51 protein-coding genes and 4 pseudogenes (1 of these 55 running past the window's edge) are annotated in these 55,277 nt (G+C 67.4%); 31 read left to right on the top strand and 24 right to left on the bottom strand.

Annotated features, from left to right (window positions below; translation table 11 throughout):
• Nucleotides 1-183: 183 nt before the first annotated feature.
• The 4 genes and pseudogenes from ACREYQ_RS28180 to ACREYQ_RS28195 all read left to right on the top strand — a co-directional run.
• Nucleotides 184-444: pseudogene (locus ACREYQ_RS28180) on the top strand (MetQ/NlpA family ABC transporter substrate-binding protein); the annotation flags it as partial.
• Between the two features lie 254 nt (nt 445-698).
• A complete protein-coding gene (pdhA, locus tag ACREYQ_RS28185) occupies nt 699-1,784 on the top strand; it encodes a pyruvate dehydrogenase (acetyl-transferring) E1 component subunit alpha (RefSeq protein WP_432261251.1) in 1,086 nt (361 codons plus the stop codon).
• Between the two features lie 59 nt (nt 1,785-1,843).
• The gene (locus tag ACREYQ_RS28190) at nt 1,844-2,821 is read left to right on the top strand and encodes an alpha-ketoacid dehydrogenase subunit beta (protein WP_432261252.1); all 978 of its coding nucleotides are present in this window, start codon (nt 1,844-1,846) and stop codon (nt 2,819-2,821) included.
• A 27-nt stretch (nt 2,822-2,848) separates the two neighbouring features.
• Nucleotides 2,849-3,967: a dihydrolipoamide acetyltransferase family protein gene (locus tag ACREYQ_RS28195; RefSeq protein WP_432261253.1), complete on the top strand. Its 1,119-nt coding sequence runs from the start codon at nt 2,849-2,851 to the stop codon at nt 3,965-3,967.
• A gap of 133 nt (nt 3,968-4,100) precedes the next feature.
• On the opposite strand, the gene ACREYQ_RS28200 is transcribed toward ACREYQ_RS28195, so the two are convergent.
• The 3 genes from ACREYQ_RS28200 to ACREYQ_RS28210 form a co-directional block, all read right to left on the bottom strand.
• Nucleotides 4,101-4,436 (bottom strand): DUF4952 domain-containing protein, encoded by a 336-nt coding sequence (locus tag ACREYQ_RS28200; RefSeq protein ID WP_432261254.1) that lies wholly within the window; start codon nt 4,434-4,436, stop codon nt 4,101-4,103.
• Nucleotides 4,437-4,525: 89 nt separating this feature from the next.
• Nucleotides 4,526-5,278 carry a hypothetical protein gene (locus ACREYQ_RS28205; protein WP_432261255.1) on the bottom strand — a complete coding sequence of 251 codons (753 nt, stop codon included), beginning with the start codon at nt 5,276-5,278 and terminating at the stop codon, nt 4,526-4,528.
• 550 nt (nt 5,279-5,828) lie between these two features.
• Nucleotides 5,829-6,044 (bottom strand): hypothetical protein, encoded by a 216-nt coding sequence (locus ACREYQ_RS28210; RefSeq protein WP_432261256.1) that lies wholly within the window; start codon nt 6,042-6,044, stop codon nt 5,829-5,831.
• Nucleotides 6,045-6,467: 423 nt separating this feature from the next.
• Here ACREYQ_RS28210 and ACREYQ_RS28215 point away from each other — a divergent pair, with 423 nt between their 5' ends.
• Nucleotides 6,468-6,662 (top strand): CopG family transcriptional regulator, encoded by a 195-nt coding sequence (locus ACREYQ_RS28215; RefSeq protein WP_432261257.1) that lies wholly within the window; start codon nt 6,468-6,470, stop codon nt 6,660-6,662.
• A gap of 1 nt (nt 6,663) precedes the next feature.
• Here ACREYQ_RS28215 and ACREYQ_RS28220 read toward each other — a convergent pair whose 3' ends face one another.
• Nucleotides 6,664-8,349: a SulP family inorganic anion transporter gene (locus ACREYQ_RS28220; RefSeq protein WP_432261258.1), complete on the bottom strand. Its 1,686-nt coding sequence runs from the start codon at nt 8,347-8,349 to the stop codon at nt 6,664-6,666.
• Nucleotides 8,350-8,565: 216 nt separating this feature from the next.
• On the opposite strand from ACREYQ_RS28220, the gene ACREYQ_RS28225 reads away from it, so the two are divergent.
• A complete protein-coding gene (locus ACREYQ_RS28225) occupies nt 8,566-9,003 on the top strand; it encodes a universal stress protein (protein WP_432261259.1) in 438 nt (145 codons plus the stop codon).
• An 84-nt stretch (nt 9,004-9,087) separates the two neighbouring features.
• Nucleotides 9,088-9,744, top strand: a complete 657-nt coding sequence (locus ACREYQ_RS28230) for a peroxiredoxin (protein WP_432261260.1) — start codon at nt 9,088-9,090, stop codon at nt 9,742-9,744.
• A gap of 316 nt (nt 9,745-10,060) precedes the next feature.
• Here the strand turns inward: ACREYQ_RS28230 and ACREYQ_RS28235 are convergent, their stop codons facing one another.
• The 3 genes from ACREYQ_RS28235 to ACREYQ_RS28245 form a co-directional block, all read right to left on the bottom strand.
• Entirely contained in the window at nt 10,061-11,029 is a 969-nt protein-coding gene (locus ACREYQ_RS28235; protein WP_432261261.1) for a chemotaxis protein, read from the bottom strand.
• A gap of 187 nt (nt 11,030-11,216) precedes the next feature.
• On the bottom strand, nt 11,217-11,477 hold the full coding sequence (locus ACREYQ_RS28240) for a MoaD/ThiS family protein (RefSeq protein ID WP_432261262.1): 261 nt from the start codon (nt 11,475-11,477) through the stop codon (nt 11,217-11,219).
• 27 nt (nt 11,478-11,504) lie between these two features.
• Nucleotides 11,505-12,665, bottom strand: coding sequence for a WD40/YVTN/BNR-like repeat-containing protein (locus ACREYQ_RS28245; RefSeq protein ID WP_432261263.1), 1,161 nt, complete (start codon nt 12,663-12,665; stop codon nt 11,505-11,507).
• A gap of 221 nt (nt 12,666-12,886) precedes the next feature.
• Between ACREYQ_RS28245 and ACREYQ_RS28250 the strand changes: the two genes are divergently transcribed.
• Both ACREYQ_RS28250 and ACREYQ_RS28255 read left to right on the top strand, forming a co-directional pair.
• The gene (locus ACREYQ_RS28250; RefSeq protein ID WP_432261264.1) at nt 12,887-13,078 is read left to right on the top strand and encodes a glycosyl hydrolase; all 192 of its coding nucleotides are present in this window, start codon (nt 12,887-12,889) and stop codon (nt 13,076-13,078) included.
• Between the two features lie 166 nt (nt 13,079-13,244).
• Nucleotides 13,245-13,862 (top strand): N-acetyltransferase, encoded by a 618-nt coding sequence (locus tag ACREYQ_RS28255; protein ID WP_432261265.1) that lies wholly within the window; start codon nt 13,245-13,247, stop codon nt 13,860-13,862.
• A 14-nt stretch (nt 13,863-13,876) separates the two neighbouring features.
• On the opposite strand, the gene ACREYQ_RS28260 is transcribed toward ACREYQ_RS28255, so the two are convergent.
• The gene (locus ACREYQ_RS28260; protein ID WP_432261266.1) at nt 13,877-14,086 is read right to left on the bottom strand and encodes a hypothetical protein; all 210 of its coding nucleotides are present in this window, start codon (nt 14,084-14,086) and stop codon (nt 13,877-13,879) included.
• Between the two features lie 467 nt (nt 14,087-14,553).
• Here ACREYQ_RS28260 and ACREYQ_RS28265 point away from each other — a divergent pair, with 467 nt between their 5' ends.
• Nucleotides 14,554-15,948, top strand: a complete 1,395-nt coding sequence (locus ACREYQ_RS28265; protein ID WP_432261267.1) for an NCS2 family permease — start codon at nt 14,554-14,556, stop codon at nt 15,946-15,948.
• Between the two features lie 201 nt (nt 15,949-16,149).
• Here ACREYQ_RS28265 and ACREYQ_RS28270 read toward each other — a convergent pair whose 3' ends face one another.
• On the bottom strand, nt 16,150-16,560 hold the full coding sequence (locus ACREYQ_RS28270; RefSeq protein WP_432261268.1) for a VOC family protein: 411 nt from the start codon (nt 16,558-16,560) through the stop codon (nt 16,150-16,152).
• Nucleotides 16,561-16,842: 282 nt separating this feature from the next.
• Between ACREYQ_RS28270 and ACREYQ_RS28275 the strand changes: the two genes are divergently transcribed.
• On the top strand, nt 16,843-17,151 hold the full coding sequence (locus tag ACREYQ_RS28275; RefSeq protein WP_432261269.1) for an H-NS histone family protein: 309 nt from the start codon (nt 16,843-16,845) through the stop codon (nt 17,149-17,151).
• A 261-nt stretch (nt 17,152-17,412) separates the two neighbouring features.
• On the opposite strand, the gene ACREYQ_RS28280 is transcribed toward ACREYQ_RS28275, so the two are convergent.
• On the bottom strand, nt 17,413-17,946 hold the full coding sequence (locus ACREYQ_RS28280; RefSeq protein ID WP_432261270.1) for a hypothetical protein: 534 nt from the start codon (nt 17,944-17,946) through the stop codon (nt 17,413-17,415).
• A 570-nt stretch (nt 17,947-18,516) separates the two neighbouring features.
• On the opposite strand from ACREYQ_RS28280, the gene ACREYQ_RS28285 reads away from it, so the two are divergent.
• On the top strand, nt 18,517-19,545 hold the full coding sequence (locus ACREYQ_RS28285; RefSeq protein WP_432261271.1) for an AraC family transcriptional regulator ligand-binding domain-containing protein: 1,029 nt from the start codon (nt 18,517-18,519) through the stop codon (nt 19,543-19,545).
• Between the two features lie 11 nt (nt 19,546-19,556).
• On the opposite strand, the gene ACREYQ_RS28290 is transcribed toward ACREYQ_RS28285, so the two are convergent.
• On the bottom strand, nt 19,557-19,679 hold the full coding sequence (locus tag ACREYQ_RS28290; RefSeq protein ID WP_432261272.1) for a hypothetical protein: 123 nt from the start codon (nt 19,677-19,679) through the stop codon (nt 19,557-19,559).
• 203 nt (nt 19,680-19,882) lie between these two features.
• Here ACREYQ_RS28290 and ACREYQ_RS28295 point away from each other — a divergent pair, with 203 nt between their 5' ends.
• The 7 genes and pseudogenes from ACREYQ_RS28295 to ACREYQ_RS28325 all read left to right on the top strand — a co-directional run.
• A complete protein-coding gene (locus ACREYQ_RS28295) occupies nt 19,883-21,163 on the top strand; it encodes an MFS transporter (RefSeq protein WP_432261273.1) in 1,281 nt (426 codons plus the stop codon).
• Nucleotides 21,164-21,199: 36 nt separating this feature from the next.
• Nucleotides 21,200-22,585 carry a NarK family nitrate/nitrite MFS transporter gene (locus tag ACREYQ_RS28300; protein ID WP_432261274.1) on the top strand — a complete coding sequence of 462 codons (1,386 nt, stop codon included), beginning with the start codon at nt 21,200-21,202 and terminating at the stop codon, nt 22,583-22,585.
• Nucleotides 22,586-22,779: 194 nt separating this feature from the next.
• Nucleotides 22,780-26,508, top strand: coding sequence for a nitrate reductase subunit alpha (locus ACREYQ_RS28305; RefSeq protein WP_432261275.1), 3,729 nt, complete (start codon nt 22,780-22,782; stop codon nt 26,506-26,508).
• The gene (narH, locus tag ACREYQ_RS28310; protein ID WP_432261276.1) at nt 26,505-28,055 is read left to right on the top strand and encodes a nitrate reductase subunit beta; all 1,551 of its coding nucleotides are present in this window, start codon (nt 26,505-26,507) and stop codon (nt 28,053-28,055) included. The genes ACREYQ_RS28305 and narH overlap by 4 nt, the downstream gene beginning before the upstream one ends.
• Nucleotides 28,056-28,086: 31 nt before the next feature.
• Nucleotides 28,087-28,752 carry a nitrate reductase molybdenum cofactor assembly chaperone gene (narJ, locus tag ACREYQ_RS28315; RefSeq protein ID WP_432261277.1) on the top strand — a complete coding sequence of 222 codons (666 nt, stop codon included), beginning with the start codon at nt 28,087-28,089 and terminating at the stop codon, nt 28,750-28,752.
• 198 nt (nt 28,753-28,950) lie between these two features.
• The gene (gene narI / locus ACREYQ_RS28320; protein ID WP_432261278.1) at nt 28,951-29,634 is read left to right on the top strand and encodes a respiratory nitrate reductase subunit gamma; all 684 of its coding nucleotides are present in this window, start codon (nt 28,951-28,953) and stop codon (nt 29,632-29,634) included.
• A pseudogene (locus tag ACREYQ_RS28325) lies at nt 29,631-29,882 on the top strand (aconitase family protein); the annotation flags it as partial. The gene narI and the pseudogene ACREYQ_RS28325, both read left to right, overlap by 4 nt.
• A gap of 60 nt (nt 29,883-29,942) precedes the next feature.
• Here ACREYQ_RS28325 and pobA read toward each other — a convergent pair.
• Nucleotides 29,943-31,112: a 4-hydroxybenzoate 3-monooxygenase gene (gene pobA / locus ACREYQ_RS28330; protein WP_432261279.1), complete on the bottom strand. Its 1,170-nt coding sequence runs from the start codon at nt 31,110-31,112 to the stop codon at nt 29,943-29,945.
• 126 nt (nt 31,113-31,238) lie between these two features.
• Here pobA and ACREYQ_RS28335 point away from each other — a divergent pair, with 126 nt between their 5' ends.
• The gene (locus tag ACREYQ_RS28335; protein ID WP_432261280.1) at nt 31,239-32,147 is read left to right on the top strand and encodes a helix-turn-helix domain-containing protein; all 909 of its coding nucleotides are present in this window, start codon (nt 31,239-31,241) and stop codon (nt 32,145-32,147) included.
• Nucleotides 32,148-32,151: 4 nt separating this feature from the next.
• Here the strand turns inward: ACREYQ_RS28335 and pcaD are convergent, their stop codons facing one another.
• The 4 genes from pcaD to pcaH form a co-directional block, all read right to left on the bottom strand.
• Entirely contained in the window at nt 32,152-33,327 is a 1,176-nt protein-coding gene (gene pcaD / locus ACREYQ_RS28340; RefSeq protein WP_432261281.1) for a 3-oxoadipate enol-lactonase, read from the bottom strand.
• 64 nt (nt 33,328-33,391) lie between these two features.
• Nucleotides 33,392-34,750, bottom strand: coding sequence for a 3-carboxy-cis,cis-muconate cycloisomerase (locus ACREYQ_RS28345; RefSeq protein WP_432262678.1), 1,359 nt, complete (start codon nt 34,748-34,750; stop codon nt 33,392-33,394).
• 107 nt (nt 34,751-34,857) lie between these two features.
• A complete protein-coding gene (gene pcaG / locus ACREYQ_RS28350) occupies nt 34,858-35,427 on the bottom strand; it encodes a protocatechuate 3,4-dioxygenase subunit alpha (protein WP_432261282.1) in 570 nt (189 codons plus the stop codon).
• Nucleotides 35,428-35,431: 4 nt separating this feature from the next.
• Nucleotides 35,432-36,133, bottom strand: a complete 702-nt coding sequence (gene pcaH, locus ACREYQ_RS28355; RefSeq protein ID WP_432261283.1) for a protocatechuate 3,4-dioxygenase subunit beta — start codon at nt 36,131-36,133, stop codon at nt 35,432-35,434.
• A gap of 96 nt (nt 36,134-36,229) precedes the next feature.
• On the opposite strand from pcaH, the gene ACREYQ_RS28360 reads away from it, so the two are divergent.
• Entirely contained in the window at nt 36,230-37,192 is a 963-nt protein-coding gene (locus tag ACREYQ_RS28360) for a LysR substrate-binding domain-containing protein (protein ID WP_432261284.1), read from the top strand.
• Here the strand turns inward: ACREYQ_RS28360 and ACREYQ_RS28365 are convergent.
• From ACREYQ_RS28365 to ACREYQ_RS28375, 3 genes are all read right to left on the bottom strand, one after another.
• Entirely contained in the window at nt 37,167-38,552 is a 1,386-nt protein-coding gene (locus ACREYQ_RS28365) for an MFS transporter (RefSeq protein WP_432261285.1), read from the bottom strand. The two genes, ACREYQ_RS28360 and ACREYQ_RS28365, sit on opposite strands and share 26 nt — an antisense overlap.
• Before the next feature lie 519 nt (nt 38,553-39,071).
• Nucleotides 39,072-40,955: an ATP-binding protein gene (locus ACREYQ_RS28370; RefSeq protein WP_432261286.1), complete on the bottom strand. Its 1,884-nt coding sequence runs from the start codon at nt 40,953-40,955 to the stop codon at nt 39,072-39,074.
• A gap of 9 nt (nt 40,956-40,964) precedes the next feature.
• Complete coding sequence (locus ACREYQ_RS28375) at nt 40,965-41,639, bottom strand: response regulator (protein ID WP_432261287.1); 675 nt, start codon at nt 41,637-41,639, stop codon at nt 40,965-40,967.
• A gap of 698 nt (nt 41,640-42,337) precedes the next feature.
• Here ACREYQ_RS28375 and ACREYQ_RS28380 point away from each other — a divergent pair.
• Nucleotides 42,338-43,318, top strand: coding sequence for a BON domain-containing protein (locus tag ACREYQ_RS28380; RefSeq protein WP_432261288.1), 981 nt, complete (start codon nt 42,338-42,340; stop codon nt 43,316-43,318).
• Nucleotides 43,319-43,351: 33 nt separating this feature from the next.
• Here the strand turns inward: ACREYQ_RS28380 and ACREYQ_RS28385 are convergent, their stop codons facing one another.
• A complete protein-coding gene (locus ACREYQ_RS28385) occupies nt 43,352-44,290 on the bottom strand; it encodes a LysR substrate-binding domain-containing protein (protein WP_432261289.1) in 939 nt (312 codons plus the stop codon).
• A 119-nt stretch (nt 44,291-44,409) separates the two neighbouring features.
• On the opposite strand from ACREYQ_RS28385, the gene ACREYQ_RS28390 reads away from it, so the two are divergent.
• The 3 genes from ACREYQ_RS28390 (at nt 44,410) to ACREYQ_RS28400 (ending at nt 47,526) form a co-directional block, all read left to right on the top strand.
• On the top strand, nt 44,410-45,876 hold the full coding sequence (locus tag ACREYQ_RS28390) for an amidase (RefSeq protein ID WP_432261290.1): 1,467 nt from the start codon (nt 44,410-44,412) through the stop codon (nt 45,874-45,876).
• Between the two features lie 80 nt (nt 45,877-45,956).
• A complete protein-coding gene (locus ACREYQ_RS28395) occupies nt 45,957-46,946 on the top strand; it encodes a Bug family tripartite tricarboxylate transporter substrate binding protein (RefSeq protein WP_432261291.1) in 990 nt (329 codons plus the stop codon).
• A 193-nt stretch (nt 46,947-47,139) separates the two neighbouring features.
• Nucleotides 47,140-47,526: a nuclear transport factor 2 family protein gene (locus tag ACREYQ_RS28400; RefSeq protein ID WP_432261292.1), complete on the top strand. Its 387-nt coding sequence runs from the start codon at nt 47,140-47,142 to the stop codon at nt 47,524-47,526.
• A gap of 40 nt (nt 47,527-47,566) precedes the next feature.
• On the opposite strand, the gene ACREYQ_RS28405 is transcribed toward ACREYQ_RS28400, so the two are convergent.
• The 3 genes and pseudogenes from ACREYQ_RS28405 to ACREYQ_RS28415 all read right to left on the bottom strand — a co-directional run bounded on the left by ACREYQ_RS28405 (nt 47,567) and on the right by ACREYQ_RS28415 (nt 49,013).
• On the bottom strand, nt 47,567-48,094 hold the full coding sequence (locus ACREYQ_RS28405) for a hypothetical protein (RefSeq protein ID WP_432261293.1): 528 nt from the start codon (nt 48,092-48,094) through the stop codon (nt 47,567-47,569).
• Nucleotides 48,095-48,214: 120 nt separating this feature from the next.
• Nucleotides 48,215-48,487, bottom strand: a pseudogene (locus ACREYQ_RS28410) (RidA family protein); the annotation flags it as partial.
• A gap of 145 nt (nt 48,488-48,632) precedes the next feature.
• Nucleotides 48,633-49,013, bottom strand: coding sequence for a c-type cytochrome (locus tag ACREYQ_RS28415; RefSeq protein ID WP_432261294.1), 381 nt, complete (start codon nt 49,011-49,013; stop codon nt 48,633-48,635).
• 182 nt (nt 49,014-49,195) lie between these two features.
• Between ACREYQ_RS28415 and ACREYQ_RS28420 the strand changes: the two genes are divergently transcribed.
• From ACREYQ_RS28420 to ACREYQ_RS28435, 4 genes are all read left to right on the top strand, one after another.
• Complete coding sequence (locus ACREYQ_RS28420) at nt 49,196-49,603, top strand: hypothetical protein (protein ID WP_432261295.1); 408 nt, start codon at nt 49,196-49,198, stop codon at nt 49,601-49,603.
• A 142-nt stretch (nt 49,604-49,745) separates the two neighbouring features.
• Nucleotides 49,746-50,402 carry a DsbA family oxidoreductase gene (locus ACREYQ_RS28425; protein ID WP_432261296.1) on the top strand — a complete coding sequence of 219 codons (657 nt, stop codon included), beginning with the start codon at nt 49,746-49,748 and terminating at the stop codon, nt 50,400-50,402.
• A gap of 267 nt (nt 50,403-50,669) precedes the next feature.
• Nucleotides 50,670-51,095 carry a polyhydroxyalkanoate granule-associated phasin gene (locus ACREYQ_RS28430; RefSeq protein WP_432261297.1) on the top strand — a complete coding sequence of 142 codons (426 nt, stop codon included), beginning with the start codon at nt 50,670-50,672 and terminating at the stop codon, nt 51,093-51,095.
• Between the two features lie 262 nt (nt 51,096-51,357).
• Nucleotides 51,358-52,926, top strand: coding sequence for a histidine kinase N-terminal 7TM domain-containing protein (locus tag ACREYQ_RS28435; RefSeq protein ID WP_432261298.1), 1,569 nt, complete (start codon nt 51,358-51,360; stop codon nt 52,924-52,926).
• 16 nt (nt 52,927-52,942) lie between these two features.
• On the opposite strand, the pseudogene ACREYQ_RS28440 reads toward ACREYQ_RS28435, so the two are convergent.
• A pseudogene (locus tag ACREYQ_RS28440) lies at nt 52,943-53,032 on the bottom strand (U32 family peptidase); the annotation flags it as partial.
• A gap of 174 nt (nt 53,033-53,206) precedes the next feature.
• On the opposite strand from ACREYQ_RS28440, the gene ACREYQ_RS28445 reads away from it, so the two are divergent.
• On the top strand, nt 53,207-54,376 hold the full coding sequence (locus ACREYQ_RS28445; protein ID WP_432261299.1) for an NAD(P)H-dependent flavin oxidoreductase: 1,170 nt from the start codon (nt 53,207-53,209) through the stop codon (nt 54,374-54,376).
• 316 nt (nt 54,377-54,692) lie between these two features.
• Nucleotides 54,693-55,277, top strand: partial view of a type IV pili methyl-accepting chemotaxis transducer N-terminal domain-containing protein gene (locus ACREYQ_RS28450; protein WP_432261300.1) — the 5' end (the start) only. 1,443 nt of this gene lie beyond the right edge of the window; only the first 585 of its 2,028 coding nucleotides appear in the window; the start codon lies at nt 54,693-54,695; its stop codon lies off the right edge, out of view.

Here is a 55,277-nt window from a genome sequence, read left to right on the forward strand (position 1 = left end):
GTGTCGCCGCTGGCGCGAAACACTGGCGTGGGCGGATGCGGTCGTCATGACAGGCTCTGCCATACGGGGGAAGCCGAGGCCGGCGACAACATCGTCTCGTCAAGCCGGCTCCCAAGGTGGACTGGGTCAACTTTGCCGGCCTGCCTGACCAGGCCGACCACGCGCTGGTGCAGAAGTACCTGGGCGCAGCTGCCGCGCTCGCTCCACGATGTCGACTACGCCTTCATCAACGGCAACTATGCGCTGGCCTCGGGCCTGAGGCTGACCTCGGCGCTGGCGCTGGAGAAGAGCCACGACTACTACATGAGCCTGGTGGCGGTGAAGACGGCGGACCTGGACAAACCCTTCGTCAAGGACATCCGCGAGGCCTGCGCGTCGGCCGAGTTCAAGGCCGTGACGCAGCAGCGCTTTGCTGGCTTCGTCCAGCCGCCGTACCAGCGCTGAGCCACCGCGCTCCCGCCAGCAACGAAGCGCCCACGGGCGCATTTTTCTTCCAGAGACGTTGCCGCGCGCATTGTGCGCAGCAAGACAATTTTGTGCCGCGCCCGCCGCGCAAATGCCCTACACTCAAGCTCAAGTCCCCCGCGCCCAAAAAGCACGGCAGGGATCACAACGCGATCATTGCTGCGGATAGCCGCGAAGATCCTCGCGACCGTCCCTGCGGATCCTGTCGAGACAACCGCATCGAGAGACCTGCCATGTCCACGGTTGCGCGCTTTGAGATCGGCTATACCCGTTACCTTGCCCCCCCGGGCGACACATCCTCCCCCACCTCTCCCCCTCCGCCATTCGCCAGCGACCCTGACGCACTGGTGCCGCTGTACCAGGCGATGGTGCTGACACGCCAGTTCGACCTGAAAGCCATTGCCATGCAGCGCACCGGCAAGATCGGCACCTTCGCCTCGGCGCTGGGCCAGGAGGCCATCGGCGTAGGCGTGGCCCATGCCATGCGGCCCGAGGACGTGCTGGTGCCCTCCTACCGCGATCACGCGGCGCAGTTTGTACGGGGCGTCACGATGACCGAGAGCCTGCTGTACTGGGGCGGCGACGAGCGCGGCAGCGGCTTTGCGGCGGCGCCGCATGATTTTGCCAACTGCGTCCCGATCGGTACCCAGGTATGCCACGCGGCCGGCGCCGCCTATGCGTTCGAGCTGCGCGACGAGCCGCGCGTGGCGGTCTGCCTGCTGGGCGACGGGGGCACCTCCAAGGGTGATTTCTACGAGGGCATGAACATGGCCGGCGCATGGCACGCGCCGCTGGTGATCGTGATCAACAACAACCAGTGGGCGATCTCGATGCCGCGCAGCGGCCAGACCGCGGCGCAGACGCTGGCGCAGAAGGCCATTGCCGCGGGCATCCCGGGCGAGCAGATCGACGGCAACGACGTGGTCGCGGTGCGGCACCGCGTGGGCGAAGCCATCGAGCGCGCCCGCGCCGGCGGCGGCCCTGCCCTGATCGAGGCCATCACCTACCGGCTGGGCGACCACACCACCGCCGACGATGCCTCGCGCTACCGCGACGAGGCCAGCGTCAAGGCGCACTGGCAGGAAGAGCCGCTGCTGCGGCTGCGCACCCATCTGCTGGCGCTGGATGCATGGGATGCGGGGCGCGAAGAAGCACTGGTCAAGGCCTGCTCGCAGCAGGTGGCGCAGGCCGTTGAAGCGTACTTGGCCCTGCCGCCGCCCGACCCGGCCGCGATGTTCGATTGCCTGTTCGCGGCCATGCCGCCCGAACTGCAGGCGCAGCTGGAGATTGCCCGGCGCTTCCCGGCACCGCACGGATAGCCGGCGATTCCCGCGCGACCGTCCATCGACATCGTGTCCTGTTCCACAGCGAGGGAACCATGGCGGAAATCAATCTGGTCGAAGCAGTCAACCTGGCGCTGGCCCATGCACTGGAGCACGATCCCGATGTGCTGCTGCTGGGCGAGGACATCGGCGTCAACGGCGGCGTGTTCCGCGCCACCGCGGGCCTGCAGTCGCGCTTTGGCGCCGCGCGCGTCATGGATACACCGCTGGCCGAGGGCGGCATCGTCGGCGCGGCAATCGGCATGGCGGCGATGGGGCTCAGGCCCGTGGCCGAGATCCAGTTCACCGGCTTTATCTACCCGACGGTCGATCACATCATCAACCACGCCGCACGCATGCGGCACCGCACGCGCGGGCGCCTGACCTGTCCGCTGGTGGTGCGCTCGCCGTGCGGCGCCGGCATCCATGCGCCCGAACACCATTCCGAAAGCCCCGAAGCGATGTTCGCGCACATGCCCGGCATCCGCGTGGTGGTGCCGTCGTCGCCGGCGCGCGCGTACGGGCTGCTGCTGGCGGCCATCGCCGATCCGGACCCGGTCATCTTCCTCGAACCCACGCGGCTGTACCGCCTGTTCCGGCAGGAAGTGGCCAACGACGGCGCGGCGCTGCCGCTGGACACTTGCTTCACGCTGCGCGAAGGCAGCGATATCACGCTGGTAAGCTGGGGCGCGATGGTGCAGGAGACGCTCGCCGCCGCCGACGCGCTGGCCGGCGAGGGTGTCACCGCCACCGTCATCGACGTGGCCACGCTCAAGCCGCTGGACATGCAGACCATCCTGGAAGCGGTGGCGCGCACCGGCCGCTGCGTGATCGTGCACGAGGCCCCGCGCACCGCCGGCTTTGGTGCGGAGATCGCCGCGCAGCTGGCCGATGCGGGCCTTTACTCGCTGGCAGCGCCGGTGCAGCGCGTGACCGGCTTCGATACCGTGGTGCCGCTGGCGCGGCTGGAATACACCTACCTGCCAGGCGTCGCCCGCATTGTCGACGCGGCGCGCAGGGCGATGGCGGCATAACGCATGGATTGGCAAGGAGGGCCGTTGATGAGAGTCTTCAAGCTGCCCGACCTGGGCGAAGGCCTGCAGGAGGCCGAGATCGTGACCTGGCACGTCAAGACCGGCGACACCGTGGCCGCGGACCAGCCGCTGCTGTCGGTGGAGACGGCCAAGGCGATCGTGGAAATCCCGTCGCCCTATGCCGGCACCATCGGCAAGTTGTTTGCGCAGCCCGGCGACATCGTCCACCTGGGCGCGCCGCTGGTCGGCTTCGAAGGCGCAGGCGAGGATGCCGACGCGGGCACCGTGGTGGGCTCGGTCCAGGTCGGCACGCATGTGGTCAATGAAGCCGCGCCACCCGGCACCGCGGCGCCCGTCGCCAGCATCGCCGCACACGTCAAGGCCACGCCCGCGGTGCGTGCACTGGCACGCCGGCTGGGCGTGGACCTGGCCATGGCCACGGCTTCCGGGCCCGAAGGCGTGGTGACCGCCGCCGATGTCGAACGCGTGGCCGCCACGCTGGCCGAACTGGGCGCACCCGAAGTGCTGCGCGGCGTGCGCCGCGCGATGGCGCAGAACATGGCGCGCGCGCAGGCCGAAGTGGCCGCCGCCACCGTGATGGACGACGCCGACATCCACGCCTGGCTGCCCGGCGCCGACGTCACCATCCGGCTGGTGCGCGCCCTGGTCGCCGGCTGCCGCGCCGAGCCCGGCCTCAATGCCTGGTACGAAGGCCAGACCGGCCGCCGCCACGTGCTGAAGAAGATCGACGTCGGCATTGCCGCCGACCTGCCCGAAGGCCTGTTCGTGCCGGTGCTGCGCAACGTCGGCAACCGCGACGCGGCCGACCTGCGCCACGGCCTGGACCGCATGCGCGCCGACATCCGCGCGCGCACCATCGCGCCGGAGGAGATGCGCGGCAACACCATCACGCTGTCCAACTTCGGCATGATGGCCGGGCGCTATGCCGCGCCCATCGTCGTGCCGCCAACCGTGGCGATCCTGGGGGCCGGGCGCATGCGCGACGAAGTGGTGGCCGCCGGCGGCGTGCCGGCGGTGCACCGGGTGATGCCGCTGAGCCTGACGTTTGACCATCGCGTGGTAACGGGTGGGGAGGCGGCGCGGTTTCTGGCGGCGGTGATTGCGGATCTGGAGATGGCAGTATAGGGGGCGGCCGGCGCCAATGCCGCCGCAATGAAATACCCCCGCACATGATCGAGGCATACCTGACATCGGTCGCCCTGCACGGGTACCTGATACATCGGTGCATCAAGAGCGCGCCGAGGATCAAGCACGGCCCTTATGGCTCATATAAATAATGCGTTATGTACAGATTCAAGAAGGGGATCTTGGCAAGTTCACTGCGCTGACTGACCCTGGCCTCACCTCCCATGCCAATCGTGTACCGCGCGCCGTCGCGACCGGTAAATTCCCCCTCTCTGGTTTCCCAGCCACAGCATGCAAATTTCAATCGACTGACTTTGGCGAAGCGAACCAGCCAGTCCTCCACCTTCGCAATATCCTTTCCCTTGACGCGGTAGATCGCCTCCAACCTTTCCATACCCGGATCCGGACTGTGGATTCGATTGCAACTGACGAACTCCACGTCGGGTCTTTGTAGACCGAGGCGATTCATGAAGTCACCGCACACGAGGGGTGGCGCTGGCATTTCCGTGGCAGCGGCGCTTTCCAGACAGGCAAGCAGACACATCAAAAAGAGCCATCTCAAACAGCTACCTCCAACAATGCAACGTATCTACCCTTGCTATCCGGCAGACGGTGTGAGATCAGGAAATTGTAAACAAGATTCCATCGCTCGATCTCATGGACGGTCACACAGCCCTCAGACAGGTGGCCGATATGGATATAACGCGATGAGTTTCCCGTCGTTCCAGCCAACTCGATGGGAAACCAGACATCGTTCGCTTTGATTCGGCTGGGAAACGTATCGCGATAGCCGCGCGTCGAAATCTGGGCGTGAGAGGTGTCCGGCGCCATGACGCGATGAGTCCCTGGCGAAATCGGCGTAAATGCACCATTCCAGACACTATTAAGGGTCACCGTTATGGGCTGTCCTTTGACGCATAAAGTTGCCCACTGCTGTAACAACCTTCCTTTAAATGGCGACACCTCCTCTCTGCGCGCATCATATTTGACTCTCACGATTTCCGTCGCGACAGTCGGGGCCGTCTTCATCAGGTGCTTTGCTGCATTCTCTTCGGACAAGCTCGCCGTGTGGCCGGTGTAGCCGCTCCACCCGTCAGCGATCTTGAAATAGGTGCGGCCGTTTCTGGTCGCTACCATTGTCACCTTGGTATATTCACAGAGAAATGTAAAGCCACCCCCCTCTAACGCGACCTTCAACCAGCCATACGTGTCCTCGTCCAGCTTGACGTAGCGTGTCTCAATGGTGGCTGCATGCCTGCTGCCTTGCTTCTGGTTCGATGTGGCGATATGGTTCTGTACGTAGTTGGCCATATTGATTGCACTTATATCAGTTCGACGATGAGTTTTATTGGACCTTTCGTACGAACTCGGGAAGTTTCCCCGGCACCATCAGTCACGCCCTCAAAAACTTGCCCGTCTTCTGCAGTTATCTTGTAGCGTTGATTGACTACCGGTTGCCCGTCCTCGTCCTCCAGGACAATTAGTTCGTCGTATTCCAGTGTTTGCTCGTCCGTCGAACCATTCGCATACGGCGGGACGTGAGCCACGGCTTGGTGATGTCCGCCGCTTACCTCAATGCTGAAATCTGTTCGCGAGTGAATGACGAATGGATGGACTGGGCATTTGCAATAGACACGCGCGCCCGTCACTAACAATTTTTTTCCGTGCACACTGAAGGCACGAGGCAGTCGTTCATCACAGGGCCGCCAGCCTTGCAAGCGGGACAGGTTGCAAAGTCGCCTTCAACACCTACCAGTACACCGTGATGGATTACACTCCGGCCCGTACCAGCGAGTACACCGTTTGTGCTGGTCTTGTCTCCGTTCCGGAGCGCGTATCGGATATCCGGCATAGTGACCGCCTATGCGCGTACTGGGAAATAGGCGGGGTCGAGTAACCCGGGGATCGGATTGCCGTCTAACTCGTGGAATTCCAACGCCGTCACGGGGCTGGATACGATGGTGTCCCCATTGCTCAAAGGGCTGCCGATGATTGCCACAGACACTCCCTTCATCTCGCACGCGTTGCCTGCACCTGCCATGACCACCGCCGTGCTGCCGTCCGGGTAAGACGCCACATCGCCAACCCGAACAATGGGGCGGCCATCATAGTGAATCTGCCCTGAGCCTTTTTACACTTCACCGCCGTTCGCGGTCTTCGCACCTTCGAAAGCTGCAACGTGAGTCTTCTTGCTCTTCCTGTCTTGCATCATGGCTCCTTGCATGGATATGGCCTTCTGCCAAAGGACCATTGAGCCAAAGACCGTCGCGAAACTGAATAGGCAATGCCTTAATTTGCGGAAGCGCTTGCGCTGATCAAGGCGGCGCATGTGAATTTTGAGCGCCCTAGGATTCAGGTATGGAGAACGCCTGTCCTGATTCTTCAGGGCAGACTCCCGCTCGGGAGAGGGAAGACGCTGGCCTCGGCGCTGTTTTGCCCTGTATATAATCCCCATCCAATCGCCGCCGCCATCACCGGCCGGGACAGCCGGACACCCCTCATGGAATCCAAGACCGCCCGCCTTACCATCCTGATCGATCCGGTCAAGAAAAAGGCCTTTGAAACCCTGTGCGCCTCGCAGGACCTGACGCCGTCGCAGGTGGTGCGCCAGCTGATCCGCGAATACCTGGCCCAGCATGGCGTGGAATACGCCACCAAGGCCAGGCCGGCGGGCAGCACACGGCAGAAGAAGTAACTCAGCGCGGGGCGTTGCGCTCGCCTTTATCCTCCCCTGCCAGTTCGCCGCTGCGCCGCACCGCCTGCGCCAGCGAATCCGCGTAGTTGCCCTCCCCCAGCGCCGCCAGCACGCCCGCGCGCGCCAGCTTTTCCCTGACCCGTTCGTTGGCTTCGGCCAGCACCACCGTCACGCCGCGCTTCTGCAGCGTGACGATCACCGCCTCCAGCGTCTGCAGGCCGGTCATGTCCATGAAGGGCACGCGGCCCAGGCGGATCAGCAGCACGCGCGGCTCGGTGTGGGTCTGCACCAGCGCGCGCTCGCAGGCTTCGACGGCGCCGAAGAAGAAAGGGCCGTCGATCGCATAGACCAGCACCTCCGGTGGCATGCGCGCCGGCAGGCCGGCGTCGGCATCGCCCAGTTCGCGCGCCAGGTCCAAGGCATCCTGGCGCGCCACCTCCACCGACGCCGACATGCGTCGCAGGAACTGCAGCATGGCCAGGATCACGCCGATATTGACCGCCACCACCAGGTCGGTCAGCACCGTCAGGGTGAAGGTGATCAGCAGGATCGCCACGTCGGCGCGCGGCGCGCGGCGGACCATGCGGGCGAACTGGCGCATCTCGCTCATGTTGTACGCCACCACGAACAGGATCGCGGCCAGCGTGGCCAGCGGCACGCTGGCCGCCAGCGGTGCCAGGAACAGCAGCACCAGCACCAGCGTCAGCGCATGCACCACGCCGGCCAGCGGGCTGTTGCCGCCGTTGCGGATATTGGTGGCGGTGCGTGCGATGGCGCCGGTGGCGGCAAACCCGCCGAACAGTGGCGCCAGGACGTTGGCGATGCCCTGGCCGACCAGCTCCTGGTTGGAATCGTGCCGGGTGCCGGCCATGCCGTCAGCCACCACCGCAGACAGCAGCGACTCGATCGCGCCCAGCATGGCGATGGTGAAGGCCGGCCCGGCCAGCTCCAGCACGCGGGCCAGCGTCATGTCAGGCAGCCCCGGCACGGGCAGCCCGCGCGGCAGGCCGCCAAAGGCGGTGCCGATGGTGGCCACGCCGTCGAAGCGGAACAGCGCCTGCACCGCGGTAGCTGCCAGCAGTGCCACCAGCGGCCCGGGGATACGCCGCAGCCAGCGCACGCGCGGCGCGCCCACGACCAGGGCCAGGCTGCCAAGCGCCAGCGCGGTGGTCGCCGGGTGCCATTGCGGCAGCGCCTGCAGCAAGTGCCAGAATTTTTCGTGGAAATGCTCGCCTGCCACCGGCGGCAGGCCGAAGAAGTCGCGCCACTGGCCGACGAAGATGATCACGCCGATGCCCGCCGTGAAGCCGACAATCACCGGCGCGGGGATAAACCGGATCACGCTGCCCAGCCGTGTCAGGCCCATCGCCAGCAGGATCAGCCCCGCCATCAGGGTGGCGATCTGCAGGCCGTCGATGCCATGGCGCGCAGTCACCGCGGACAGCACCACGATAAAGGCGCCGGTGGGCCCGGCGATCTGCAACCGGCTACCGCCGAACAGCGACACCGCCAGCCCGGCGACGATGGCCGTGTACAGGCCCTGCTCCGGCTTGGCACCGGACGCAATCGCAAAGGCCATTGCCAGCGGCAGCGCCACCACCCCGACGATCACGCCCGACACGATATTCGGCAGCCAGTTGCCGCGTCGGAACAATCCGGCCAGCCAAGCTTCGCGCAGCGCGATCATGCGTTGATCCCTCGGGTTGGTGCAGGAACAAGGTGCATTGGATGATAACAGGATGTTAATGTCCGCCGCTCCCCGACGGCTCGCGGCTCGCGCCGTGATATCCGCCTCCGCGACCCTGTCGCTTATGCCACTCAATTCCTATACTGGATTGGCTCGCCCGGCAGTCCGCGGACGGGCCAGGCGGACGCGGTATCTCTCTGCAACCGGAGGCACATCATGTTCAGGCACCTCCTTGTACCGACCGACGGCTCCGCGCGCGCCGACGCCATGGCGGCCCGCGCCATGGCGTTCGCCAGCCGCATCGGCGCCCGCGTGACCGGGCTGCATGTGATTCCCGAGTATCACGTACTGACGTACCGGCTGACCAGCCTGCAAGACACCAGGGACACCTTCACCGCGGAAGCCGCGCGCCACGCGGACACGTTCCTGGCCGCGCTAAACCACGCCGCCGCGCAGGCCGGCGTGCCCTGCGAGACCATCACCGCGACCGACGACCATCCCTGGCAGGCCATCGTCCAGTGCGCGGAGCAACGCGAGTGCGACCTGATCGTGATGTCGTCGCATGGCAAGCGCGGGCTGCAGGCGCTGCTGATCGGCAGCGAGACACACAAGGTCCTGACCCACAGCACGATCCCGGTGCTGGTCTTCCGCTAGGGACAACGAGCAACAGCGCGCGGCGCCGGACGGCACCAGGGCGACGCGCTTTTCCACACCACGCCAACTGCAAGGAGCGCAACCATGGCGATTCGACTGGGCGAGCAAGCCCCCGATTTCACCGCCGACACCACGGAAGGGAAGATCAGCTTCCATGAGTGGATCGGCGACAGCTGGGCCATCCTGTTCTCGCATCCGAAGGACTTCACGCCGGTGTGCACCACCGAACTGGGCTATATGGCCGGGCTCAAGCCCGAGTTCGACAAGCGCAATACCAAGATCATCGGCCTGAGCATCGACCCGGTCGGCGACCACCAGCGCTGGGCCAAGGACATCGAGGAAACGCAAGGCCATGCGATCAACTATCCGATGATCGGCGATGCCGACCTGACCGTGGCCAAGCTCTACGACATGATCCACCCCGAGGCCAGCGGCAGCGGCCCGCGCACGGCAGTGGACAACGCCACCATCCGCTCGGTGTTCATCATCGGCCCGGACAAGAAGGTCAAGGCGATGCTGGTGTATCCGATGAGCGCGGGGCGCAATTTCGACGAGGTGCTGCGGCTGCTGGATTCGCTGCAGCTCAATGCCAAGCACACCGTGGCCACGCCGGTGAACTGGAAGCCGGGTGAGGACGTCATCATCCCGACCTCGGTCTCGGACGAGGATGCCAGGAAGAAGTACCCGCAGGGCTTCAAGACCCTGAAGCCTTACCTGCGCACGGTGGAGCAGCCCAAGTAAGGAAAAGCGAGGAGAGCAGGAAGAGCGAGGAGCGGCAGCACCAGGGAGCGCGGCCGGCGTGGCAGTGACGCCAGGCCAGCGTCGGACTTCCCGGCCGGTATCGAGCTGTGCCGGCCGGGAAGAGTCCGGCCGGTCCCGCTTGCCCACAGGAACTATCCACAGGTTCAGTGGATATCCCCCCTCTTGACAACCGCCAAGGGCGCGCCAGCGCTGGAACACACTGGAGTGCCCGTTTTATAGGCAACCCGCCGGCTTACGGGAATGGTTGCGGGCGTTTGAATTTTGTGCGTGTTGCGATTCTTCCGCCAGCAGGCGCTCAGCGCGTCAGCACCTCGCGGATGGTGTCGGCCAGTTCCTTGGCCACGAATTTGGCCACATAGGCGTCCGCGCCCACCTTGCGCACATGCTCCTCGCTGGCCTCGCCCGACAGTGATGAATGAATCACCACGGGCAACGACTTCAGCCGGCTGTCCGCCTTGATCTTGCGAGTCAGCGTAAAGCCGTCCATCTCCGGCATTTCCAGGTCGGTCAGCACCAGTGCCACGTCATCGTGCACCGACCTGCCGTGGCTGGCCGCCTCGGCAGCGATGCGGTCGAGCAACTCCCACGCCTCCTTGCCGGACTTGGTCATCACCACCGGCGCCCCCAGCGCCTTCAGCCCCTGCTCGATCAGGCCGCGCGCCAGGGCCGAATCGTCGGCGGCAATGACCCTGGCGCCCGGACGCAGGCTCAGTTGCGGGCCGACCGTGCCCGGGTCCACGTCCGGCTGGCGCGCCGGCAGCACATCGCGCAGGATCTGCTCCACGTCCAGCACCTGCACCAGCCGAGACGGGTCGGTGCCCCCCTCAGTGTCCCCATCCAGCTTGGCGATGCTGGTGACGTGACCGGTCCGCACGCTGGCCTCGGCTGAATGCACCTGGTTCCATTCCAGGCGCACGATTTCCTCCACACCTTCCACCGCGAAGCCCTGCGTCGAACGTGCATATTCCGTCACCAGCAGGATGCCCAGCCCGGTGCGCGGCTTGCAGCCGACCAGTCTGGGCAGGTCGATCACCGGAATCACCTGCCCGCGGATATCCGCCATGCCCAGGATCGACGGGTCGGCACCGACCACGGTGACCACCGGCGGCATCACCAGAATCTCGCGCACCTTGAAGACATTGATGCCGAACAGCTCCGACTGACCGGAGTGCTCGGACTCGCCGAGCCGGAACAGCAGCAGCTCGAACTGGTTGTTGTTGGTGAGGTTGGTCCGTTCGTCGATGTCCCTCATGGAACTGCTCATGCTGCGCTCCCGTGCCGTGCGTGTGGTGTTTGCCGCCGTCGTTGTCGTCTGCCTGCGGCCGTGGCGGATAGCGGACGGCAGGGTTCCTGACTGGATATCGGCGCACGCCAACGGGAGTTGAGCCGCGCACGCAGCGCATGTGCGGACGTCATCGCTGGGGAGCAAACCAGCAGCGTGCGAGCGGCATCTACCCGCCCGCCAGCGCCTGCAGGATATGCACCTCGTCGGCCTCCTGCAATGGCGCATCCAGCCGCATCAGCTGCGTGCGGTTGACGAAGACGCGGATATACGGCCGCAGCTTGCCCTGCTCATCGACGATGCGAAAGCGCATGCCGGGGAACTGGCGGTCGAGGTCGTCGAGTAGTTCAGCAATGCTGGCGCCACGGGCTTCGACGTATTCGCGCTGTCCGGTGTAAGAGAAGAGCGGCGTCGCGATGCGGACCTGCATGGATGTCTCCGGATCGGCTGGTGGCATTCAGGCAGGGCGCGCCACGGTCACCGCGTACACCTGCGGCAGGTTGCGGGCGATGCATTGCCAGGCCTCGCCCTCATCGGCGCTGGCCCAGAGCTCGCCGCCCGTGGTGCCGAAGTACACGCCCACCGGGGCGTGGGCGTCGGTGGCCATGGCCTGGCGCTTGACGGTGAACCAGCCCTGTTCGGCCGGCAGGCCGCGGTCCTGGCGCTGCCAGGTTTCGCCGGCATCGCGCGTGACATAGGCTGCCGGGTGCCCGCCCGGGCTGACGCGCGGCCAGACATCGCTGCCGTCCATCGGGAATACCCACACCGTGCGCGGATCGCGGCGGTGGGCGACGATCGGGAAGCCGATATCGCCGACGTCGGCCGGCATGGCTTCGCCAATGCGCTTCCACACGCCTTCGCGGCGGTCCATGCGGTAGATACCGCAATGGTTCTGCTGGTACAGGATGTCCGGGTCGGCAGGATGCTGCAGCATGCAGTGCGGGTCCTGCCCGTATTCCGGATTGGGATCGGGCAGGAAGGTGGCAAGGCTGCCGCGGTTCAGCGGCTTCCAGTCGGCGCCGCCGTCGGTGCTCTCGAACACACCGCCGCTGGACATGCCGATATACAGGTGGCGGGCGTCGCGCGGATCGACCAGCACGGAATGCATCTTGGGGCCGTCGGGCGTGCCGTCCTGCTCGCCGCCGGTCCAGGTGCGCCACATCGGGTGGTCGTTGAAGCCGGACACCGGTTCCCAGGTCGCGCCATGGTCGGCGCTGCGGAACAGGCCCTGCGGCGAGGTGCCGGCGTACCAGGTGCCAGTCTCGCTGGCATGGCCCGGCGTGAGCCAGAACACGTGATCGACGACCCGGCCGGTCCCACCCTCCGGCGCCTTGTCGAAGGCGGGCGGGCGCGCGGCCTCGGTCCAGTTGCGGCCGCCGTCGGTGGAGCGGAACACGGTCGGGCCCAGGTGGCCGGTGCGCGCCGCCATCAGCATGCGCGACGGTTCGCGCGGGTCCTGCACGATATGGTGGATGGTGTGGCCGAGAAACGTCGGACCCTCGATCTGCCAGCTGCGGCGCGCGGCGTCGCTGGTCAGGAACCAGGCGCCCTTGGTGGTGGCCACCAGCAGCCTGACGGGGCCGGTATCGGTTTCGGGCTTGGGGAAAGTCGTCATCATGGCTCCTGCAAGAAGGCCGGTGAACGATGCTTCCGAGTCTAGTACATGTAGACAGTGTTCACAATTAAGGGATGACCGAAGCTGCTGGCGGCGCGGCAGCGACGGCCACGATGAACTCGAAGTAGAACGGAGTTAAAAGCGGAAGCCGGCAACTTGCCTGGACATTGTGCGCAAAGTATGGCATAAGCGATGCTTCACCGAATCTTTGCGCCCCGGCCCCCATGCTTCGCACTGTCCGCTTCGCCACCCTGAACCGCCCGGCCCTGCCGGCGGCAGGCGGGCGCGTGCGCGCCGCGCAGCGCCGGGGCGTTGCCATCGACCTGGCCGACCGCTTCCACGCGTACGCCCAGGTCCGCCGCGCCGTGCTTTTCCTGGCCGTGCGGGCAGCTCGGGGCGCCACCCTCCAGTCCTGAGCTTTCCCGCACGGCCCATGTCGCGGATGCCATCCGGCACCCGCCCGATCATGCAGCCAGGAGAAAGCCAGACATGTCACCCCTCTACCGCCATACCTTCTGCGCCATGGTGGCGCTTGCCGCCCTCTACCTGATCCTCAATCCCTGAGCCGAGTGGAGTCTTGCCATGGTGAATGTCCATGCCCTGGGCCTGCCGGCGCTGCCGCGCGCGCTTGAACTGCGCATCGACGTTGAACTGGCGCCCGGCGACATCGAGCGCGAACTGGACGCCCTGCACGGCCGCATCGGCCAACCGGGGGACCGCCTGCATGCCATGCCGGCGCTGCCCGCGGGCGTGCCAGGCCTGCGCCTGCGCTACCGCGAGGCGGACGGCGAGTATTACGTCTATGTGGAAGATGTGATGCAGCGCCGGCTGGCCGGCTATACCGTCTTCAACCGATTAATCGAGGTTGGCCGCCGGGCCGACCCCTGGGTGCGGGCGCCACATACAAAGTTTGCGCCCGCTTACCAGCGCCGCGGCCTGGCCCGTGCGCTGTACCGCTGGGCGCTGGACGGCGGGCTGTGCCTGCTGAGCGGGGCGCGGCAGTCGGCCGGCGCCAACGCCTTATGGCAGGCGCTGGCCGCCGGCTATCCGATGGGCTATGTCGACTTGCGCAGCAAGACGCTGACCTGGCTGGGCCAGGCTGTCGACGCGCCCGTGCGCGAGGGCCTGCATACGCGGATGCTGTTGCTCGGGCGCGGCTGGACGCTGGACGCGTTCATGGCCCGCACTGGCATGTACTGACGCGGCGCGCCGGCTTACAGCCAGCGGATCGGCGCGGCTTCGCGCGCGTTGGCCGCGTACAGGGTCCAGCCCTGCGCGAAGTAAGCACGCACGCGCGCAACCAGCGACTGGCTGCCGCCGACGCGGGCATAGCAGGCGACATCGCGGGCCGGCTGGGCGGCGGCGGGCCTGGATGCCTTGGCTTTGGCGGGCTGGCGATAGAGGGTGTCGGCGAGTACTTGCATGGCGAATGTCCTTTCCGGTTGGATGGAGGTTGCGCGCCTCACGAAGCACATCTGACCGTGGTTCGGCCCGAATCGGGAGGCAGTTCAGGGTTATCCCTAGTATAAAGAAGTTGCGCCCGGATCATCCGGGTCTGTACCTATAGGCCGTATATGAGGTGCGTGATAATAGCCGGCTGCCGGAAGCGCCACCCGGAGCCAATCCATCGATCAAAGGTGCCCAATCGTCACATTCGGTATTCCGCAAGGCACATGCCGCGCATTGCCTGCCGGTGATGATGCATGGCGCGCGCTCACCTAGCCTTCAGCCTTGCCCGGATCAAGCCCGCAGAGGCACCGACAAGCGGCACACCGATAACAGCGGGGCTGGCCAGGAATTCCGCCTCCAGCCCAGACCAGAACCACGTGAGACCAGCCTGACGACAGTCCGTACGACGGACGTTGCAGCACCCGCAAGGAGACAGCTCATCATGATCGAACAACCCTATCCGTCGTCCGCGGCGGAAGCCGACGCCGCACGCCCCCACGCCCCCGAAGTCCGGGGCCGGCTCGACGCGTTCTTCGAGATCACGGCGCGCGGCAGCACCCAGCGCCAGGAAGTCGTGGCCGGGGTCACCACTTTCATGGCAATGGTCTACGCCGTCTTTGTCGTGCCCGGCATGCTGGGCAAGGCCGGCTTCGACACCAGCGCGGTCTTTGTCGCGGTGTGCCTGACCACCGCCTTCGGTTCCCTGCTGATGGGCCTGTGGGCCAAGCTGCCGATCGCCATCGGCTGCGCCATCTCGCTGACCGCATTCATGGCCTTCGGCCTGGTGCTGGGCCAGGGCCTGTCGCCGGCGGTCGCGCTCGGCGCCGTGTTCCTGATGGGCGTGATCTTCACCGCGATCTCGGTCACCGGCGTGCGCTCCTGGATCCTGCGCAACCTGCCGGCCGGCGTGGCGCACGGCACCGGTATCGGCATCGGCCTGTTCCTGCTGCTGATCGCCTCGAATGAAGTCGGCCTGGTGGTCAAGAACGCCGGCGCCGGCCTGCCGGTGTCGCTGGGCAAGATCACCTCGTTCCCGGTGGTGATGTCGGTGCTGGGCCTGGCCGCCATCTTCGGCATGGAGCGCCGCAAGGTGCCGGGCGGCATCCTGCTGGTGATCATCGCCATCTCCGCACTCGGGCTGGCCTTTGATCCGGCCGTGAAGTTCACCGGCGTATTCGCGCTGCCGTCGCTGAGCGCCCCCGGCCATCAATCGCTGATCGGCGCCATGGACGTGCGCGGCGCGCTGTCGGCCACGGTGCTGCCGAGCGTGCTGGCACTGGTGATGACCGCGGTGTTCGACGCCACCGGCACCATCCGCGCCGTCGCCGGCCAGGCCGGGCAGCTCAATGCCGCCGGCCATATCCGCAACGGCGGGCGCGCACTGACCGCGGACTCGGTCAGCTCGATCTTCTCGGCGATGTTCGGCGGCGCCCCGGCCGCGGCCTATATCGAGTCGACCGTCGGCGTGGCCGCCGGCGCCAAGACCGGCCTGACCGCCGTGGTGGTGGGCCTGCTGTTCGTCGCGGTGATGTTCTTCTCGCCGCTGGCCGGGCTGGTGCCTTCCTACGCGACCGCGCCGGCGCTGATGTACGTGGGCCTGCTGATGCTGTCGAGCGTGAGCCGCCTGCATATGGACGACATGGTCGACGCGCTGGCCGGCCTGGTCTGCGCCGTCTTCATCGTGCTGACCTGCAATATCGTGACCGGCATCATGCTGGGCTTCTGCACCCTGGTGGTCGGCCGCGTAGTGGCCGGCGAATGGCGCAAGCTCAATGTCGGCACCGTGGCCATCGCGGTAGTGCTGGCTGCCTTCTATGCCGGGGGCTGGGCGATCTGACCCTTCCGGAAATTGCTGACGCGTCCCGGCCGCAAAGCCCGGCACGCTGACAACCAGGTGTCTCCTCTACCGTGATCCAGGTAGATTTCAAGCCCGGGCTTCCTGCTTGCCCGGGCTGTTTTTTTTGGGGCTTGCGCAAGGCTTGCATCAGGCTCGCGCAACAGTCCCGCAGAGGGTGAATAGCGTTTCGCTAAATCGCTTTCATTGCCCGGCCTGCATCGCCGCCATATCCATGTACACCAGTTCCCAGACATGGCCATCCGGGTCCTGGAAGCCATGCCCGTACATGAATCCCAGATCCATTGGCGGCTTGTAGGTATTGCCGCCCGCCGCGACCGCGGCATTGACCATTTCATCCACGCGCGCTCGGGTTTCCATCGACAGGCAAACCAGCACCTCGGTGGCTTTGCGCGCATCGCAGATTTCATTGGGCGAGAAGCTGCGGAACTTGGCCTCGGTCAGCAACATCACGAAAATGTTCTCGCCAACGATCATGCAGGTGGCGGTGTCGTCGGTAAATTGCGGATTGAAGGAAAAGCCCAGTTGGGTAAAGAACGCAATCGACTTCTGCAGGTCACGGACAGGCAAATTGACAAAGATCTGCTGCTTCATAGGGGACTCCGGTAGTCATGACAGGGCACTGCGCGGCGCGCAGACAAACAGTCTAGCCGCTATGGCAGCCGCTTGCGCGCATTTCCATTGTCCTTAAAGGAAGGCAAAAACGGACATTGACGCTGCCAATATGGAGCGCATGGTGCGCCGTGGAACGGTCAATTGACACCGCCAGACAATCAGTCCGTGCATTCTCCGATATTTTTTGTAGAATTTTTTAGGTAACCTGAAGGCGAAACTTCTAGTACCATGCAGCGGCCTATTTGCAGAAAGGGGATATAAATGGCGACATACAAGCAACTCCTGGCTGAGAAGGAAGCGCTGGAAGCCAAGCTGAATGAAGTACGGGCGACGGAAGTTGCCGGCGTGATCGATAAAATCCGCGAACTGATGACCGAGTATGGCCTGACCGCGGAAGACATCCAGCCCCGGCGCAAGCGCGGCCGCCCGGCCGGCACCGGTGTAAAGAAGGCTGCCGCCGCGCTGCCTCCGAAGTACATGGACCCCAAGACTGGCAAGACCTGGTCCGGCCGCGGCCGCGCCCCGGCCTGGCTGGGCAAGCGTCCGGAGCGTTTCCTGATCGAGCAGTAAGCCGGCCCTGGCAACGTAATGCCGTTCAGTTAAGTGCTTGTCGTTCCCGCGCAGGCGGGAACCCGGTGACTTTTTCCCCGAAGGGGACGTGAAAGACGCTGGATTCCCGCCTGCGCGGGAATGACGGTAGTGGTTGAGGGTTTATCTGAACAGTATTAGCCCTGCCAATGGGCTGTCGGCGGGCGGGGACAGCAAGCAAACGCCCGCCTGAAACGCCCGCTTCAATCGATCCCGTCCGCTGCCCGGGGGCGCGGACGGGCATCACAACGCCTGGCAGACATAGTCCTTGCGCAGCGCCCTGAAGCCCTGCTGCGTCGGCTCCGCCGTCAGGCGCGCGCCGCCGCCGGCCAGCGGCTGCATGCGCAATACCTGCGCTGAACACTGGCTCGCGGTCTCGTCGCGCTGGTAGCGGATCTCATACTGGCCGCCGGCAACCGGCACGAACGACACGCCCGCGGCGCAGCGCATCTCGGGCAGCGGCGGCGCCGCGGCCGAGGTCACCGCCACGTAGATCCGCCGGCCGGCCTCCACCAGGCGCTCGCGCGTGCGCGCGGGCGGCTCGGGCGAGCGCACGGCCATGTCCAGGCTGCGCTCCCTTCCCATTGCCGACAGCTGCTTGCCCGTTCCCGCCAGCACCAGTGGCCGGGCCGGCACCGGACACTTGGCCGGATCGACAACGGTGAACGAGGTATTGTCGTCCGTGCTGGTCAGCAGCCGGACACTGGCGGCCGGGGCACCGGCAGGCACCCGGTATGGCGCCATGCAGCCCGACAACGCCACGGCGGCGGCAAGCATGGGCAACACGGCAGGGCGAGGCAGGACTGCAGACGACCGGTCATGGCGCATGGCGGCAGGCAGGTAGAGTCGCGATAGCGGTGTGTGAGCCAACGGCAAAGCGTTGACGACAAGATGGCGGCAAATCCGGCATGGATGCCACCTGATGACGGCGCGGCCACCCCGACCACCGAAAGCGCCGACGGCGCGGACAGGTTCGCCATCCCGCCAAACCCGCCCAGCATACCCGCTTCCGAAGCCCTGAGGCAGCCGCACAAACCCATGTTGAAAACTCCGGCGTGATATCCACAGAATCTGTGGATATCCTCCCCCTGCCCTCCCCGAAAGCCCGTGTCTGTGCGCCACCGCACCGGACCGCCCAAATTTTAGGCAATGGGTTGCACCGGCCCCGCAAGCCAGCAACGGCGCGGCGCGGTCCGACGCCAGACCGTGGCCAGCCCGCCGTTGCGCTGCCTGGCACACACTTCTGACTGCCGCGCACCCTTGAAGGAGCCATCGTCACCGCGTAATCTCATTGGTACCGGGGGCTGCACTGGCGCACTGCGCCAACTTGCCAGCCAGAAAACGACGATGCCACAACAAGAGCCTCTCCAGGCCGGGCCGTTGCCTCGTGAGCTGCTGCACGCGCTGCGTGAAGGCGGTTACGACGTATCGGCACTCGCGCCTGCCCCGGAATCCGAGACCAACTCCGATCCCCGCAACCTCCAACCCGCCGCGCACGCGGCCGACCCGCAACAGGCGATCCACCTGCTGCTGGCCGTCTATCACGCCACCGGCGACCCCGCCATCGGCCTCTGGCTGGGCAGCCGAATACCGCCGGATCTGCTCGGCCTGGCGGGTCTGCCCGCCATGGCCGGCCCGTCGCTGGGCACGGCGCTGCGGCGTATCGCGCGCTACCAGAAGCTGCTGGCCGGCGACCGCGTCGAGCTGCGCCGCCAGGGCGAGGAAGCCTGGGTCTGCATCCGCCCGAGCGACCCCGAAGCACCCGACACCCGCCCGCGCATCGACATGGAGCTGTGCTCGCTGCTGGCCTTCGGGCGCCGCTTCACGCGCAAGCCGCTGCATCCGCTGCGGGTGTCGCTGCGCATCCGCCAGCCCGCCTGGCATCTGCGCTACACCGAGGCCTTCGACTGCCCGGTGCGCTTCGGCGAGCAGGAAGACGCGATCGTGTTCGGCCGCCGCGACCTGGCGCTGCGGCTGGTGGCGCGCGACCGCACCAGTCCCGCGGCGCCCCCGGCCCACCGCGACATGCGGCCAGCGGCCGCCGCGCTCGACGATGTGCGGACCGCCCTGCAGCAGCTGGCCGGCGACCGCGCGCTGAGCCTGGCAGCGGTGGCGCAGCACCTGGACATCAGCGAGCGCACGCTGCAACGGCGGCTGATGGCGGCAGGCACCAGCTTCCGCGCGCTGTGCGAGGATGCGCGGCGCGAGCTGGCTGGCCATTACCTGACCGAAGGCGCGATGCCGCTCGGAGAAATCGCGTTCCGGCTCGGCTTTGACGATGCCAACTCGTTCTTCCGTGCCTTCCGCCGCTGGACCGGCATGACGCCGGGCGACTACCGGCGCCATAGCGCCCCGGCGGCGCAACCGCCCGCCTAGCGCAAAGCGGCTCACCCGCCGTGGGCCTGCTCCCAGGGCGGGTGCTGGCCGAAGCGTTCGGCCAGGAAATCGACCAAGGCGCGCACGCGCAGGGCAATCTCCCCCGCCGGCACCATCGCCTGGCCGCCAGACATTGTGCGGCCCCTGGCTGCCCCAAGCAGCAGACAATCGTGCCACGCCAGGTCCTGCGGCGACGCAACGGCGGCCTCCGCCGGTAGAACTACCTCCAAAGGCAGGCTGCGCCCCCGCGCGCGCTGTGCTGCCGGCGAATAGGCAGCGCCAGTGGCCGCCCCTACTCTGGCATCACCCCCGCCAAAGTCGACACAGGAGCATGGCCATGGCCACCCACCCACGCGCGCCGGAGCCGATTGCGCCCGGCGCCGCAATGACGCTGGCGTCCAGCACGTTCGCCTTCACCATCTGCTTTGCCGTCTGGATGCTGTTCGCGGTCCTGGGCATTCCGCTCAAGCAGGAACTCGGCCTCAACGATACGGAATTCGGCCTGCTGGCGGCCACGCCCGTGCTCAGCGGCTCGCTGATCCGCGTGCCGCTGGGCATCTGGACCGACCGCTACGGCGGGCGCATCGTCTTCTTCGCGCTGATGCTGGCCACCGTGATCCCGATCTGGCTGATCTCGTATGCGCACACGCTGTGGCAGCTGCTGGTGCTGGGCCTGTTCGTCGGCCTGGCCGGAGGCTCGTTCTCGGTTGGCACGCCGTATGTGGCGCGCTGGTTCCCGCGCTCGCGCCAGGGCCTGGCCATGGGCATTTTCGGTGCCGGCAACTCCGGCGCGGCACTGACCAAGTTCGTCGCGCCGGCGCTGATCCTGGCCGCCGGCACCTGGACCGTGGTGCCGCGCGTCTACTCGGCAGCGATGCTCGTCACCGCCCTCCTGTTCTGGGTGTTCTCGCGCAGCAACCCGTCGCACCTGGTCAAGTCCAGCGTCGGCTGGCGCGAGCAGCTCGCGGTGATGCGCGACCCGCGCGTGTGGCGCTACTCGCAGTACTACTCGGTGGTGTTCGGCGGCTATGTCGGCCTGTCGCTGTGGATGACCAAGTACTACATCGGCGAATACGGCTTCGATATCAAGACCGCGGCCTTCCTGGCCGCCTGCTTCTCGCTGCCCGGCGGTGTGCTGCGCGCCATCGGCGGCTGGATCTCCGACCGCCATGGCGCGCACCGCACCACCTGGTGGGTGATGTGGGTGAGCTGGGTCGGCTTCTTCCTGCTGAGCTATCCGCCGACGGATTTCATCATCGAGACCACCGGCGGCCCGCAGGCGTTCCGCATCGCGCTGACGCCCGCGGTATTCACCATCCTGCTGTTCGTGGTGGGCATCGCCTTCGCCATCGGCAAGGCCTCGGTGTTCAAGTTCATCGCCAACGATTTCACGCACAACATCGGCGCGGTCTCGGGCGTGGTGGGCCTGGCCGGCGGGCTGGGCGGCTTCGTGCTGCCGATCCTGTTCGGCGTGCTGGCCGACCTGACCGGCGTGCGCAGCAGCTGCTTCATGCTGATGTACGGCACCGTGTGCGTGAGCCTGGTGTGGATGCACTACAGCCAGCGCGCCGAGCGCCGGCGCAAAGAACAGGCCGTCGGCCTCACCCAGGCCGCCTGACGGCCCCTGTCACGCAAACAACCAAGGCACACCATCATGTCCTCTTCCGTACTCACCCGCTGGGAGCCCGAGAACAAGGTCTTCTGGCAAAGCCAGGGCGAACGCATCGCCTACCGCAACCTGTGGATCTCGATCCCGGCGCTGATGCTGGCCTTCGTGGTCTGGATGCTGTGGAGCGTGGTCGCGGTCAACCTGGACCGCGCCGGCTTCCAGTTCACCAAGAACCAGTTGTTCTGGCTGACGGCGCTGCCGGCACTTTCGGGCGCCACGCTGCGCATCTTCTACTCCTTCCTGGTGCCAGTGTTCGGCGGGCGCCGCTTCACCGCGATCTCCACCGCGCTGCTGCTGATCCCGGCGCTCGGCATGGGCTTTGCGCTGCGCGACCCGTCCACCGGCTACCCCACGCTGCTGGTGCTGGCGCTGCTGTGCGGGCTGGGCGGGGCCAACTTCAGTTCGTCGATGGCCAATATCAGCTTCTTCTTCCCCAAGGCAAAGAAGGGGCTGGCGACGGGGCTGAATGCGGGCATCGGCAACCTGGGCGTATCGGTGGTGCAGTTCGTCACGCCGCTGGTGGTGTCGGTGGCCATCTTCGGCGCGCTCGGCGGCGAGCCGCAGCAATACCAGGCCAACGGCGCCACGCAGGACCTGTGGCTGCAGAACGCGGGCTTTGTCTGGGTGCCGTTCATCATCGTCTCGGCGCTGGCCGCATGGTTCGGCATGCATGACATCGCGGACGCCAAGGCATCGTTCGCCGACCAGGCGGTGATCTTCAAGCGCAAGCACAACTGGCTGATGTGCTGGCTGTACGTGGGCACCTTCGGCTCGTTCATCGGCTTCTCGGCCGGGCTGGCGCTGCTGACCAAGTCGCAGTTCCCCGGCGTGAACCCCACCGCCTATGCCTTCCTGGGGCCGCTGGTGGGCGCGCTGACGCGCCCCGTGGGCGGCTGGATCTCCGACAAGCTCGGCGGCGCGCGCGTCACGCTGTGGACTTTCGTCGGCATGATCGCCGCGGTGTTCGCGGTGCTGGCAGCGCTGCCGCATGACGGCGCCGGCGGCAATTTCACATACTTCCTGGCAGCGTTTGTCGCACTGTTCGCGCTGACCGGCATCGGCAACGGCTCCACCTTCCGCATGATCCCGGTGATCTTCCTGACCGAGCGCCAGCGCGCCGCCGCGGGCAAGGGTGACGCCGCACAAAAGCAGGCTCTGCAGGAAGCCGGCAAGGAATCCGCCGCTGTGCTTGGCTTTTCCGGCGCGATCGGCGCCTACGGCGGCTTCTTCATCCCCAAGAGCTTCGGCACCTCGCTGGAGCTGACCGGCGCCGCCGACGCTTCGCTGTACTGCTTTATCGTCTTCTACGTCAGCTGCGTGCTGGTGACATGGTGGTACTACGCGCGCCGCAACGCACCCATGCCCTGCTGACCCCGCCACCCTGCCGGCCGGGCTAGTTCTTCCGAACTAGTCCCGCGCCCGGCGCCTAGCCCGATCGCCACGCGGCGGCAGTTCCACCAGCGAATTGGCCGCCGCCCGCCTCCCCCATAAGCTGAGGGTGACCCTGCAAGGCTCCGGGAACCCACCGGAGCCCCCGCAGCAAAGCACCCGCGGAGAACAAAGCAATGAGTCATTTCCTGGATCGACTGAAGTTCATGTCGCGCGTCAAGTCCACCTATGCGGACGGCCATGGCGCAGTGGTGAACGAAGACCGCAAGTGGGAAGACGGCTACCGCAGCCGCTGGCAGCACGACAAGGTCGTGCGCTCCACCCATGGCGTGAACTGCACCGGCTCCTGCTCGTGGAAGGTCTATGTGAAGAACGGCCTGATCACGTGGGAGACCCAGCAGACCGACTATCCGCGCACGCGCCCGGACCTGCCCAACCATGAACCGCGCGGCTGCCCGCGCGGCGCCTCGTACAGCTGGTACGTCTACTCGGCCCAGCGCGTCAAGTACCCCATGATCCGCGGCCGCCTGATGGAGATGTGGCGCGAAGCCCGCAAGACCATGGACCCCGTCGCCGCCTGGGAATCGATCAGCCAGGACCCGGTCAAGGCCGCGCGCTACAAGAGCGTGCGCGGCCAGGGCGGCTTTGTCCGCGCCGACTGGAACACCGCCACGGAGATGATTGCCGCGGCCAATGCCTTCACGGTGAAGAAGTTCGGCCCGGACCGCGTGATCGGCTTCTCGCCGATCCCGGCCATGTCGATGGTGTCGTACGCGGCCGGTGCGCGCTACCTGAGCCTGCTGGGCGGCGCCTGCCTGTCGTTCTACGACTGGTACTGCGACCTGCCCCCGGCCAGCCCGCAAGTGTGGGGCGAGCAGACCGACGTGCCGGAATCCGCCGACTGGTACAACGCCACCTACCTGATGGTGTGGGGCTCCAACGTGCCGCAGACGCGCACGCCGGACGCGCACTTCTACACCGAGGTCCGCTACAAGGGCACCAAGACCGTGGCGGTCTCGTCCGACTTCGGCGAGATGGTCAAGTTCGGCGATATCTGGCTGGCGCCCAGGCAAGGCACCGATGCCGCGCTGGCGATGGCCATGGGCCACGTGGTGCTCAAGGAATTCCACGCCAGCGGCAAGTCCGAGTACTTCCGCGACTACGTGAAGCAGTACACCGACATGCCGATGCTGGTGCTGCTGCGCGACAATCAAGGCACGCTGGTGCCCGACCACTTCCTGCGCGCCTCGCACCTGGCCGACAACCTCGGCGAAGCCAACCACCCCGAGTGGAAGACCCTGCTGATCGACGACGCCAGCGGCGGGATTGTCGCGCCCAACGGCTCGATCGGCTTCCGCTGGGGTGAAGCCGCTCACAACGGCGGCGAGAAGGTGGGCCGCTGGAACCTGGAAATGAAGGACGGCGGCAGCGGACGCATCATCGACCCGCGCCTGTCGCTGGTCGGCCAGCATGACGAAGTGGTGGAAGTGGGCTTCCCCTACTTCGGCGGCGAACATGACGAGCTGCTGCGCCGCCGCGTTCCCGCGCGCCGCATCACGCTGGCCGACGGCAGCAGCGCGCTGGTCGCCACCGTGTATGACTTGCAGATGGCCAACTATGGTGTCGACCAGGGCCTGGGCGGCCCGAACGTGGCCGCGTCGTTTGAAGACGACGTGCCCTACACCCCCGCCTGGCAGGAGAAGCACACCTCCGTGCCGGCGCGCCTGGTGACCCAGGTGGCGCGCGAGTTCGCCGACAACGCCGACCGCACGCAAGGCAAGAGCATGGTCATCGTCGGCGCCGCGCTGAACCACTGGTACCACAACGACATGATCTACCGCGGCATCATCAACCTGCTGATGATGTGCGGCTGCGTCGGCAAAAGCGGCGGCGGCTGGGCACACTACGTCGGCCAGGAAAAGCTGCGCCCGCAGTTCGGCTGGGCCCCGCTGGCCTTCGGCCTGGACTGGTCGCGCCCGCCGCGCCAGATGAACGGCACTTCGTTCTTCTACAACCACACCAGCCAGTGGCGCCACGAGAAGCTGGGCGTCGACGAGATCCTGTCGCCCACCGCCGACCGCAAGCGCTACGACGGCCTCTCGCTGCTGGACCTGAACGCGCGCGCCGAACGCATGGGCTGGCTGCCGTCGGCCCCGCAGCTTGGTGCCAATCCGCTCGATGTGGTCGATGCGGCCGAGCGCAACGGGCAGGACCCGGTCGCCTACACCGTGGAGCAACTCAAGTCCGGCCAGCTGCAGTTCGCCTGCGACGACCCCGACAATCCGGCCAACTTCCCGCGCAATATGTTCGTGTGGCGCTCCAATATCCTGGGCAGCTCGGGCAAGGGGTATGAGTACTTCCTGAAGTACCTGCTGGGCACGCAGAACGCCGTGTTCGGCGACGAGAACGATGCGATCACGCCGGGCGAGGTCAACGTGCGCCCGGCCGCCGAAGGCAAGCTGGACCTGCTGACCGTGCTGGACTTCCGCATGAGCACCACCTGCCTGTACGGCGACATCGTGCTGCCCACCGCCACGTGGTATGAGAAGGACGACCTCAACACGTCGGACATGCACCCGTTCATCCACCCGCTGTCCGAAGCCGTGCAGCCGCTGTGGGAAAGCAAGACCGACTGGGAGATCTACAAGGCCATCGCGAAGACGTTCAGCGAGATCGCCGGCCCCTACCTCGGCACGCGCAAGGACCTGGTGTGCACGCCCCTGCTGCACGATACCCCGGGCGAACTGGGCCAGCCGTTCGAACCCAGGGACTGGAAGGCCGGCGAATGCGACCTGATCCCCGGCAAGACCGCGCCGTCGATGACGGTGGTAGAGCGCAACTACGCGGACATCTACAAGAAGTTCACCTCGATCGGGCCGCTGCTGGACCAACTCGGCAACGGCGGCAAGGGCATCAACTGGAACACCCAACATGAGGTGAAGGAAATCGGCCAGCTCAGCCACACAGTGCAGGAGCCGGGCGTGAGCCAGGGCCGGCCGAAGCTGGAAACGGCGATCGATGCCGCCGAAATGATCCTGACCTTCGCCCCCGAGACCAACGGCCACGTTGCCGTCAAGGCGTGGGAGGCGCTCTCGAAAATCACCGGCCGCGACCACGCCCACCTGGCCGAAGGCCGCGAGCACGACAAGATCCGCTTCCGCGACGTGCAGGCGCAGCCGCGCAAGATCATCTCCGCGCCGACGTGGTCGGGGCTGGAATCGGAAGAGGTCAGCTACAACGCCGGCTACACCAACGTGCATGAGCTGATCCCCTGGCGCACGCTGACCGGGCGCCAGCAGTTCTGGCAGGACCACCGGTGGATGCTGGACTTCGGCGAAGGCGCGTGCGTCTACAAGCCGGCCATCGACACCAAGACCGTGGCGCCGATGCTGGGCAAGAAGCCCAACGGCAACCCGGAACTGGTGCTGAACTGGATCACGCCACACCAGAAGTGGGGCATCCACTCGACCTACTCGGACAACCTGCGCATGCTGACGCTGTCTCGCGGCGGCCCGCACGTGTGGATCTCTGAAACGGAAGCCAGGGCCAACGGCATCCGCGACAACGACTGGGTCGAGGTATTCAACGTCAACGGCACGCTGACCGCCCGCGTGGTGGTGTCGCAGCGCGTGCCCAAGGGCATGTGCCTGATGTACCACGCCCAGGAAAAGATCGTGAACGTTCCGGGCGCGGAGACCAGCGGCATGCGCGGCGGCATCCATAACTCGGTCACGCGCGCCGTGACCAAGCCCACCCACATGATCGGCGGCTATGCGCAGCTGGCCTGGGGCTTCAACTACTACGGCACCGTGGGCAGCAACCGCGACGAGTTCGTGATCCTGCGCAAGATGAAGAAGGTCGACTGGCTGGAAGGGCCAATGAAAGAAGAAGGAGCTACGCAATGAAGATCCGTGCCCAGGTGGCCATGGTGCTGAACCTCGACAAGTGCATCGGCTGCCATACCTGCTCCGTGACCTGCAAGAACGTCTGGACCAGCCGCGACGGCGTCGAATATGCCTGGTTCAACAACGTCGAGACCAAGCCCGGCATCGGCTACCCCAAGGAATGGGAGAACCAGGACAAGTGGCAGGGCGGCTGGCAGCGCAACGCCGACGGCAGCCTGGAACCGCGCCAGGGCGGCAAGCTGAAGATCCTGGCGAATCTGTTCGCCAACCCCAACCTGCCGGCCATCGACGAGTACTACGAGCCCTTCACCTACGACTACGAGCACCTGCAAAAGGCGCCGCTGGTGCAGACCCCGCCCACCGCGCGCCCCGTGTCCGTGCTGACCGGGCGCAAGATGGAGAAGATCGAATGGGGCCCGAACTGGGAAGACGACCTCGGTGGCGAGTTCAGCTCGCGCGGGCGCGACAAGCTCTTCGACGACGTGCAGAAAGAGATGTACTCGACCTTCGAGAACACCTTCATGATGTACCTGCCGCGCCTGTGCGAGCACTGCCTGAACCCGGCCTGTGTGGCCTCGTGCCCGTCGGGCTCGATCTACAAGCGCGAGGACGACGGCATCGTGCTGGTCGACCAGGACAAGTGCCGCGGCTGGCGCATGTGCATCTCGGGCTGTCCGTACAAGAAGATCTATTTCAACTGGCAGAGCGGCAAGGCCGAGAAATGCCTGTTCTGCTATCCGCGCATCGAGGCCGGCCAGCCCACGGTCTGCGCCGAGACTTGCGTCGGCCGCATCCGCTACCTGGGCGTGATGTTGTACGACGCGGACCGCATCGGGCAGGCCGCGTCGGTGGCCGATGAGCACGACCTGTACCAGTCGCAGCTCGATGTGTTCCTGGACCCGCACGATCCGGCGGTGCAGGCCGAGGCGCTGCGCCAGGGCATTGCGCAAAGCTGGCTCGATGCCGCGCGCAAGTCGCCGGTCTACAAGATGGCGTGCGAGTGGAAGGTTGCCTTCCCGCTGCACCCGGAGTACCGCACCCTGCCGATGGTCTGGTATATCCCGCCGCTGTCGCCGATCCAGTCGGCGGCCGAGGCCGGCCACATGGGACTGAACGGCGTAATTCCCGACGTGAAGAGCCTGCGCATCCCGGTCAGGTACCTGGCAAACCTGCTGACCGCGGGCGACGTGACGCCGGTGCTGTCGGCGCTGGACCGCATGCTGGCGATGCGCGCGTACAAGCGCTCGCAGGTGGTGGACGGCGTGCAGGACCTGGGCGTGCTGCAGCAGGTTGGGCTGACGCCGGAACAGGTCGAGGACATGTACCAGACCATGGCCATCGCCAACTACGAGGACCGTTTCGTGATTCCGTCCTCGCACAAGGAAATGGTCGAGGACAGCTTCAACGACAAGGCCAGCTGCGGCTTCACTTTCGGCAACGGCTGCTCGGGCGGCACCTCGGAGGGCGCGCTGTTCGGCAAGAAGCCCCAGGGCAGCGTGCACTTTGTCGACATGCCCAGGTCGCGCAAGAAAGCCGTGCTGAGCTGAGCCCGCATCCACGAACCGTCCGGAGAAGACCATGCCCCTCTATCCCATCCTCAGCGCCCTGCTTGGCTATCCCGGGCAGGATCTGCTGGACGCCCTGCCCGAGATCGGCGCCGCGCTGGCCGAATGGCCGCAGGCGCGCGACCTGCTCGCGCCCGTCACCGGCCTGCTGCGCCGCGAATCGCTGATCGCGCTGCAGGAGAACTACGTAGCCACCTTCGACCGCAACCCGGCGCACTCGCTGCACCTGTTCGAGCATGTGCACGGCGAAAGCCGCGACCGCGGCCAGGCCATGGTCGACCTGATCGACGAGTACCGGCGCGAAGGCTTTGAGCCGGCGGCGTCCGAGTTGCCCGACTACGTGCCGCTGTTCCTGGAGTTCCTCGGCGCGCTGGCGGCCGACGGCAAGGCAGCGCGCGCCGAGCAGTTGCTGGGCGAGGCGATCCATGTGCTCGCGGCCATCGGCGAGCGCCTGGCGCGCAATCAAAGCCCGTACGCCGGCGTGTTCGCCGTGCTGCGCACGCTGACCGACGTGCAACCGCAGCAACAACAGGAGCCGCCGGGGCGCGACATGGACGAGGCGCTGGAGACCTTCGGGCCCGGGGCCGATGGCGTGGAGCCGCTGCTGGCGCCGCAGACGGGGCCGCAGGCGGTGAAGTTCTATCCGCGTGGCAAGGCGCAGGCACCTGTGGCTTGCTGAGATGCCTGACGAACCCGCTGTGTTCTCCCTTCTCCCGCTTGCGGGAGAGCGGCGGGTGTAAGGGCGGGAGCCTCCACGAAGCGCCTGTGCTTAAACCACCCCTCACCCTGCCCTCTCCCCTGAGGGGCGAGGGAACACAGTTGGCATAGACGGACACCGAGGCAACTTTGCGCCTAATCCTCTTACAGAGCAAACACCATGGCAACGATCCACCAACTCCTCTTCGGCATCTACCCGTACATCGCTGCCGCCATCTTCCTGTTCGGCAGCCTGGCGCGCTTCGAGCGCGAGCAGTACACCTGGAAGAGCGACAGCTCGCAGCTGCTGTACCGCGGCAACCTGCGCACCGGCAACATCCTGTTCCACGTCGGCATCCTGGGCCTGTTCTTCGGGCACCTGGCCGGCCTGCTGACGCCGGTGGCGGTATGGAATGCGCTGGGCGTCTCGCACGGCTTCAAGCAGGCCGTGGCGATGGCCGCCGGCGGCGTGATGGGCACCATGTGCCTGGCCGGACTGCTGATCCTGCTGCACCGCCGCCTGACCAACGCGCGCGTGTCGGCGGTAACCCGCACCGGCGACAAGGTGCTGCTGCTGTGGCTGCTGGCGACGCTGCTGCTGGGCCTGTCCACCATCTTCGAATCCGCCGGCCACATGGACGGCCACATGATGGTGCAGCTGATGACCTGGGCGCAGCACGTCGTCACGCTGCGCGGCGACGCCGCCAGCTATGTCGCGGATGCGCCGCTGCTGTTCAAGGCGCACCTGTTCATGGGCATCACGCTGTTCGCGATCTTCCCGTTCACGCGGCTGGTGCATGTGTGGAGCGGCTTCGCTTCGGTCGGCTACCTCGGCCGTGCCTGGCAACTGGTGCGCAGCCGCTGAGCATCGAAGCCCGCTTCACGCTCTGCAACATGACCGTGGAAACCGCGGCGCGCGGCGCGCTGATCGCGCCGGATGCGGCCGCCACCGACTGTGTGCTGCGCCGCGCGGTGGATATCGGAGGCCCGCAGCGCGACGCCGCGCTCGGCTACTGGGCCACGCTGCACAGCGATGCGGACGCCGTGTTCGACACGGACTACGTGTTCGATGCGAGCGAGACCGAACCCTACGTCACCTGGGGCACCAGCCCGAGGCGATGCAGGCGTCGTGGCGCGGCGATGCCGCACGCGTCTCGCTTGCTGGCAGACCGCTCAATACGGCAACCCCACATAGTTCTCCGCCAACACCCGCGACGCGGCTTCCGACCCCACCAGATAGTCCAGCTCCGCCTGCTGCATCCGCAATGAGAACGCATCCGCATCCGGGAACCTGTGCAGCAGCGAAGTCATCCACCACGAGAACCGCTCAGCCTTCCACACGCGCCGCAGGCAACGCGCGGAATAGCCATCGAGGCCGCTGGCATCGGCATGGCGGTAATGGGCTTCAAAGCCTTCAGAGAGCGTCAGCACATCGCTGGCCGCCAGATTCAACCCCTTGGCCCCGGTAGGCGGCACGATATGCGCCGCGTCGCCCGCCAGGAACAGCCGGCCAAATCGCATCGGCTCGCACACAAAGCTGCGCAGCGGGGCAATGCTCTTCTCGATGCTGGGTCCGGTCACCAGCGCGCTCGCCGTCTGCGGATCGAGCCGGCTGCGCAGTTCCTGCCAGAAGCGCTCGTCGGACCAGTCTTCCACGCGCTCGCTCGACGCCACCTGCACGTAGTAGCGGCTGCGGTGGCGCGAACGCATGCTGCACAGCGCGAAGCCGCGCTCATGGCCGGCGTAGACCAGCTCATCGGCAACGGGCGGCGTCTCGGACAGCAGCCCCAGCCAGCCGAACGGATACACCCGCTCGAACAGCTGCCGCGACGCCGCCGGCACGCTCTCGCGGCAGATGCCGTGAAAGCCGTCGCAGCCGGCGATATAGTCGCAGGCAACCTCATGCACGGCGCCATCCTTGCGATAGCGGACCGACGGCGTGGTGCCGTCGAAGCCGTGCACGCTGACGTCCTGCGCTTCATAGATGGTGGGAGTGCCGTCGGCGCGGCGCGCGTCCATCAGGTCGTGCGTGACCTCGGTCTGGCCGTACACCGTGACGCTGCGGCCGATCAGCCCATGCAGGTCGATATGGTGGCGCTGCCCGCCATACGACAGTGCGATGCCATGGTGGACCAGCCCTTGCGCATGCAGCCGCCCGGCCACGCCCGCGCGTTCCAGCGCGTCGACGGTGACGCTCTCCAGGATGCCCGCGCGGATGCGGCCGAGCACATACTCGGGACTGCGTTGTTCGATGATGATGTTGTCGATGCCGGCGCGTGTCAGCAACTGGCCGAGCAGCAGGCCGGCCGGGCCGGCGCCGATGATGGCAACCTGGGTGCGCATGTCTTGTCTCCTTGTGGGTATCCGTCTTCTGCTGCTAAAGATAGTCGCCGAAGGCCCGCCAAGGAATGGACAGATCGAACCAATGACAGGACAATCGGAACATCGCTGGTAAACACCGAAGCCACCGTGAGACCTGTCCCGACGTACTCGCTGTATGGCACCAATTCCTCGGAACCGCTGTCGAACCAGCTGCATTTCGAGTCCATTGCCGCGCGCAGCCGCCTGCACGGATGGGAGATCAAGCCACACCGGCACGAGCGCTTCCTGCAAATTCTGTACATTCACGCGGGCGCTGGCGAAGCCCTGCTGGAGGAGCGGCGCGAACCGCTGCGCAGCGGTTCGCTGGTGACGATGCCGCCACGGCACATCCACGGCTTCGTCTTCAGGCCGGACACCGACGGCGTGGTCGTGACCATGACCGACAGCCACCTGCGCACGCTGCTGGCCGGGGTGCCGGATGCGCTGCCGCTGTTCGCCCACCCGCGCCACGACCGCGTGCGCCGGGGCCACGCGCTGGCCGATACGCTGGCGCTCATTCGCGGCGAGATCGAAACCGTGTCCGCCTGGCGGGGGGCGTCGCTGTCGGCATTGCTGACGCTGCTGCTGATCGGCATCGCGCGGCTGGCCAATGCCGCCGCGCCGGCCGCGGCACGCAGCAACAGCCGGCCCGCGCGGCACTTCCAGCACTTTCAGCAGATGCTCGAGTCAGCCTATCGTGAGCAGAAGGAAATCACGCACTATGCCGGCGCCATCGGCATCACGCCCACGCAGCTCAACCGCGTGTGCCGCCAGGCGTGCGGGCAGTCGGCGCTGCAGATGATCCATGCGCGCGTGCTGGCCGAGGCGCAGCGCGACTTGCTGTTCAGCGACCTGGAGGTCAAGCACATCGCGCTGTCGCTCGGGTTCGCCGACGCCGCCTACTTCTCGCGCTTCTTCGCGCGGCTGGTAGGACAGGCGCCGACTGAATTCCGGCAGTCGGGGCGCGCGCGGCTGCCGGCATTTGCCATGCCGCCGCCCGCGGATGCGGCGGGGTAAGCGGTCAGCCTGCCTGGTCCATCCCGGCGAACACCTCTTCGGCCAGGTGAAATGCCGAGTTCGCCGCCGGCACGCCGCAATAGATTGCGGTCTGCAGCAACACCTCCTTGATCTCGTCGCGCGTCACGCCGTTGTTGGCGGCGGCGCGCAGATGCAGCTTCAGTTCCTCCGGGCGGTTCAGCGCCACCATCATGGCGATGGTCAGCAGGCTGCGCGTGTGCCGCGGCAGGCCTTCGCGCGTCCAGATCTCACCCCAGGCATAGCGCGTGATGAGGTTCTGGAATTCCTCATTGAGCGGCGTCAGCCGCGCGAGCGAACGGTCGACGTGCGCGCTGCCGAGCACCTCGCGCCGCACGGCAAGGCCGGCATCGTAGCGCGCATGATCGTCGCTCACTGGCAGCCGGCCGCGCACGAAATCCAGCAGTGCCGCCGTGAAGCGGCCGGGCTGCTCGAAGCTGGAGATATGCGCAGCGGGCAGTTCGACATAGCGCGCGCCGGGAATCGCGCCGGCCAGCGCGCGGCCTTCCTGCGCAGAGGTCGACGGGTCCTGGCTGCCGGCGATGACCAGCACGGGCACCGTTATCGAAGCGACCGACTCGCGAAAATCGGCGTCGCGCACGGCCGCGCAGCTGGCGGCATAGCCGTGCGGATCGAGCCCGGCCAGCACTTGGCGCAAGCCGTCAAGCGCGCGGTCCGCGGTGGCGGCAAACCCCGGCGTGAACCAGCGTTCGACCGAGGGCGCGACCATCACGGCCATGCCTTCGCGCCGTACCGTGTCGATGCGGGCATTCCAGCCGTCGGCATTGCCGATCTTCGCGGCGGTATTGGCCAGCACGATATGCGAGAACCGCTGCGGCGCATGAAGGCCCAGCCACATCCCCGTGAGCCCGCCCATCGACAGGCCACAGAACACCGCCTGCCCGATCCCCAGCGCATCCAGGATGGCGATGACGTCCTGCCCGAGCTGCGCCACGGTAAAGGCATCGCCCGGCGCGGTCGAGCGGCCGTGGCCGCGCGTGTCGTAGCGCACCACGCGATAGCGTCCGGCCAGCACGGCAGCCTGCGGCTCCCACATGGTGTGGTCGGTGCCGAGCGAGTTCGAGAAGACGATGGCCGGCGCGGCCTCAGGGCCGTCGACGGTGTAGAAGAGCCGGGCGCCGGCGTGGTCGAGGTAGGGCAATGCAGTCTCCTTGGGAACGCGGGCGGCGGCGTGGCCGGCGCGTCTTGTCTTGGTGGTTCCGGGTTCAGGGTGAACGGCGCGCCGCCAGTGCGGATTGCCACGCCTGCACGGCAGCGTCCGCAAACGCCGCTGACTGGCCCGCATAGTTGGCGGGGTCGGCAAGCCGGTCCAGCGCGGCGTCATCGAGCAGGCCGGCATGCGCCGGGTCTTGCTGCAGCGTGCGGGCGAGTGCGTCGCGCAGGCTGGTGCCTTCGGCCACCGCACGCTGCGAGGCGCGTTCCACCAGATGGTGCGCCGGCAGCCGGCCGATCCTGCCGCCAAGTTCGAGCATTGCCGCCTCGCCGAGGATCAGGCCATGTGTAAGGCCGAGGTTGGCACGCATGCGCGCCGCATCCACCTGCAGCCCCGCCACGACCTCGCCCATCTGGCGCAACGCGCCGGCGGCCAGCGTCACGATCTGCGGCAGTGTGTCCCATTCGGCCTGCCAGCCGCCCAGGGCGCGCTCGTGTTCCTGCACCATGCCCGACAGCATCGTCGCCACCAGCGGCGGCACGCGCAGCGCGGCCGTCAGCACCGCCGCGCAGCCGACCGGATTGCGCTTGTGCGGCATGGTGCTGGAGCCGCCGCGGCCCGGAGCCGAGGGCTCAGCCACTTCCGCGACCTCGGTCTGCATCATCAGCGAGATATCGCGCGCCATCTTGCCGAGCGTGCCGGTCAGCATGCCCAGCGTGGCGGCGACCTCGGCCATGCGGTCGCGATGTGCGTGCCACGGCAGCACCGGCGCGGCCAGGTCCAGTTCGCGGGCCAGCGCGGCGGTCACAGCGGGCGCGGCATCGCCAAGGCTGGCGAGCGTGCCGGCGGCGCCGCCGAACTGCAGCGCACGGGCCTGGGCGCGGGTGGCATCGAGGCGGCCGAGATCGCGGCGCAGCGCATCGAGCCAGCCCGCCGCCTTCAGGCCAAAGCTGGCCGGCAGCGCATGCTGGAGCCAGGTGCGCGCGACCATCGGCGTGGTCCGATGCGCCGTGGCCAGCGCGGCGCAGGCGTCGCCCAGGCGCACCAGGTCGCCATCCAGCGCGCGCAGCGCGTCGCCGGTCTGGAGCACCAGTGCGGTGTCGATGATGTCCTGGCTGGTGGCGCCCCAGTGGACAAAGCGCGCCGCCTCGGCGTCGCGTGCGGCCACGGCGGCGGTCAGTTGCCTGACGAACGGAATGGCAAGGTTGCCGGCGGCGACCGCGGCCTGCGCGAGGGCGTCGCGGTCAATGATGGCGGTGTCGCGGCAGACGTCGGAGATGACCGCGGCGGCCGCGGCAGGGATCACGCCGCTGTCGGCTTCGGCACGCGCCAGCGCGGCCTCCACGGCAAGCATGCGCTGCACCGTGCCGGCGTCGGAGAAGATCTCCAGCACAGCCGGGCTGCCGGACATGGGATCGGTGAGACGCGTTGCGGTTGGCATTGGGGGCGATGGGTAGCGTGGGTGGCCGTGACGTCGACGGCCACCCGATTATGCGTCTGTTGCCGGCGGCGGGCTCGTCAGATATCGAAGAACACCGTTTCGCCCTGCCCCTGCAGCGCGACATTCCAGCGCAGCGTGCCGTTGCCGGCGTCGCTGGCGATCAGCGTGCCACGGCGCTCGGCGGGAACCAGCGCCAGCACGCCGTCGGCGGCATTGGCCGCCGCTTCATCCGGGAAGTACATGCGCGTGGCGACATGCTTGACCAGGCCGCGCATAAACACCGACACCATGATGTGGGGCGCCTGCGGCCGGCCGTCCGGGCCCGGCACGGCGCCCGGCTTGACGGTGACAAAGCGGAATGAGCCGTCGGCCTCGGTCGGCACACGGCCGAAGCCGGTAAAGCCGGGCACCAGCGGCAGTTCGCGGGTGTCTTCGGCATGGCGGTAGCGTCCGGCAGGGTTGGCCTGCCAGATCTCGACCATGCCGTCGGGCACTGGCTGGCCGTCGCCATCGGTCACGCGGCCTTCGATCACGATGCGCTGGCCGGCCAGTTGCGGGGCGCCGGCGGTCAGGTCGGCGCAGTTCAGTGCATCGAGGCCGATATGCAGGTAAGGCCCGACGGTCTGGGATGCGGTGGCATAGAGCATGGTCTTACTCCATCGGCGTGGCATCGCGGCCACGCAGCACGATATCGAAACGGTAGCCGAGCGCGTATTCCGGCTGGGTGCTCTCCCAGTCGAAGGCGGCGATCAGGCGGTTGCGCGCTTTCTCGTCCGGCACGCAGTTGAAGATGGGGTCGAACGGCAGCAGGGGATCGCCGGGGAAATACATCTGCGTCACCAGCCGCGTGGCGTAGGCATTGCCGAACAGCGAGAAGTGGATATGCTGCGGCCGCCAGGCGTTGTGGTGATTGCGCCAGGGATAGGCACCGGGCTTGATGGTCTTGAACCGGTAGTACCCGTTGGCGTCCGTCACAGTGCGGCCTTCGCCCGAGAAATGCGGGTCGAGCGGGGCGTCGTGCTGGTCGCGCTTGTGCAGGTAGCGCCCTGCGGCGTTGGCCTGCCAGACTTCGACCAGCGTGTTCGGCACCGGGCGTCCGTTCTCGTCGAGCACGCGGCCGGTCACAAGAATGCGTTCACCGATCGGCTCGCCGCCATTGCCCACGGTCAGGTCGTTATCGCCTTCGCGTACGAACTCCGGGCCGAAGGCCGGGCCGGTGACTTCAGACAGCGATTGCGGCAGCGCGATCAGCGGCTGGCCGGGCGAGCGCTTCTGGGTGGAAGCATAGGGATCAAACCGGTATTCGGGCTGGGTGTCCCAGTAGGGACGGCGGTACTGGGCAAGACGGGTCATCGCGCAGTCTCCTTGTCGTTTTGGAATGGATCCACTTTAGGTGGCAAATAAATTCATGTAAATTGAGATCTCCGCTATTTATCATGAATTTTTAGCATGCACGCATCGTCGCCACCCGCGCTGGAAATCTTCCGCAACCGCGTGCGGCTGCGGCATCTCTACTGCTTTGTCGCCGTGTCGCAGACGCAGCACCTGGGCCGCGCCGCCGACCGCCTGGGCCTGACCCAGCCTGCCGTGTCCAAGACCCTGACCGAACTGGAGGAACTGGCCGGCACGCGCCTGCTGGTGCGGCGGCGGGCGGGCACCGAACTGACCACGGCAGGCACGCGCTTCCTGCGCCACGCGCTGCGCATCCTGGCCGATATCGACGCGGCCGCAGACAGCATGGCCGGCGCGCAAGCGTTGCCGCAGGAGCGTATCCGGCTGGGCGCGCTGCCCAGCATCGTGCCGGCGGTGCTGACCGATGCCCTGCTGCGTTTCCGCGCCGCGCATCCCGGGGTCGGCGTTGCGGTCCAGACCGGCATGAACCGCAACCTCATCGACCAGCTCAAGGCGGACGTGCTGGACCTCGTGATCGGGCGCATGGACGACCCGGTGGCGATGGAAGGCCTCTGGTTCGAGTCCCTGGGACCGGACTCGCTGGCCTTCGCCGTCCGCGCCGGCCATCCCCTGGCGGCCCTGTCGCGGCCGACGCTGGTTGACGCGCTGGCGTGGCCGCTGGTGATTCCGGCCGCAGGCTCGATTCCCCGCCACAACACTGAAAGCCTCTTGGCCCGGCACGGCCTGCCGTTGCCGGATGGCTGCGTGGAGACCTCGGATGCCTATCTGGGCCGGCTGCTGGCCCGGCAAAGCGACAGTGTGTGGGCAGCACCGCTGTCCGCGGCCAGGCGCGCGGAGTCCGAAGGCGACCTGGTGCTGCTGGCGATCGACACCCAGGGCACCGAAGAGCCGGTCGGCCTGCTGCGGCACAGCGACCGCACGCTGACCCCGATGGCGGAGGCGCTGGCGCACTGCATCCGCACGGCCGCGCAGCCTAGTGGCCTGCCACGCTCTCCCTGACGCCGGCCGAAGGGCCGGTGGCGGCCGCGGGCGCGCTGCTGAAATGCTTCACCAGCAGCGCGCCCGCGGCCAGGAACGCCGGCACGGCCAGCAGCGTAAAGATGGTGTCGAAGCCAAGATGCTGGCGCAGCAGTTCGGCGCCAAGCAAGGCCCCGGTGATCCCGCCGAAGCGTCCGAAGCCAAGCATCCAGGCAACGCCGGTGGCCCGGCCCTGCGTCGGATAGAAGGCCGCGGCCAGTGACGGCATCGAGGACTGCGCGCCGTTCATGGCGGTGCCGGCGAGGAAGATCAGCACACCCAGCAGCACCTGGCTGCCGGTGCCATGGCCCACGGCGTAGATCAGCAACCCGGTAGCGGCATAGGTGATGGCGATGACCTTGTTCGGATTGAAGCGGTCCATGAACCAGCCGGCGGCGATGGTGCCGATGCCGCCGCCCAGCGGAAAGAGCGCGGTCAGGAATGAGGCGTGCTGGATCGAGAATCCGGCATCCTTCATCAGCGTGGGCATCCAGCTGGTCAGCAGGTAGAAGATGACCAGGCCCATGAAATAGGTGCACCACAGCATCGCGGAGCCCAGGCGAAAGCCGGGCGCCAGCACCGTGCCGATGGCGGACCGGGCCGCGGGCGCGGCTTCGCCGATGACGAAGGCGTCGGCCTGGCCCAGGTCTGCGCCGGTCACGCGCTGCAGTACCTTGCGGATCTGGCCCGGCGGGTAGCTGCGCAGCACCATGTAGCGTACCGATTCCGGCAACAGGACGATGAGCAGCACCGCCAGCGCCAGCGGCAGGACGCCGCCGAGCAGCAGCACGCTATGCCAGCCGAAGTGCGGAATCATGGCGGCGGCGACAAACCCGCCCGCCGCGGATCCCAGCGGAAACCCGCAGAACATGGTGTTCACCAGCACGGCACGGCGGCGTTGCGGCGCGAACTCTGAGGTCAGCGTCACGGCATTCGGCATGGCGGCCCCCAGGCCCAGCCCGGTCAGGAAACGCAGCGCCGTCAGCCAGCCGAGCGTGGGGGCAAAGGCCGTGGCCAGGCTGCACGCCCCGAAGAAGAAGACCGACAGCACCAGCACCTTCTTGCGGCCGACGCGGTCGGCCAGCGGTCCGGCAAAGATCGCGCCGAAAGCCAGCCCGAACAGGGCCGCGCTCATGACCGGCCCGAGCGCCGCTTTCTCTATGCCCCAGTCCTGCACCAGCGCCGGCGCGATATAGCCCATTGCCGCGGTATCGAAGCCGTCAATGGCAACGATCAGGAAGCACAGGATGAGAATGAGCCATTGATAGCCGGTGAACCGCTGTCCGTCGATGAGGGCCTGGACATCTGTGATGCCACCCTTGGTCTGCGTGGATTGGGGCACTGTTGTCTCCGTTTGCCTGGAAATCGCACGGCCTGTCTGGCAGGCATCCCGCGCAATATTGTTCTATTAGCGAACTCACGTTCTCTTATTGAACGCATCTTAGGCAAAGGGGATTGCGGCACAGAATTAGCGTTAACCCGGCGGGAAAAGGGAAAGTGCCGGCGACTCTCGAAGGTGATATTCACCCATAAAATAACAATTTTCAAGAATCATAGAATATTAAATACCATTTTTTTGGTATTTAATATCGCATAACATAACATTATTGGAATTAAAGACAATCAGTAACCGCAAGAAGCCAAGACTGATAAGAAAATTTCATGCAAGGCGTGCCAATCGTCAATTTACATTCCCAAACTTGCCACCTAGAGTGCAGACCAGATCTGCGCGAATGACGGAACGTGCTTCATGCACCGCATCAGCCTTGGCGCGCTGCGCCAACCGCCGCATTCAGCGCCAGGATATCGGCCTGGAAGCCAGCCGGGCATGACAGCTTCAGGTCTTCCTCGAAATTCCTGTTTACCCGGCGGGCGCGATCCCTTCGCCGTCAGCACCCAGCTCATCCGCGTCTGCCGGTGCCAGCGGAATCTCCACCGTCAGCGCCGTGCTGCCCGGTGCCGAGCGGATCAGCAGCCGCCCGCCGATCACCGACGCGCGCACCTGCATATTGCGCAGCCCACGCCCGCCGCGCGTGGCCTCGGTGTCGAAGCCGCGGCCGTCGTCGGCCAGCGTGATCCGGATCACCTGCGCGGCCATGTCCGCCTGCGCGGTCACGGTAAGGGAATGCGCGCCCGCGTGCTGCATCACGTTGGTGATGGCTTCGAGCAGCAGATACTGCAGCTCCTGCACATTGCGCGCGGTGAAATGCGGCAGCGTGGGCAGGCGTTGGACCTCCCAGTGGATGTCGAGGCCGGCATCGGCGATGCGCGGCCCCAGGCGGTAGCGCAGGTTGCCCAGCACCGCCGCCAGGTCGCCGCCGGTGTCCTGCATGGCGTCAATAGAGAGCTTGAGCGAGTCCAGCGCATGCCGCACCTGCGTGGCGATCTCCGGGCTGCTGGCCTTGCCGGACTCCAGCATCGACAAGGTGGTGACAAGCTGGCTGCCCAGGCCGTCGTGCATGTCGCGCAGGATGCGCCCGCGCTCGCGCAGCGCGGTCTCCTCGGCGGCGATCTTCTGCGTGCGCGCAAAGGCCGCGCGCAGCTGTGCCTCGCGCTGCGCGACGCGCTCGGTCAGCACCTGGTTGGCGTTCCGCAGGCTCTGCACGGCGCTGGTATAGCGCTCCGCCAGCATCCACGCCATCACCACGCTGAACGGCACCGACACATAGCGCGTCATGGAATGGATCCAGTAGTAGTCGCCGGTCAGCCAGACCTTGATCCAGTCCGCGAGGAACAGCACCGCCGACACGCCCACCGTGGCGGCCAGCAGCGTCGCCTCGCGGCTGGGCCGGCGCAGTGCGCCCCAGACCATCGCGCCGGCCACGGTCAGGACGATGCCCACCTTGACCAGCCAGCTCAGCGGGAAGAGCAGCGGGTGGCTTGACATGGCGGCCACCGGCGCAATCACCGGCAGCGCCAGCCACAGGTAGGCATTCAGCGTGCGATGCAGCCAGCGCCACGGCACGCGGATCACCAGCAGGCAGAAGCGGGCGATGGCGCCGAGGAACACCTCGCGCGCGGCGGCGACGATATAGCCGCGCAGTTCCGCGGGAATTGGCAGGTCATCGACAAAGTAGTCAAGCAGCCGCACGCTCCAGGCAACCTCGGCCAGCCCGTACAGGCCGAACAGCGGATCGCGCTGCCGCCACCAGATCAACAGCGCAAGGCCGCCCAGCACGGCGCTGAGCACCGCTGCGATCAACGGGCCGACCACCCGCAGGCGAAAAGCCTGGTCGTACTGCGCGCGCACTTCGGCGGCCGGGCCCACCGTCACCGGCAGCAGGCCCGTGCGCGCATAGGCGTGGCCCGCGACGGTGATGCGCAGCGCGTTGCCTTGCGTGCTCGCCAGCTCGGGCGGCATGGCCACGTAGTAGGGCCGCTTGGCCAGCGCCGACGACGGTGCGTCCAGGCGCCCGCCGGCGGCGATCAGCACGCCATTGAGCCGCACCTCGTAGCTGCCGCCGGCCCATGGCACGAACAGCCCCCCGGGGTCCGCCGCGGGCCAGTTGCGGTCAAAGCGCAGTTCGTAGACCACGATGCCGGACTTGCCCGGCATCACCCGGTCCCAGTAGTCGGGCAGCGTCAGCGGTTGCGCCGGCAGCACCGTGCCGTCGGTCAGCGTGGCCGAGCGCGTGGCCGCGGTCAGCTCCACCGTGTCCGCCGCCGCCATGCCGCACAGCAGCAGGCAGGCCCAGGCCAGCAGCGCGGCAAGCACAGTGCGCAGGCGGTGCGACCCGAGCGGCACGGCGCGCGCTCACAAGGACTTGAGCAGGCCCAGCTTGGCCGCCTCGAACACGGCCTCGCCGCGCGAGCGCACCGCCAGCTTGCCGTAGATGTTCTTGATGTGCGATTGCACGGTATGCACGCTCAGCCCCAGGTAGCGGGCCGTTTCGGCGTAGGTGTAGCCGCGCGAGATCAGGTCCAGGATCTCGTTCTCGCGCACCGACAGCACCACCGCGCCGGTGGCCGCGGCATCGCGCGTGACAGGCTCGGCCGGCGCGCCGCGCAGCCGGTTCACCACCTGGCGCGCGATCAGCGGGCTCATCGGCGAGCCGCCCGCGCGCAGTTCGCCGATGGAAGCGGCGATGCGGTCCGTGGTTTCGTCCTTGAGCAGGTAGCCGATGGCGCCCGCCTCGATGCTGGCGAGCACGTGCTGGTCGTCGCCGAACACCGTGACCACCATGCAGTCGCAGGCGGGATAGCGCTCGCGCGCGTCGCGGATCACGTCGATGCCGCTGCCGTCCGGCAGGCCGAGGTCGCACAGCAGCACATCGGGCTGTTGCCGCGCCAGCCAGGCCAGCGCCTGCGCCGCGGTGGCGGCGCTGCCGGATACGGCGGCGCCCGGCGCATGCATCTCGACCGCCTGCACCAGCCGGCTCAGCGCCGCGGGGTCGTCTTCGACGATCAGGACTCTTGTTGTGTTTGTCATGCCTGTGTTCCCGAGCCATGCCGCTTTGCGGCCGATTTTGCGACCCACTGTGCAGCCAGTCTCGCTGCCCGCCTTATTGCACATTGCGCCGGGCACGCCGGCGGATTCTGACATATCCGCCCGCGCATGGGACGGCCACGCGGCCCCTTCAGGGTAAACGCCGCCGCCCCTTACCCATCGCACGGCCGCGCCCCGTTGCCCATCCCATATTCTGGGGAGGCGCCGAACCTGGCCTGCCCCTATGATCGCGACAAAACAGCCTTTCTTTTCGCCCGCCCCGGCGCGGTCAGCCACGCGGGCGACAAGACAGGCAACGGGAAAACGGGGAGCAGGGGGAAGCCGACAGGCGCCATCCCGGCAACGGCCGCGCTGCGCCTGGCTGCCGGGATGGCTGCGTGCGGCCCCGCCGTTCACCCCTGCCTTACCCTGGTCCGACACGACTCCCGTGCCGCTTGGCCACACGCTGGCCCCGACACCGGTGGACACGGCGGTACATTCCGGCGGCCAAGGCTGCATCCCTTACAAGCTCTGAAACCATTGCACGGACGCCGCGCTGCCGTGTGCCGGCCAGGGCTTCTCCCAAGGCGCCCTGCGCAGGGTACGAATCTTGCCCCTTCCTGAATACCCGCCAGCGGTTGGCGCGCGCCTTCTGCGCCGGCTTCCGCACATGGCGTTACTCACTTTGTCAGGAAACCAGCATGGGCTACTACTACGATGTGCGCAATGCGCGCGACGCGCGCCAACGCCGCCAGGCATGGGACGACGATGACTGGCAACCGGAATCGGAGCGTGAGCGCTGGCAAGCGCATCAGCGGCGCCAGCAAATGATGCCCGGCCAGACCCGCTATGGCGATCCCGCCCGCCCGGCCCGGGAATTCAACGAGCAGTACGGCGCCGGCCGCTATCCGGACCGTCCCGGCGATGAGCGTTACGGCAGCAACCTGCGCTATGGCCTCAATGGCGGCTACGGCTGGGAACGCGCCGGCGAATGGCGCGCCCCCCGGACATGGAAGCGCGACGATGAATACGCCGAACGCCAGTGGCGCCAGAGCGCCGAGCGCGCGCGGGAACCGCGCGAACTGCGTGGCCGGTCGCGCGGATCGCCCCGCACGCAGGGCCACGACAGCTACTTCAGCGACCTGCGCAGCGACCGACGCTACTGGGTCGAACCGCGCGACGAATGGGATGAGGGCCAGGAGTATGAAGCCCGGCGCCACAGCCCGGCGTACCGGGAATATGCGCAGCGGCGCGGCTGGGAAACCGATGACGAGCGCGAAGGCGAGCACGGCGTGCTCTACAACCTGGGCCGCCGCATCGGCGAAGTGGTCGGCGACTGGTTCGGGGCCCCGGACGAGCACGAATGGCGCAACACCGGTCCGCGCGGCTACCAGCGCAGCGACGAGCGCATCCGCGACCAGATCTGCGAGCGGCTGAGCTATGCGCGCGGCGTTGACGTCAGCGACGTCAGCGTCGATGTCAGCGCCGGCGTGGTGTCGCTGACCGGCACCGTGCGCGACCGCGGCCAGAAGTACTACATCGAGGACATGGCCGACAGCACGTATGGCGTCAAGGAGGTCAACAACGACATCCGCGTGCGCCGCGACAGCGAAAGCGGCCCGGCCAGAGGAACCACTGGCGGCTTTGCCAGCGACACCACCGGCAGTACCTGGCGTGCATAAGGCCGTCGGCCGGCGGATCACCTCCGCCGGCCTTCAGATTGCTCCTGAACCCACCGCGACGCTCACCTCCGCCGCCAGCTTTTCGCGGATAAACCCCAGGAAGGCCCGCACGCTCTCAGGCAACGTGCGGCCGGCCAGCGTCTGCAGCTCGATCGCGCGGCGACTCATGCCGCGCTCGCGGATCGATGCGGCATGCAGCTCGCCGCGGCGCAGGCGGTCGCCCACCGTGACGGTGCCGGAAATCGACAGCCCGCCGCCGTGCAGCACAAAGCTGGTCAGCGTCTCGAAATGGTTGGTCACCAGCACCGGCTCGAACACGATGCCGCGTTCGCCGCAGGCCAGGTCGAACAGCTGGCGCACGGTGTTGTCGCCCTCGGGCAGCGCCATCGGGTAGGGCTGCATCTGCGCCAGCGTGACACTGCGAAAGCGCGCCAGCGGATGGTCCGGGCGCATGATGGCGATCACCGGCGCCGGCTGCCGGTGTTCGACGCGGATACCCTGCTCGGCGGCGCGGCTGTAGGTGATGCCGATATCCGCATCGCCATGCAGCACGATGCCGGTGACTTCCGCCGGCGGCGCCACGCGCACGTGGAATTGCAGGCCTGGATAGCGCTGGCGGAACTCGGCAATGATGCGCGGCAGGAACTCGATCGCAAACCCGGCCGAGCTGGCCACGCGCACCCGGCCGCGGCGCAGGCCCTGCAGCGCGGCGATCTCGGACACCACGCGGTCGGCCTCCAGGGCCCCGCGCAGCGCATGGGCCGCCAGCAACTCGCCCGCGGCGCTGGCCACCATGCCGCGCGGTCGGCGGTCGAACAGCGGCACCCCAAGCAAGGCCTCGAGCGCGCCGACCTGGCGGCTCACCGCCGACACGGTGACATTGAGCCGCTGCGCCGCCTCGGTCAGCGAGCCGCTGCGCACGACCTCCAGGAAATAACGCAACGAGGTGTCCTGCAGGCGATGCGACAGCATGGGCGGCTCCGGGCGGCTGGTTTGCGTTTTACGCAAGGATATTTGAAAAATTCATCGATTGCGGGAAAGCCCGCGCCGCCCGTATGCTTTTCCCGGACACAACAGGAGACACCCGAGCCATGGCGCCTGACCAGACCCCCGATCCCGTCACCAATCCCATCGCCGAACTCGATGCCGTCGCCCTGTCGCGCGCCATCCATACGCGCGAGGTCTCGTGCGTGGAAGTGCTCGATGCCTTCCTTGCCCAGATCGACCGCCACAACCCGCGCGTCAATGCCATCGTCGCCCCGGTTGACCGCGACACCCTGCGCGCGCAGGCAGCCGGGCTCGACGCGGAACTGGCGCGCGGCGCCAGCCGCGGCCCGCTGCACGGCTTTCCGCAGGCGCCCAAGGACATCAGCCCGGCCGCCGGCATGATCACCACCAGGGGCTCGCCGATCTTCGCCGGGCAGGTCAGCAACGCCGACGCCGTGATCTTCGAGCGCATGCGCGCCGGCGGCGCCATCTTCGTCGGGCGCACCAACTCGCCGGAGTTCGGCCTCGGCGGCCACACCTACAACCCGGTCTACGGCACCACCCGCAACGCCTTCGACCCGGCGCGCTCCGCCGGCGGCAGCAGCGGCGGCGCCGCGGTGGCCGTGGCGCTGCACATGCTGCCGGTGGCGGATGGCTCGGACATGATGGGGTCGCTGCGCACGCCCGCGGCGTTCAACCACGTCTATGGCCTGCGCACCTCGGTCGGCTGCGTGCCGCACGGCCCGGGCGACGAGGTCTTCTTCCAGCAGTTCAGCGTGGCCGGTCCGATGGCGCGCAACGTGCCGGACCTGGCCCTGCTGCTGTCGGTGCAGGCAGGCTTTGACGCGCGCCTGCCGCTGACGCGCCGCACCGAAGCGCCCGGCACCTTCACGCTGCCGCCCGAACGCGACTGGACCGGCGTGCGCATCGGCTGGCTCGGCGACCTGGGCGGCCACCTGCCGACCGAGGCCGGCGTGCTCGATACCTGCGTGCAGGCGCTCGCGCACCTGCGCAAGCTCGGCTGCATCGTCGACGCGGCGCTGCCCGAATTCGACCTGGAACGCCTGTGGCGCGCGTGGATCGACCTGCGCAGCTTTTCCGTGGCCGGCGCCAATGCCGCGCTCTACCACGACCCGGCCACGCGCGCGCTGCTCAAGCCTGAGGCGGCCTGGGAAATCGAGCGCGGACTGGCGCTGCCGGGCACGCGCGTGTACGAGGCCATGAGCGAGCGCAGCGCGTGGTACCAGGCGCTGCGCGTGCTGTTCGAGGACTTCGATTACCTGGTGCTGCCGGCCGCGCAGGTGTTCCCGTTCGATGCCGGCTGGGACTGGCCACACGCCATCGACGGCCGCGACATGGACACCTACCACCGCTGGATGCAGGCGGTGGTGCCGGCCACCATGGCCGGGCTGCCGGCGCTGGCCGCGCCGGCCGGCTTCGGCCGGCAGGGCCTGCCCGCCGGCATCCAGATCATCGGCCCGGCGCAGGCCGACGCCGCGGTGCTGCAGCTTGGCCAGGCCTACGACCAGGCCGGCGGCTTCTCGCGCGTGCGCAGCCCCTGGCTCGGTTGAGCCTTCGGCTGGTCCTGGCTCCGCTTCGTATTGCTTCCGATTGCCTTCCATCCCTACAACTGCCGGCAGGAGTGCCAACGATGACCGCAATGCCCCCGAAGCTGTTTCTCGCCTGCGCCGCCGCACTGACCGCGGTGCTGTCCACAGCGCCCGCCGCCGTGCAGGCGCAATCCTGGCCGGACCGCCCGATCCGGCTGGTGGTGCCCTTCGCCGCGGGCGGCGCCACTGACGTGCTCGGCCGCCTGCTGGCCGTCGGCCTTGGCGAAAAGCTCGGCCAGTCGATGGTAGTCGAAAACAAGCCCGGCGCCAGCACCGTGGTCGGCGCCACCCAGGTGGCCAGGGCCGCGCCCGACGGCTACACGCTGCTGCTGGCGGCCAGCACCACGCTGACGCTGAACCCGGCGATCCGGCAGCACCTGGGCTACGACCCCGTCAAGAGCTTCACCCCGCTGGGCCTGATCGCCGACATGAGCCTGGTGCTGGTGGCCAACCCTGACACGCAGATCACCTCGCTCAAGGACCTGGTGACGCAGGCCAGGGCCCATCCAGACAAGTTCTCCTACGGCTCGTTCGGCGCCGGTTCCTCGGTGCATTTCGGCGCGGAGATGCTCAAGTCGGCCACCGGCATCCAAATGGTCCACGTGCCCTTCAACGGCAGCGCCCCCAGCCTGACCGCGCTGGCCGGCGGCCAGGTGCCGGTCGCGGTCGACACCGTGGTGGCCACCCTGCCACTGATCAAGGGCGGCAAGATCCGGCCGGTGGCCGTGCTGTCGCCGCAGCGCCTGCCGGCGTTGCCGCAAGTGCCGACGGTCGCGGAGAGCGGCTATCCCGGCTTCCAGATGGGCACCTGGTTCGCGCTGCTGGCGCCGGCAGGACTGCCCGCGCCGGTCCAGCTGAAGCTGGAAAAGGCGCTGGCCGAAGTGGCCAACGCGCCGGCCACCAAGGCACGCATGGTTGAACTGGCGCTCACGCCGGCCTACGGCAATGGCGCGGCAGTGAAGGCGCGGGTGGAGAAGGAACTGCCCGAGATGCGCGCGGTGGCGGCGCGGGCGGATATTCGCGCCGAGTGAGTGCACCGGGGCGCCTGCCGGAACGCGTGCATCGCGATCCGGCGCACCGTCGGCTGCGTGGACGCATCGCCACATCCGCCTGAGCGCCGGCACCCACATTCTTTTGCATACAAAACTGGAATACAATCAGCGCTTTCAACGCTGCGGCATGGGGTGGCACCCCAGTGCCGCCCCCCAAGTTTTGGAGCAGACCATGACGTATTCAGAAACGGGCCTGACGTCCCGCCACGTGGCAGCGCTCGCGCCGATCGAGGATTACCTGCAGGGCCATATCACCGGCAAGGCCGAGTTTATGCACAAGGCGTTTGCCGCCGACGCGCGCATCGTCTCGTTCCGCGACGGCAAGCTGCACTCGCTGACGGTTGAGGATTTTGCCTCGGCGCGCTGCCCCGGCCACCCCGCGGCGGATGAGGCGCAGCGCAAGCGCTTTATTACGCAGTTCGACGTGGCCGGCAATGCCGGCGTGGCCAAAGTGGTGCTGGAGTATCCGGGCGTGACCTTCACCGACTACATGACGCTGCTGGAGATCGAAGGCGTCTGGAAGATCGTCAACAAGACCTTCAGCGCCGCACCGCGCTGACAGCAGGACGGCCGCTGCGGCCAAGCGCCGCAGCCCGGACTTACTGTGCGGCAGCAGGCAACCCTGCCTGCGACATCGGCCCGAAGAACATGGCCTTCATGCGCTCGCGCCCGACCACGCGCGCAACCTCCGCGATCACGCAGTAGTTGAGCACCAGCATCAGCACCAGCAGCTGGATGGCCCAGTAGTGCGCCCAGTTGATATGCGCGAGCAGCGCATTGTTGGCAGCCGCCAGACCCGGCGCTTCCTGCCAGAATTCATGCAGGCGCTCGGCATAATGCACGGCCAGGGCCACCAGGTTGTAGATCAGCGCCTTCCACGCGACGTTCCAGACCAGCGGTTTTTCCGGGAAGCGGTTGATAAAGGGCAGCATATTGGCAACCAGCACCGACTTGCCCAGCACCAGCGCGGCCACCGTGACCGTGGCCGCCGTCCCCAGCGTGATACCCGCGCCATGCGTCATCAGCGCCCGCACGATCACCACCACGTGAAGCGCGACAAAGAAATACAGCGTCGGCGGCAGCATCTCGACCAAACCGTGCCTGACTACGCTGGTCAACTTGCTCATCTTGCTCTCCCGTATGGACATGCCCGGTCACCGGCATCGTTAGCGGCGTCGCACAGTGGCTGCGCGACACCGGACGTAACGTAACCGCAACTTGCGGGAATGCGCAAGCGGTGCATGCGTTCAGGCCGGCAACACCGCCGTCGCCTCGATCTCGATCTCGATCTCGATCAACATGTTGTCCAGCGCGAGCCGCGGCACCGGGATCAGCGTGCAGGCCGGCATCGGCTTGTCTGCCCACATCTCGCGCAACGCCGCGCCGAAGGTGCGCAGGCGGTCGTGCGAGTGGTCGACCACCAGCACCGTGAGCGTGGCCACATCACCCACGTCAGCACCGGCAGCATCCAGCGCGATGCGCAGGTTCTGCACGGCGCGCGCCACCTGGCGCGGAAAATCCCCGCCCAGCAGGGCGGAACCAGGCGGTAAAACCTATGACAACATTAAACCCGACCGACATAACCAGACCAACGAGCAGGAGCCCCGCCGGCTACGCCGGCGAAACAGCCCACGCATGCCAAGAGCCTAGCCCCCAATTTCCCGCTTACTGAAATGTCTGCAGGTAACCCAGCAGATCAGTGATCTGCTGATCATCACCAAGCCCCCAGAACCGCATCCTGGTCCCAGGCACTACCTTCCCGGGCGAATGAATGAAGGCCCGCAGCGTGTCCTGCGACCACACCACCTTCGACGCCCGCATCGCCTCCGAATACTGAAAATCGGCGGTACCAGCCGCGGCACGGCCGAAGATGCCGTTGAGCTGCGGCCCGAACCCGGCCCGCGCGTTGCGGCCGACGTGGTGACACGACGCGCAACGTGTGGCAAATACCGCCTTGCCGGCCTGGATATCGGCGGCGGCAGTGGCTGCGCCGGGAATAGCGGTGAAGACGGTCAGAGCCAGCGGAACAAAGACGGTACGGCGCATGGAGCAGCTAAGGAAGGAAAGCGCTATCGGCAACGGGGTTGCATGATACAGGCGTAGCCAGAACGTCCCCCCCGCCCTGCAGCAGGGTTACACCACGTCACACTTGCAACACTTCGCGCGACCCATATTACAAGCCCGCCCCCTACAGTGAGGCCATGTCCAACGCCCCTTGGGAGGCAACCATGAAACGAATCATCGCAATGGCGGTAGCAGGCGGTGCAATGCTGGTGGCCAGCGCCGGGGCTTACGCCGGCGTGAATATCGATATCGGCATCGGCGTGCCGGGCGTGATGGTGGCCCAGCCCGCGCCGGTCTACCGTCCGGCCCCGGTCTATGCGCCCGCGCCCGTGTATGCGCCTGCGCCGGTTGCCTATGCGCCGCCCCCGGTGGTGGTGGCCCCTCGCCCGGTGATGGTGGCACCGGTGCCGGTACGCTACGACTATGACCGCGGCTATCGTCGGGACTACTACCGCGGCTATGACCGCGACAGCTACCACGACAACCGCCGCGACTGGCGCGAGCGTGAATGGGCGTACCGTCACGGCGACCGTGACGACCAAGGCCGCGGGCAAGGACGCCGCTGGGACTGATCGCCGGAACTGACGTCATGGGCGGGCGCCCCGGCCATGGCCGGGGCGCCCGCCAGCAAGGATTTTCCAGTCAGGCTACCCTGTCGGCAATTTCCAGATCCGGGCGGGGGCCCCGCGCCCCCCGCCCATGCCAGGAGTAGCCATGCCCCAACCCATCAAGATCGACTTCGTCTCCGATATCGCCTGCCCCTGGTGCGCCATCGGCCTGTCTTCGCTGCAACTCGCGCTGCAGCGCCTGGGCGATACGGTGGATGCCGAAATTGTCGTGCATCCGTTTGAACTCAACCCGGGCATGCGCCCCGAGGGCGAGACAATCGTCGACTATCTCGGCAAAAAATACGGCCGCACCCCGGCCCAGATCGCTGAAACCCAGGCCATGATCGGCGAGCGCGGCGCCGCCGTGGGCTTTCCCTTTGGCCAGCGCACCCATGTCTACAACACCTTCGATGCCCACCGGCTGCTGCATTGGGCAGGATTGCAAGGCAAGCAGCTGCCACTGAAGCTGGCGCTGCTGCGCGCCTACCATGCCGACGGCAAGGACCCAAGCAATCATGACGTGCTGGCCCAGGCCGCACAGGCTGCTGGCCTGGATGCCGCGGCAGCGCGCAAGGTGCTGGAAGGCGATGACTATGCCGATGCGGTGCGCGCGGAAATCCAGGAATACCAGCGCATGGGCATCCAGTCCGTGCCGTCCATCATCTTCAACAACCGCTACCTGGTCACCGGCGGGCAGCCGGTGGAGGCCTTCGAGCAGGCCATCCGGGAGATCGTTGCCGAGGCGCAGCAGGCGCAGGGCTAGTCGCTACTGCCCGCTGCGGTGCAAGCGCCATATACATTCCGACATAACGCTTGTTCCCAGGCCCATATGCGTATCCGTATGACCCCTATACGCAAGTGGCTCGCCCGCCAGGCACCGATGCCAGCACTGGCCAGGCGGCCGGTATGCAAAGGAATGACACATTGGGGTGCCAGGATGCCGACTTGGCGATGCGCGTCGTTACCGCATAAGCTAGTCCGAAGGCCGCCCGGCCTACGCGCACGCCCACCACCGGAGCTTCCCGTGATCATGACCGCAATGCAAGCCTTCTGGCCGCTCGGCTTCTGGCCGTTTCCCACCCTCTTCTCCGGCGTGCACCAGGTCGAGGCCATGGAGGCCGGGCTGGCGGACAACTGGCGCCGCATGGCCGAACTCAACCTGGAGTTCGCCCGCACCATGTTCGAAGACATCCAGTTCGATGCCATGGGCAAGATGGTGGCGCAGGAGCCCGAGGCCATGTACGCGCGCGAGATCGCCCTCGAGCTGCCGCTGCTCGGCAGCCCGCTGCACTATGCGTCGGCCATGCTGGAGTTGTACGCCCGCGCCCAGCAGAAGTGGATAGACGCCTGGGGCCACCTGCTGACGCGGGGCCTGATGCCTGACTGGCAGGACATGCAGAAGGGCGTCACCGATATCCCCTTCTGGCAGGTGCGCGAGACGCCGCGGCCGGCTTGATCCGGCGCCGCTTCACCCCCTTCTTCACCCCCCTCTTCACACCGGTACGCCTGGCTGTATGCCGTAGGGCCACGCCGGGCACCCCCATTGCCGGCCGGGCGCGCCCACCGGGCGACCTGTTGCATCGGCGCACCCTCAGCCAAGCCTGCCGCGTGGCCCGGTATCATGCTGGCTGACGAGACTGCGGATCGCCGCACCAGGCGCGTGCGCCTTGCCGTGCGGCGGGACGAGCGCCCAGGTCTCGGGACGCGCTCCGCCTTCAATGCCCTTATATTCCCTGGTTCTCCTGCTAACCGTCGCCGTGGTCGCCTGTATCGGCATGGCCATTGCCACCTGGCCGCGGCGCGACGATCCGACCGTCCAGGCGTTCCTGGTGCTGGCGCTCGGCGCGGCAGTCTGGAGCGGGGGCCGCCTGCTCGAGCTCAGCTCAGCCGACCTGGCGGGCCGCATCCTCTGGGCCAAGGTCCAATATGTGGGGATCGTGGCCGTGCCGATCGGCTGGCTGGTGGCGATGGTGCACCTGAGCCGCCCGCGCCATGTCGTGCCATGGTCCTGGCTGCTCCTGCCAGTGCTGGCGGCCGTGATCACCGTGGTGCTGGTGTTCACCAACGAGCACCACCACCTGATCTGGCGGCGGATCACGCTGATGCCGCCCGGCGTCGCGCCAGGCGCGGTCTTCGAACATGGTGCGGGCTATGCCATCGCTGCGGCCTGGACTTACCTGCTGCTGGCGCTGAGCCTGTATTTCCTGGTCACCGCCAAGGTGCCCAATGACACGCTGTCGCACCGGGGGCGCACCATCCTGGCCGCGGGCCTGTTGTTGCCGATGGCGGCGCACATTGCCTACATCCTGCGCTGGACCGGCCCGTTCGGCGGCGACCTGACGCCGGCGACCTTTTCGCTGATGGTCGCACTGCTTTGGTTCTGTGCGCTGCGCACGCACCTGGATGACATCGTCCACTATGCGCGGCTGCGCGTGTTCGATGCGTTGGGCGAAGGCTGCGTCATCGTCGACAGGAAGGAAATGATCGTGGCCTTCAACCCGGCCGCGGCGCGGCAGTGCCCGGCGTTGCGGCGCGGACTGCGCCTGCCGGCAGCCTGGGACCCGGCGCTGCGGCCTGCCCACGCCGCCCGGGCAGCCGGCGCACCGTTCCAGCCGCCGGGCTCGCCGTTCGAACTGACCGCGGAGCCAGTGCGCCGCCTGGACGGCAGGCAGATCGGCAACCTGCTGTTCCTGCGCGACATCAGCCGTTTCCAGTCGCGCGAGCTGGCCCTGACCGCGCGGCTCGGCCAGACCGAAGAGCAGCTGTGGCAGGTGCAGGCCGACCTGGATATCGACGCCCTGACCGGCATCCGCAACCGGCGCTACTTCCAGCGCGAATCGATCGCGGCCGTGACCCGTGCATGCGAGCGCAGCCAGGCGCTGGGCCTGCTGATCCTGGATGTGGACCAGTTCAAGCAATACAACGATCTGCACGGCCACGTGGCCGGCGACGACTGCCTGCGCCAGATTGCCGGCGCCCTGTGCGGCACGCTGTCCGGCGAGCAATTCTGCGCGCGCCTGGGCGGCGAGGAATTCGCGGCGGTGCTGCCCGGCGCCACGCGCAACGAGACCCGCGACGTGGCGCGCCGCATGGTGGCCGCCGTGCGCGACCTGGGCATTGCCCACAACGGCACGCCGGTGCAGCCGGTGGTCACCATCAGCGTGGGCGCGGTCTGGACCGTGCCCGAAGCGCCGCGGCTGGAGCCACTGCTGCACCGCGCCGACAGCGCGATGTACGGCGCCAAGCGCGCGGGGCGCAACCGCTTCATGCTGGACGACGACGCCTGAGCGGCATCGCTACGCCGCGCCCCTCGGCCATCACACACAGGCTGCCAAAGCCGAACACCTCCAGCTCCACGCGGGTCTGGCGCGCCAGCTTGCCGATCTGCGCCAGCGGCACACCGCCCGCGCCGGCCTATGCCGGTTGGCGTAGGCCGATGGCGGGCCACCCCTGCGCGCTTGACCTGCGGCAAACGCGGGCCCGAGCCGCTGTGCCACGCTTGCCCGGTCGTTCCTGCGCCGGGCCGCTTGCCGGCCCCGCGCCCCACCCCCTTATGGAGACCCGTCTATGGATCAACCCTGGCTCAAGCTGGCCGGCCGCCGCCTGCTGCCCATCGTGCAGGGCGGCATGGGCATCGGCATCTCGGCCCACCGGCTGGCCGGCGCCGTGGCCCGCGAGAACGGCGTCGGCACCATCGCCAGCATCGACCTGCGCCACCACCACCCCGACCTGATGGCACGCACGCGCGGCAGCCGCGGCAAGCCCGCCATCGAAGCCGCCAACCTCGAGGCGCTCGATCGCGAGATCCGCGCGGCGCGCGCAGCGTCCGAGGGGCGCGGGCTGATCGCCGTCAACGTGATGAAGGCCGTGGGCTCGCATGCCGCGCTGGTGCGACAGTCATGCGAAAGCGGCGCCGATGCCATCGTCATGGGCGCCGGGCTGCCGCTGGATCTGCCCGAGCTGACCGCCGGCCACCCCAAGGTGGCGCTGATCCCGATCCTGTCCGAGGCGCGCGGCATCGGCCTGGTGCTGCGCCGCTGGATGAAGAAGGGCCGGCTGCCCGATGCCATCGTGGTCGAGCACCCGGCGCACGCCGGCGGCCACCTGGGCGCGGCCACCATCCAGGACCTGTCCGGGCCGCGCTTCGCGTTCTCGCGCGTGCTGTCCGAGTGCCGCGAGCTGTTTGCGCAACTGGGGCTGGCCTGGGACAGCATCCCGCTGATCCTGGCCGGCGGCATCGACAGCCACGCCAAGGTGCGCCACTGGCTGGGCGAAGGCGCCGCCGCGGTGCAGCTGGGCACGGCTTTCGCCGTGACCACGGAATGCGATGCCCACCCGGCCTTCAAGCAAGTGCTGGCCACGGCGCGGCCGGAAACCCTGCGCGAGTTCACCAGCGTGGCGGGGCTGCCCGCGCGCGCGGTGCTGACCCCGTGGCTGTCGCGCTACCTGTCGAGCGAAGCGCGCCTGCAGCGCCGCGCGCGCGCGCGCGAGTGCCTGGAAGGGTTCGATTGCCTGCAGGCCTGCGGGCTGCGCGACGGCATTGCCCGCATCGGCCAGTTCTGCATCGACCTGAAGCTGGCGCAAGCGGTGCGCGGCGATGTGGAGCGCGGCCTGTTCTTCCGCGGCCGGGGCGCGCTGCCCTTCGGCGAGGCGATCCGGCCGGTGGCGGAACTGATGCACTACCTGTTGACGGGGGAAAAGCCTGCGGGACTGGTGCCGGCACCCGCGCCGGCCTGACGGCAATTGCTTCGGCCTCCGGACAACCGTTTGTGTGCTCCCTCTCCCGCTTGCGGGAGAGGGAGCACACCAGCAGCATGCAGACTCTGTCAGCAATCCGGGTGCGGCGGTAATCCGTCCGATATATCACGACGTGACGGGATTGGCGGGGGACGGCATCCTCCGGCGTCGCCAACCGCACATGCAAGACACCGAAGCCCGGTTTTATTGATCTGGCGCAGTAAGCCCCGCCCCCCGCGCAGGGAAAATCCCTTTCAACGCCAGCGCGCGGCCATGCCCGCGCCGGCTCCCCCGACAGGTAGCCCCCGATACCGCCATGTCCGAAACCGATCCTCCTGCCGCCAGCGCTACGGCGGCGTATGCGTTGCCTGCCCTGCGCCATCGCCTTTCCACGCGCATCATTGCGCTCTCGCTGGCTGTGCTGCTGGTGGTGCTGGGCATGATCTCCGGCACCCTGTGGCTGTCCTGGAAGCTGGAAGGCGCCGGTGCCGCGATCAACGATGCCGGCAGCCTGCGCATGCGCGCCAACCGCGTGGCGATCGTGCTGACGCTGGCGCAGGCGCGCCAGGACAATGACCTTGCCGCGCAGTTGCGGGCGCTGGACGCCACGCTGGCCCTGCTGAAGCAGGGCGACGCGGCGCGGCCGCTGTTCCTGCCGGACGAGCCCGCCATCCACGCGCAGATGGCCCGCGTCACCGAGGACTGGCAGCAACGGCTGCGGCCGCTGGCGGTGACTGGCACCGGTGATGGCGCAATGCCGGCCAGCGTCTCTGACAGATACATTGCCGCGCTGCCGGGCTTTGTCGCCGAGGCCGACCGCCTGGTGGGCATGATCGAACACGACAGCGCACGCAAGACCGACCTGCTGCGCCTGTCGCAGATCGCCCTGGCACTGATGGCC

The organism is Cupriavidus sp. TMH.W2 (genome assembly GCF_050847365.1).
Lineage (GTDB): Bacteria > Pseudomonadota > Gammaproteobacteria > Burkholderiales > Burkholderiaceae > Cupriavidus.

What these genes read in the sequence shown, in the direction of transcription:
- pcaH (WP_432261283.1), bottom strand. Translation starts at nt 36,133, where the DNA reads ATGACCCGTCTTGCCCAGTACCGCCGTCCCTACTGGGACACCCAGCCC.
- ACREYQ_RS28225 (WP_432261259.1), top strand. Translation starts at nt 8,566, where the DNA reads ATGTTCAGGCACCTCCTTGTACCGACCGACGGCTCCGCGCGCGCCGAC.
- ACREYQ_RS28240 (WP_432261262.1), bottom strand. Translation starts at nt 11,477, where the DNA reads ATGCAGGTCCGCATCGCGACGCCGCTCTTCTCTTACACCGGACAGCGC.
- ACREYQ_RS28245 (WP_432261263.1), bottom strand. Translation starts at nt 12,665, where the DNA reads ATGATGACGACTTTCCCCAAGCCCGAAACCGATACCGGCCCCGTCAGG.
- ACREYQ_RS28425 (WP_432261296.1), top strand. Translation starts at nt 49,746, where the DNA reads ATGCCCCAACCCATCAAGATCGACTTCGTCTCCGATATCGCCTGCCCC.
- ACREYQ_RS28255 (WP_432261265.1), top strand. Translation starts at nt 13,245, where the DNA reads ATGGTGAATGTCCATGCCCTGGGCCTGCCGGCGCTGCCGCGCGCGCTT.
- ACREYQ_RS28305 (WP_432261275.1), top strand. Translation starts at nt 22,780, where the DNA reads ATGAGTCATTTCCTGGATCGACTGAAGTTCATGTCGCGCGTCAAGTCC.
- ACREYQ_RS28360 (WP_432261284.1), top strand. Translation starts at nt 36,230, where the DNA reads ATGCACGCATCGTCGCCACCCGCGCTGGAAATCTTCCGCAACCGCGTG.
- ACREYQ_RS28385 (WP_432261289.1), bottom strand. Translation starts at nt 44,290, where the DNA reads ATGCTGTCGCATCGCCTGCAGGACACCTCGTTGCGTTATTTCCTGGAG.
- ACREYQ_RS28265 (WP_432261267.1), top strand. Translation starts at nt 14,554, where the DNA reads ATGATCGAACAACCCTATCCGTCGTCCGCGGCGGAAGCCGACGCCGCA.
- ACREYQ_RS28345 (WP_432262678.1), bottom strand. Translation starts at nt 34,750, where the DNA reads ATGTCCGGCAGCCCGGCTGTGCTGGAGATCTTCTCCGACGCCGGCACG.
- ACREYQ_RS28300 (WP_432261274.1), top strand. Translation starts at nt 21,200, where the DNA reads ATGTCCTCTTCCGTACTCACCCGCTGGGAGCCCGAGAACAAGGTCTTC.
- ACREYQ_RS28260 (WP_432261266.1), bottom strand. Translation starts at nt 14,086, where the DNA reads ATGCAAGTACTCGCCGACACCCTCTATCGCCAGCCCGCCAAAGCCAAG.
- ACREYQ_RS28195 (WP_432261253.1), top strand. Translation starts at nt 2,849, where the DNA reads ATGAGAGTCTTCAAGCTGCCCGACCTGGGCGAAGGCCTGCAGGAGGCC.
- ACREYQ_RS28250 (WP_432261264.1), top strand. Translation starts at nt 12,887, where the DNA reads ATGCTTCGCACTGTCCGCTTCGCCACCCTGAACCGCCCGGCCCTGCCG.
- pobA (WP_432261279.1), bottom strand. Translation starts at nt 31,112, where the DNA reads ATGCGCACCCAGGTTGCCATCATCGGCGCCGGCCCGGCCGGCCTGCTG.
- ACREYQ_RS28395 (WP_432261291.1), top strand. Translation starts at nt 45,957, where the DNA reads ATGACCGCAATGCCCCCGAAGCTGTTTCTCGCCTGCGCCGCCGCACTG.
- pdhA (WP_432261251.1), top strand. Translation starts at nt 699, where the DNA reads ATGTCCACGGTTGCGCGCTTTGAGATCGGCTATACCCGTTACCTTGCC.
- ACREYQ_RS28400 (WP_432261292.1), top strand. Translation starts at nt 47,140, where the DNA reads ATGACGTATTCAGAAACGGGCCTGACGTCCCGCCACGTGGCAGCGCTC.
- ACREYQ_RS28415 (WP_432261294.1), bottom strand. Translation starts at nt 49,013, where the DNA reads ATGCGCCGTACCGTCTTTGTTCCGCTGGCTCTGACCGTCTTCACCGCT.
- ACREYQ_RS28200 (WP_432261254.1), bottom strand. Translation starts at nt 4,436, where the DNA reads ATGAATCGCCTCGGTCTACAAAGACCCGACGTGGAGTTCGTCAGTTGC.
- ACREYQ_RS28270 (WP_432261268.1), bottom strand. Translation starts at nt 16,560, where the DNA reads ATGAAGCAGCAGATCTTTGTCAATTTGCCTGTCCGTGACCTGCAGAAG.
- ACREYQ_RS28445 (WP_432261299.1), top strand. Translation starts at nt 53,207, where the DNA reads ATGGATCAACCCTGGCTCAAGCTGGCCGGCCGCCGCCTGCTGCCCATC.
- ACREYQ_RS28275 (WP_432261269.1), top strand. Translation starts at nt 16,843, where the DNA reads ATGGCGACATACAAGCAACTCCTGGCTGAGAAGGAAGCGCTGGAAGCC.
- ACREYQ_RS28220 (WP_432261258.1), bottom strand. Translation starts at nt 8,349, where the DNA reads ATGATCGCGCTGCGCGAAGCTTGGCTGGCCGGATTGTTCCGACGCGGC.
- narI (WP_432261278.1), top strand. Translation starts at nt 28,951, where the DNA reads ATGGCAACGATCCACCAACTCCTCTTCGGCATCTACCCGTACATCGCT.
- ACREYQ_RS28190 (WP_432261252.1), top strand. Translation starts at nt 1,844, where the DNA reads ATGGCGGAAATCAATCTGGTCGAAGCAGTCAACCTGGCGCTGGCCCAT.
- ACREYQ_RS28405 (WP_432261293.1), bottom strand. Translation starts at nt 48,094, where the DNA reads ATGAGCAAGTTGACCAGCGTAGTCAGGCACGGTTTGGTCGAGATGCTG.
- ACREYQ_RS28215 (WP_432261257.1), top strand. Translation starts at nt 6,468, where the DNA reads ATGGAATCCAAGACCGCCCGCCTTACCATCCTGATCGATCCGGTCAAG.
- ACREYQ_RS28380 (WP_432261288.1), top strand. Translation starts at nt 42,338, where the DNA reads ATGGGCTACTACTACGATGTGCGCAATGCGCGCGACGCGCGCCAACGC.
- pcaG (WP_432261282.1), bottom strand. Translation starts at nt 35,427, where the DNA reads ATGCTCTATGCCACCGCATCCCAGACCGTCGGGCCTTACCTGCATATC.
- narH (WP_432261276.1), top strand. Translation starts at nt 26,505, where the DNA reads ATGAAGATCCGTGCCCAGGTGGCCATGGTGCTGAACCTCGACAAGTGC.
- ACREYQ_RS28290 (WP_432261272.1), bottom strand. Translation starts at nt 19,679, where the DNA reads ATGTCTGGCGGCCAGGCGATGGTGCCGGCGGGGGAGATTGCCCTGCGC.
- ACREYQ_RS28235 (WP_432261261.1), bottom strand. Translation starts at nt 11,029, where the DNA reads ATGAGCAGTTCCATGAGGGACATCGACGAACGGACCAACCTCACCAAC.
- ACREYQ_RS28430 (WP_432261297.1), top strand. Translation starts at nt 50,670, where the DNA reads ATGACCGCAATGCAAGCCTTCTGGCCGCTCGGCTTCTGGCCGTTTCCC.
- ACREYQ_RS28205 (WP_432261255.1), bottom strand. Translation starts at nt 5,278, where the DNA reads ATGGCCAACTACGTACAGAACCATATCGCCACATCGAACCAGAAGCAA.
- ACREYQ_RS28435 (WP_432261298.1), top strand. Translation starts at nt 51,358, where the DNA reads ATGCCCTTATATTCCCTGGTTCTCCTGCTAACCGTCGCCGTGGTCGCC.
- ACREYQ_RS28285 (WP_432261271.1), top strand. Translation starts at nt 18,517, where the DNA reads ATGCCACAACAAGAGCCTCTCCAGGCCGGGCCGTTGCCTCGTGAGCTG.
- ACREYQ_RS28280 (WP_432261270.1), bottom strand. Translation starts at nt 17,946, where the DNA reads ATGCTTGCCGCCGCCGTGGCGTTGTCGGGCTGCATGGCGCCATACCGG.
- ACREYQ_RS28295 (WP_432261273.1), top strand. Translation starts at nt 19,883, where the DNA reads ATGGCCACCCACCCACGCGCGCCGGAGCCGATTGCGCCCGGCGCCGCA.
- ACREYQ_RS28230 (WP_432261260.1), top strand. Translation starts at nt 9,088, where the DNA reads ATGGCGATTCGACTGGGCGAGCAAGCCCCCGATTTCACCGCCGACACC.
- ACREYQ_RS28420 (WP_432261295.1), top strand. Translation starts at nt 49,196, where the DNA reads ATGAAACGAATCATCGCAATGGCGGTAGCAGGCGGTGCAATGCTGGTG.
- ACREYQ_RS28375 (WP_432261287.1), bottom strand. Translation starts at nt 41,639, where the DNA reads ATGACAAACACAACAAGAGTCCTGATCGTCGAAGACGACCCCGCGGCG.
- narJ (WP_432261277.1), top strand. Translation starts at nt 28,087, where the DNA reads ATGCCCCTCTATCCCATCCTCAGCGCCCTGCTTGGCTATCCCGGGCAG.
- ACREYQ_RS28390 (WP_432261290.1), top strand. Translation starts at nt 44,410, where the DNA reads ATGGCGCCTGACCAGACCCCCGATCCCGTCACCAATCCCATCGCCGAA.